The sequence below is a fragment of the Marinobacter sp. L-46 genome, assembly GCF_056859535.1.
The window spans coordinates 1-54,594 of sequence record NZ_JBSXOP010000049.1 but is presented as its reverse complement, the minus strand read 5'-3'; the positions used below and the strand labels follow the sequence as shown (position 1 = coordinate 54,594).

Annotated in this window: 58 protein-coding genes (1 of these 58 only partly in view); 18 read left to right on the top strand and 40 right to left on the bottom strand. The window is 59.3% G+C overall.

Annotation, left to right across the window (positions count from 1 at the left end):
- Window positions 1–511, bottom strand: the 5' portion of a protein-coding gene (gene mutY / locus AC13DJ_RS06640; RefSeq protein ID WP_474540059.1) for an A/G-specific adenine glycosylase. Its footprint begins 554 nt before the window's first position; 511 of the gene's 1,065 nt are visible here — the first part of the coding sequence; it begins with the start codon at window positions 509–511; its stop codon lies off the left edge, out of view.
- Window positions 508–2,775: an AsmA family protein gene (locus AC13DJ_RS06635; RefSeq protein WP_474540060.1), complete on the bottom strand. Its 2,268-nt coding sequence runs from the start codon at window positions 2,773–2,775 to the stop codon at window positions 508–510. Before AC13DJ_RS06635 ends, mutY begins: the two co-directional genes overlap by 4 nt.
- 203 nt (window positions 2,776–2,978) lie before the next feature.
- On the opposite strand from AC13DJ_RS06635, the gene AC13DJ_RS06630 reads away from it, so the two are divergent.
- The 5 genes from AC13DJ_RS06630 to hisF all read left to right on the top strand — a co-directional run bounded on the left by AC13DJ_RS06630 (window position 2,979) and on the right by hisF (window position 6,503).
- The gene (locus AC13DJ_RS06630; RefSeq protein ID WP_482934173.1) at window positions 2,979–3,440 is read left to right on the top strand and encodes an SRPBCC family protein; all 462 of its coding nucleotides are present in this window, start codon (window positions 2,979–2,981) and stop codon (window positions 3,438–3,440) included.
- Between the two features lie 106 nt (window positions 3,441–3,546).
- A complete protein-coding gene (hisB, locus tag AC13DJ_RS06625; RefSeq protein ID WP_058341748.1) occupies window positions 3,547–4,140 on the top strand; it encodes an imidazoleglycerol-phosphate dehydratase HisB in 594 nt (197 codons plus the stop codon).
- Window positions 4,141–4,167: 27 nt separating this feature from the next.
- Window positions 4,168–4,806 (top strand): imidazole glycerol phosphate synthase subunit HisH, encoded by a 639-nt coding sequence (gene hisH / locus AC13DJ_RS06620; protein WP_474540061.1) that lies wholly within the window; start codon window positions 4,168–4,170, stop codon window positions 4,804–4,806.
- Between the two features lie 176 nt (window positions 4,807–4,982).
- On the top strand, window positions 4,983–5,720 hold the full coding sequence (gene hisA / locus AC13DJ_RS06615) for a 1-(5-phosphoribosyl)-5-[(5-phosphoribosylamino)methylideneamino]imidazole-4-carboxamide isomerase (protein WP_232901280.1): 738 nt from the start codon (window positions 4,983–4,985) through the stop codon (window positions 5,718–5,720).
- Window positions 5,721–5,729: 9 nt separating this feature from the next.
- Complete coding sequence (gene hisF / locus AC13DJ_RS06610; protein WP_288370704.1) at window positions 5,730–6,503, top strand: imidazole glycerol phosphate synthase subunit HisF; 774 nt, start codon at window positions 5,730–5,732, stop codon at window positions 6,501–6,503.
- Between the two features lie 279 nt (window positions 6,504–6,782).
- Here hisF and AC13DJ_RS06605 read toward each other — a convergent pair whose 3' ends face one another.
- The 4 genes from AC13DJ_RS06605 to gpmM all read right to left on the bottom strand — a co-directional run bounded on the left by AC13DJ_RS06605 (window position 6,783) and on the right by gpmM (window position 11,806).
- Window positions 6,783–7,601, bottom strand: a complete 819-nt coding sequence (locus tag AC13DJ_RS06605; RefSeq protein WP_476130856.1) for a divergent polysaccharide deacetylase family protein — start codon at window positions 7,599–7,601, stop codon at window positions 6,783–6,785.
- Window positions 7,598–8,998, bottom strand: coding sequence for a S41 family peptidase (locus AC13DJ_RS06600; protein ID WP_289102139.1), 1,401 nt, complete (start codon window positions 8,996–8,998; stop codon window positions 7,598–7,600). Before AC13DJ_RS06600 ends, AC13DJ_RS06605 begins: the two co-directional genes overlap by 4 nt.
- A 103-nt stretch (window positions 8,999–9,101) precedes the next feature.
- On the bottom strand, window positions 9,102–10,202 hold the full coding sequence (locus AC13DJ_RS06595; protein ID WP_476130866.1) for a peptidoglycan DD-metalloendopeptidase family protein: 1,101 nt from the start codon (window positions 10,200–10,202) through the stop codon (window positions 9,102–9,104).
- Window positions 10,203–10,258: 56 nt separating this feature from the next.
- The gene (gene gpmM / locus AC13DJ_RS06590) at window positions 10,259–11,806 is read right to left on the bottom strand and encodes a 2,3-bisphosphoglycerate-independent phosphoglycerate mutase (RefSeq protein ID WP_476130854.1); all 1,548 of its coding nucleotides are present in this window, start codon (window positions 11,804–11,806) and stop codon (window positions 10,259–10,261) included.
- Between the two features lie 226 nt (window positions 11,807–12,032).
- Here gpmM and AC13DJ_RS06585 point away from each other — a divergent pair, with 226 nt between their 5' ends.
- Window positions 12,033–12,449, top strand: coding sequence for a rhodanese-like domain-containing protein (locus AC13DJ_RS06585; RefSeq protein WP_022989281.1), 417 nt, complete (start codon window positions 12,033–12,035; stop codon window positions 12,447–12,449).
- 131 nt (window positions 12,450–12,580) lie between these two features.
- A complete protein-coding gene (gene secB / locus AC13DJ_RS06580; RefSeq protein WP_022989282.1) occupies window positions 12,581–13,078 on the top strand; it encodes a protein-export chaperone SecB in 498 nt (165 codons plus the stop codon).
- Window positions 13,079–13,154: 76 nt separating this feature from the next.
- On the opposite strand, the gene trmL is transcribed toward secB, so the two are convergent.
- The 11 genes from trmL to sufB all read right to left on the bottom strand — a co-directional run bounded on the left by trmL (window position 13,155) and on the right by sufB (window position 22,916).
- Entirely contained in the window at window positions 13,155–13,619 is a 465-nt protein-coding gene (gene trmL / locus AC13DJ_RS06575) for a tRNA (uridine(34)/cytosine(34)/5-carboxymethylaminomethyluridine(34)-2'-O)-methyltransferase TrmL (protein ID WP_476130851.1), read from the bottom strand.
- Window positions 13,620–13,624: 5 nt separating this feature from the next.
- On the bottom strand, window positions 13,625–14,803 hold the full coding sequence (locus AC13DJ_RS06570; protein ID WP_476130849.1) for an acetyl-CoA C-acetyltransferase: 1,179 nt from the start codon (window positions 14,801–14,803) through the stop codon (window positions 13,625–13,627).
- Window positions 14,796–15,287, bottom strand: a complete 492-nt coding sequence (locus AC13DJ_RS06565; protein ID WP_474544305.1) for an SDR family NAD(P)-dependent oxidoreductase — start codon at window positions 15,285–15,287, stop codon at window positions 14,796–14,798. Before AC13DJ_RS06565 ends, AC13DJ_RS06570 begins: the two co-directional genes overlap by 8 nt.
- 10 nt (window positions 15,288–15,297) lie before the next feature.
- Window positions 15,298–16,416, bottom strand: a complete 1,119-nt coding sequence (locus AC13DJ_RS06560; protein WP_482934172.1) for a tRNA nucleotidyltransferase/poly(A) polymerase-related protein — start codon at window positions 16,414–16,416, stop codon at window positions 15,298–15,300.
- A gap of 24 nt (window positions 16,417–16,440) precedes the next feature.
- The gene (locus AC13DJ_RS06555) at window positions 16,441–16,899 is read right to left on the bottom strand and encodes a SufE family protein (protein ID WP_474540067.1); all 459 of its coding nucleotides are present in this window, start codon (window positions 16,897–16,899) and stop codon (window positions 16,441–16,443) included.
- On the bottom strand, window positions 16,896–17,438 hold the full coding sequence (gene sufT / locus AC13DJ_RS06550; RefSeq protein ID WP_022989288.1) for a putative Fe-S cluster assembly protein SufT: 543 nt from the start codon (window positions 17,436–17,438) through the stop codon (window positions 16,896–16,898). Before sufT ends, AC13DJ_RS06555 begins: the two co-directional genes overlap by 4 nt.
- A gap of 232 nt (window positions 17,439–17,670) precedes the next feature.
- The gene (locus AC13DJ_RS06545; protein WP_474540068.1) at window positions 17,671–18,027 is read right to left on the bottom strand and encodes a HesB/IscA family protein; all 357 of its coding nucleotides are present in this window, start codon (window positions 18,025–18,027) and stop codon (window positions 17,671–17,673) included.
- A 12-nt stretch (window positions 18,028–18,039) separates the two neighbouring features.
- Window positions 18,040–19,293, bottom strand: coding sequence for a SufS family cysteine desulfurase (locus tag AC13DJ_RS06540; RefSeq protein WP_476130843.1), 1,254 nt, complete (start codon window positions 19,291–19,293; stop codon window positions 18,040–18,042).
- 5 nt (window positions 19,294–19,298) lie between these two features.
- Entirely contained in the window at window positions 19,299–20,582 is a 1,284-nt protein-coding gene (gene sufD, locus AC13DJ_RS06535; protein ID WP_476130841.1) for a Fe-S cluster assembly protein SufD, read from the bottom strand.
- 15 nt (window positions 20,583–20,597) lie between these two features.
- Window positions 20,598–21,359 carry a Fe-S cluster assembly ATPase SufC gene (sufC, locus tag AC13DJ_RS06530; protein WP_022989292.1) on the bottom strand — a complete coding sequence of 254 codons (762 nt, stop codon included), beginning with the start codon at window positions 21,357–21,359 and terminating at the stop codon, window positions 20,598–20,600.
- Between the two features lie 108 nt (window positions 21,360–21,467).
- Window positions 21,468–22,916, bottom strand: a complete 1,449-nt coding sequence (sufB, locus tag AC13DJ_RS06525) for a Fe-S cluster assembly protein SufB (protein ID WP_058341736.1) — start codon at window positions 22,914–22,916, stop codon at window positions 21,468–21,470.
- A gap of 284 nt (window positions 22,917–23,200) precedes the next feature.
- Here sufB and AC13DJ_RS06520 point away from each other — a divergent pair, with 284 nt between their 5' ends.
- Complete coding sequence (locus AC13DJ_RS06520) at window positions 23,201–24,520, top strand: ferredoxin reductase family protein (RefSeq protein ID WP_482934171.1); 1,320 nt, start codon at window positions 23,201–23,203, stop codon at window positions 24,518–24,520.
- Here the strand turns inward: AC13DJ_RS06520 and trhP are convergent.
- Complete coding sequence (trhP, locus tag AC13DJ_RS06515) at window positions 24,517–25,830, bottom strand: prephenate-dependent tRNA uridine(34) hydroxylase TrhP (protein ID WP_474540072.1); 1,314 nt, start codon at window positions 25,828–25,830, stop codon at window positions 24,517–24,519. The two genes, AC13DJ_RS06520 and trhP, sit on opposite strands and share 4 nt — an antisense overlap.
- Window positions 25,831–26,018: 188 nt before the next feature.
- Between trhP and AC13DJ_RS06510 the strand changes: the two genes are divergently transcribed.
- Window positions 26,019–26,375 (top strand): helix-turn-helix transcriptional regulator, encoded by a 357-nt coding sequence (locus AC13DJ_RS06510; protein ID WP_022989295.1) that lies wholly within the window; start codon window positions 26,019–26,021, stop codon window positions 26,373–26,375.
- On the opposite strand, the gene fabB is transcribed toward AC13DJ_RS06510, so the two are convergent.
- Together fabB and fabA are read right to left on the bottom strand one after the other, a co-directional pair.
- Window positions 26,376–27,587, bottom strand: coding sequence for a beta-ketoacyl-ACP synthase I (gene fabB, locus AC13DJ_RS06505; protein ID WP_482934170.1), 1,212 nt, complete (start codon window positions 27,585–27,587; stop codon window positions 26,376–26,378).
- A gap of 11 nt (window positions 27,588–27,598) precedes the next feature.
- Window positions 27,599–28,108, bottom strand: a complete 510-nt coding sequence (gene fabA / locus AC13DJ_RS06500) for a bifunctional 3-hydroxydecanoyl-ACP dehydratase/trans-2-decenoyl-ACP isomerase (protein ID WP_022989297.1) — start codon at window positions 28,106–28,108, stop codon at window positions 27,599–27,601.
- 217 nt (window positions 28,109–28,325) lie between these two features.
- Here fabA and AC13DJ_RS06495 point away from each other — a divergent pair, with 217 nt between their 5' ends.
- Window positions 28,326–28,841, top strand: coding sequence for an SRPBCC family protein (locus AC13DJ_RS06495; RefSeq protein ID WP_482934169.1), 516 nt, complete (start codon window positions 28,326–28,328; stop codon window positions 28,839–28,841).
- Window positions 28,842–28,846: 5 nt separating this feature from the next.
- Here AC13DJ_RS06495 and AC13DJ_RS06490 read toward each other — a convergent pair whose 3' ends face one another.
- Window positions 28,847–30,031: an NnrS family protein gene (locus tag AC13DJ_RS06490; protein WP_473801578.1), complete on the bottom strand. Its 1,185-nt coding sequence runs from the start codon at window positions 30,029–30,031 to the stop codon at window positions 28,847–28,849.
- Between the two features lie 123 nt (window positions 30,032–30,154).
- Here AC13DJ_RS06490 and AC13DJ_RS06485 point away from each other — a divergent pair, with 123 nt between their 5' ends.
- A complete protein-coding gene (locus AC13DJ_RS06485; RefSeq protein WP_094623685.1) occupies window positions 30,155–30,523 on the top strand; it encodes a SirB2 family protein in 369 nt (122 codons plus the stop codon).
- 1 nt (window position 30,524) lies between these two features.
- Here AC13DJ_RS06485 and AC13DJ_RS06480 read toward each other — a convergent pair whose 3' ends face one another.
- From AC13DJ_RS06480 to trhA, 3 genes are all read right to left on the bottom strand, one after another.
- On the bottom strand, window positions 30,525–31,346 hold the full coding sequence (locus AC13DJ_RS06480) for an ion transporter (RefSeq protein WP_473801579.1): 822 nt from the start codon (window positions 31,344–31,346) through the stop codon (window positions 30,525–30,527).
- A gap of 137 nt (window positions 31,347–31,483) precedes the next feature.
- Complete coding sequence (locus AC13DJ_RS06475; RefSeq protein WP_473801580.1) at window positions 31,484–32,617, bottom strand: NnrS family protein; 1,134 nt, start codon at window positions 32,615–32,617, stop codon at window positions 31,484–31,486.
- 67 nt (window positions 32,618–32,684) lie between these two features.
- The gene (gene trhA, locus AC13DJ_RS06470; RefSeq protein ID WP_473801581.1) at window positions 32,685–33,350 is read right to left on the bottom strand and encodes a PAQR family membrane homeostasis protein TrhA; all 666 of its coding nucleotides are present in this window, start codon (window positions 33,348–33,350) and stop codon (window positions 32,685–32,687) included.
- Window positions 33,351–33,551: 201 nt separating this feature from the next.
- Between trhA and wrbA the strand changes: the two genes are divergently transcribed.
- A complete protein-coding gene (gene wrbA, locus AC13DJ_RS06465) occupies window positions 33,552–34,151 on the top strand; it encodes an NAD(P)H:quinone oxidoreductase (protein WP_473801582.1) in 600 nt (199 codons plus the stop codon).
- A gap of 62 nt (window positions 34,152–34,213) precedes the next feature.
- Here the strand turns inward: wrbA and AC13DJ_RS06460 are convergent, their stop codons facing one another.
- The 9 genes from AC13DJ_RS06460 to AC13DJ_RS06420 form a co-directional block, all read right to left on the bottom strand.
- Window positions 34,214–34,927, bottom strand: coding sequence for a Crp/Fnr family transcriptional regulator (locus AC13DJ_RS06460; protein WP_473801583.1), 714 nt, complete (start codon window positions 34,925–34,927; stop codon window positions 34,214–34,216).
- Window positions 34,928–35,266: 339 nt separating this feature from the next.
- Window positions 35,267–36,721: a cytochrome D1 domain-containing protein gene (locus AC13DJ_RS06455; RefSeq protein WP_473801629.1), complete on the bottom strand. Its 1,455-nt coding sequence runs from the start codon at window positions 36,719–36,721 to the stop codon at window positions 35,267–35,269.
- Window positions 36,722–36,817: 96 nt separating this feature from the next.
- On the bottom strand, window positions 36,818–37,681 hold the full coding sequence (gene cobA, locus AC13DJ_RS06450) for a uroporphyrinogen-III C-methyltransferase (protein ID WP_058341724.1): 864 nt from the start codon (window positions 37,679–37,681) through the stop codon (window positions 36,818–36,820).
- Window positions 37,682–37,692: 11 nt separating this feature from the next.
- Window positions 37,693–38,892 carry a heme d1 biosynthesis radical SAM protein NirJ gene (gene nirJ, locus AC13DJ_RS06445; protein WP_482934168.1) on the bottom strand — a complete coding sequence of 400 codons (1,200 nt, stop codon included), beginning with the start codon at window positions 38,890–38,892 and terminating at the stop codon, window positions 37,693–37,695.
- A gap of 133 nt (window positions 38,893–39,025) precedes the next feature.
- Window positions 39,026–39,550: a siroheme decarboxylase subunit beta gene (ahbB, locus tag AC13DJ_RS06440; protein WP_473801585.1), complete on the bottom strand. Its 525-nt coding sequence runs from the start codon at window positions 39,548–39,550 to the stop codon at window positions 39,026–39,028.
- Entirely contained in the window at window positions 39,525–40,025 is a 501-nt protein-coding gene (locus AC13DJ_RS06435) for an Lrp/AsnC family transcriptional regulator (protein WP_289102106.1), read from the bottom strand. Before AC13DJ_RS06435 ends, ahbB (AC13DJ_RS06440) begins: the two co-directional genes overlap by 26 nt.
- A complete protein-coding gene (ahbB, locus tag AC13DJ_RS06430; protein WP_082641071.1) occupies window positions 40,009–40,554 on the bottom strand; it encodes a siroheme decarboxylase subunit beta in 546 nt (181 codons plus the stop codon). Before ahbB (AC13DJ_RS06430) ends, AC13DJ_RS06435 begins: the two co-directional genes overlap by 17 nt.
- Window positions 40,551–41,015, bottom strand: coding sequence for an Lrp/AsnC family transcriptional regulator (locus tag AC13DJ_RS06425; RefSeq protein WP_289102105.1), 465 nt, complete (start codon window positions 41,013–41,015; stop codon window positions 40,551–40,553). The genes ahbB (AC13DJ_RS06430) and AC13DJ_RS06425 overlap by 4 nt, the downstream gene beginning before the upstream one ends.
- Before the next feature lie 30 nt (window positions 41,016–41,045).
- A complete protein-coding gene (locus AC13DJ_RS06420; RefSeq protein ID WP_416225924.1) occupies window positions 41,046–42,713 on the bottom strand; it encodes a cytochrome D1 domain-containing protein in 1,668 nt (555 codons plus the stop codon).
- Window positions 42,714–42,994: 281 nt separating this feature from the next.
- On the opposite strand from AC13DJ_RS06420, the gene AC13DJ_RS06415 reads away from it, so the two are divergent.
- The 5 genes from AC13DJ_RS06415 to AC13DJ_RS06395 are packed head-to-tail and all read left to right on the top strand — an operon-like array spanning window position 42,995 to window position 46,455.
- The gene (locus AC13DJ_RS06415) at window positions 42,995–43,363 is read left to right on the top strand and encodes a c-type cytochrome (protein WP_273133811.1); all 369 of its coding nucleotides are present in this window, start codon (window positions 42,995–42,997) and stop codon (window positions 43,361–43,363) included.
- A 14-nt stretch (window positions 43,364–43,377) separates the two neighbouring features.
- Window positions 43,378–44,580, top strand: coding sequence for a cytochrome D1 domain-containing protein (locus AC13DJ_RS06410; protein WP_482934167.1), 1,203 nt, complete (start codon window positions 43,378–43,380; stop codon window positions 44,578–44,580).
- 1 nt (window position 44,581) lies between these two features.
- A complete protein-coding gene (locus AC13DJ_RS06405; protein ID WP_474540080.1) occupies window positions 44,582–45,313 on the top strand; it encodes a PhnD/SsuA/transferrin family substrate-binding protein in 732 nt (243 codons plus the stop codon).
- 13 nt (window positions 45,314–45,326) lie between these two features.
- Entirely contained in the window at window positions 45,327–46,109 is a 783-nt protein-coding gene (locus AC13DJ_RS06400) for a CbbQ/NirQ/NorQ/GpvN family protein (protein ID WP_199456574.1), read from the top strand.
- A complete protein-coding gene (locus AC13DJ_RS06395) occupies window positions 46,081–46,455 on the top strand; it encodes a hypothetical protein (RefSeq protein WP_482934166.1) in 375 nt (124 codons plus the stop codon). Before AC13DJ_RS06400 ends, AC13DJ_RS06395 begins: the two co-directional genes overlap by 29 nt.
- Window positions 46,456–46,484: 29 nt before the next feature.
- On the opposite strand, the gene AC13DJ_RS06390 is transcribed toward AC13DJ_RS06395, so the two are convergent.
- The 6 genes from AC13DJ_RS06390 to AC13DJ_RS06365 form a co-directional block, all read right to left on the bottom strand.
- Window positions 46,485–46,724, bottom strand: coding sequence for a cytochrome C oxidase subunit IV family protein (locus AC13DJ_RS06390; RefSeq protein ID WP_482934165.1), 240 nt, complete (start codon window positions 46,722–46,724; stop codon window positions 46,485–46,487).
- Between the two features lie 10 nt (window positions 46,725–46,734).
- Window positions 46,735–47,310 carry a cytochrome c oxidase subunit 3 gene (locus tag AC13DJ_RS06385; RefSeq protein WP_482934164.1) on the bottom strand — a complete coding sequence of 192 codons (576 nt, stop codon included), beginning with the start codon at window positions 47,308–47,310 and terminating at the stop codon, window positions 46,735–46,737.
- 11 nt (window positions 47,311–47,321) lie between these two features.
- Entirely contained in the window at window positions 47,322–49,145 is a 1,824-nt protein-coding gene (locus AC13DJ_RS06380) for a nitric oxide reductase activation protein NorD (RefSeq protein ID WP_482934163.1), read from the bottom strand.
- A 16-nt stretch (window positions 49,146–49,161) separates the two neighbouring features.
- Window positions 49,162–50,112 carry a 4Fe-4S binding protein gene (locus AC13DJ_RS06375; protein WP_482934162.1) on the bottom strand — a complete coding sequence of 317 codons (951 nt, stop codon included), beginning with the start codon at window positions 50,110–50,112 and terminating at the stop codon, window positions 49,162–49,164.
- Between the two features lie 61 nt (window positions 50,113–50,173).
- Complete coding sequence (locus tag AC13DJ_RS06370) at window positions 50,174–51,589, bottom strand: cbb3-type cytochrome c oxidase subunit I (protein ID WP_011786557.1); 1,416 nt, start codon at window positions 51,587–51,589, stop codon at window positions 50,174–50,176.
- A 10-nt stretch (window positions 51,590–51,599) separates the two neighbouring features.
- Entirely contained in the window at window positions 51,600–52,049 is a 450-nt protein-coding gene (locus tag AC13DJ_RS06365) for a c-type cytochrome (protein WP_094623702.1), read from the bottom strand.
- A gap of 190 nt (window positions 52,050–52,239) precedes the next feature.
- On the opposite strand from AC13DJ_RS06365, the gene AC13DJ_RS06360 reads away from it, so the two are divergent.
- Window positions 52,240–53,157, top strand: a complete 918-nt coding sequence (locus AC13DJ_RS06360; protein WP_482934161.1) for an AEC family transporter — start codon at window positions 52,240–52,242, stop codon at window positions 53,155–53,157.
- A 9-nt stretch (window positions 53,158–53,166) separates the two neighbouring features.
- Here the strand turns inward: AC13DJ_RS06360 and AC13DJ_RS06355 are convergent, their stop codons facing one another.
- Window positions 53,167–54,078 carry a cation diffusion facilitator family transporter gene (locus tag AC13DJ_RS06355; protein ID WP_474541128.1) on the bottom strand — a complete coding sequence of 304 codons (912 nt, stop codon included), beginning with the start codon at window positions 54,076–54,078 and terminating at the stop codon, window positions 53,167–53,169.
- Window positions 54,079–54,594 lie beyond the last annotated feature (516 nt).

Genomic DNA, 54,594 nt, shown 5'->3' with positions numbered 1-54,594 from the left:
TGTGTTGCTCGGCATGCTGCCAGAGCTGTTTCAGTACCGGGGTTTGCCCCGGCCAGCCGGGTACTGCGTGGTAACGGGCCAGAACGCGCTTTACGTTGCCGTCCAGGATAGCGGCCCGCTTGCCGAAAGCCTGGGCAATAATGGCCGCAGCGGTGGAGCGGCCGATGCCGGTCAGGGTTTCCAGTGTTTCCTGGTCTTGCGGGAACTCGCCGCCATGCTCGTCCACCACCTGTTTGGCTGCCTTGTGCAGGTTACGGGCGCGGGCGTAGTAACCCAGGCCAGACCAGTGGCTGAGCACGTCGTCTACCGGTGCCGCAGCCAGTGCCTGCACATCCGGAAAACTGGCCATGAAGGCCTCGAAGTAGGGGATAACAGTAGCTACCTGGGTCTGCTGGAGCATGATCTCCGACACCCAGACCCGGTAAGCATTGCGGTTATGGTGCCACGGCAGGTTGTGCCTGCCGTGGTTGTCGTACCAGTTCAGTAGCCGGTCGGCGAAGCTGTCGGTCATTGGCCAAACAGGCCTTTGAGGGCATCTTTCACTTTGCCGCCTTCTTCACCGAGTTTCTCCTGAAGCTTTTCGTTTACCTTGTCTTCGGCTTTCTGTTTGGCTTCGTCTACTTTTTCGGTCGCCTTGGCCTTGGCCCGGTCGATTTCTTCCTGGGCCTTGGCGCGGGCTGCGTTGGCTGCGATGTCTTTGATGGTGTCGCGGAAGCGGGAACCGTCGAACGAACACAGGCCGGCCGGGTCTTCGCTGAAGTTGCCGCGGCACTCCACGGGGATAACCACGTTCTCAACGTACTCGGTCACCCGGCAGGCTTCGTCGCGGTGGATTTCACCAACAATGCGCAGGCCCAGTTCGTAGTCCAGGTTGGTCTGCTCAAGGTCAACCGTGCCGTTGCCTTCAAGGCGCATGCCGGCCAGGGCCGCAACCAGGTCGGTGTTGTTCAGGGTGTTGCCGTCAATCTTCAGGGTGCCACGCATGTCGTTGAACGGAGTGGTGGTGCCCCAGTCTGTGGTGGTCAGGGAGTCCTGGTTCACCAGGGCAATGCCCTGACAGGCCATGCGGGTTAGGTTCATTTTGCGGAACTGCCCTTCGGCCAGGTTGAAGCTGATGTCGCCCTTGGCATTGTTGCGCAGGGCAGAGATGCGGTTGCCGTTGGTGTTTACTGCCAGTTTCAGGTTGGCGCCGCCAGAGAGCATGTCGACCTCGGCCAACTGGGTCAGTAGTGGTAGCGTCTGCACGTTGCTGACGTCGGAGCGAATGTTCCACTTGGGATTGTCGCTGCGGGCGTCGATGGTCACGTTGGCGCCGAAGCTGCCCTCGTAAAGCTTGCCGCTGAACTCATCCACTTTCAGCAGGCCGCCTTTGGCGGTGGTGCTGGCTTTGATTTCGTTGATGGTCAGGTTGCTGACAATCAGTTCGCCCAGGCCGAAGTCGATGTCCAGCAGCAGGGTGCGCAGGGTTTCCAGTGGCAGCAGGTCATTTTCCGGTTGGCTGGCTGCGGCGGTTTGCTGTGCAGGGCTATCAGATTCAGCGGCTGTCTCACTGGCAGCGGCTTCACCCTCTTCCGGCGTGGGTGGCAGGTAGCGGTCGGCATTGAGTTTGTCGCCGTTCAGGTCAAACACCAGCCCACCGGTGCCGAGGTTGTAGCTGCCGCCACCGTTGAAGGTGGTGTCGTCCAGGGTGATTTTCAGGTTGCTCAGGGCAACGGTGCCCGGCTCGCCGCCCAGATTGGTGGACAGCGCGATGGCTTTCAATACGTCCGGATCTTCCGTCTCAATTGCGGGCTGGCCGAGGTTGCTCAGTAGCTGTTTCAGCGAAAACTCGGAAATGGCCAGCTTGCCATCAAGGGCAGGCTTATCGCCGAAGCCTTTCACATTCAGGTCCGTGCTCAGGCTCAGGTTAGCCAGGCTGGCGGTGAAGCCGCTCAGGGTGGCGGTTTCGTTCTCCAGGTTGGCAGCCAGTGAGCCACCAAGCTCGGCAGTGACCGATTTGCCCCCGAACGGCTCGCCGTTCATGTCAAAAACGGCTTTCAGGCCGGACATGGCAAATTCGTTGAGGGCCTGGTTGGCTTTCAGCTGTGCGCTGATGCTGCCGTCTACCGCAAACTGCGGCTGGCTGGTTTCAACCTTGAAACTGATGTCCAGGGGGAACTCGGAACCCAGGGTGATGTTGCTGGCGGTCACCGTGAAGTCTTCCAGGGTTACGGCCTGGCCGGTGCTCTTGTCGTTGTAGTGAACACTGGCATTGCTGATTTCCACGTTCTCTACGTTGAAGTTCAGGGCTTCGCCGCCGGTTTCTTCTGCGGTGTCAGCGGTTTCTGTCGGCGCCGGTTCGGTGCCGGCAGCGTCCGTTGCAGGCGCTTCCGAGCCATCTGCGCTCTTCTCCGGCATAATCCGCGCCCAGTTGCCTTCGCCTTGCTCGTTCACTTCCAGCCGCGCGTCCAGGCCGTTCAGCAGGAAGGTGTTCACCTGCGGCGACATGGCAATCAGTGACCAGAAATCGATCCTGGCAATCATCTGTTCCAGTGCTACGAAGCGTTCGCCTTCCAGTGTTGCCTCAACCTGGTTCAGCTCCAGCCCCAGCGGAATGAAAGACCAGCCGATGTCACCTTCAAGCTGTAACTGAAGGTTGGTGTTCTTCTCGACTGCGGCTTCAATCTGGGGCTTGTAATCGTTCGGGTTGATCACGGCGACGGCAATGGCGACCGCTGCAACCGCCAGTACAATAAGGGCGATAACAGCATAGAGCACATAGCGAACAGCTTTCATGGCGAGTTCCTTTTCTTTCCGGCAGGGTGGATTGCTGCCGTATTACGAATGAATTACCCAAAGGATAACGCAGGGTTAGCAAATTAACAGTGCAGGAATATGACAATGCGTTAGTCTTGGGTCAAAATACACCCCGTTAAAACCGGGGTTGTCCCGGTGTGCGCAAACAAGCATACGCAAATAAGCATAAAAAGGAGTCGGCTGTGGCCATTACTGTATCGATTGAGCTGAACCGGGAACTCGAGATTCCGGCAGGCTATGATGACGTCTTCGATCTTCTGGCAGACGTTCCCCGTTCTGTCAGCCACTTCCCGAAAGTTGACAAGCTGGTTGATCTTGGTGGCAATGCCTACCGCTGGGAAATGGAAAAGGTGGGTGTTGATAAGCACGCCATCCAGACCGTATACGCCTGCACCTACCACCCGGATAAAGAGGCCGGAAAAATCACCTGGGATCCGGTAAAAGGCGAGGGCAATGCCGAAGTCAGCGGCGCCTGGACCATCACCGCCAACGGTGACAACGCCACCAATGTGCGCTTCCAGACCAGTGCCCAGCTGACCGTCCCCCTACCCAGCCTTCTCAAGCTGGCTATCAGCCCGGTGATCAAGCACGAGTTCAATAGCCTGGTAGACACCTACATGGCTAACCTGAAGAAAGCGTTCTGAGCTATCAGGGCGATTGATCCGGTTGCGGGACTCCGGCTGTGTTAACGGGTATAATCTGCGAATCTGATTTTTACAGTAGCAAGCCTGTTTTCTAGACGGAGTCTCCATGGCTGAACGCAAGGCTCGGGTAGAGCGAAATACCCTTGAAACCCAGATTACCGTCGAGATCAATCTCGATGGCACCGGCAAAGCCTGCTTTGACACCGGTGTGCCCTTCCTTGACCACATGATGGACCAGATTGCCCGCCACGGCCTGGTAGACCTGGACATCACCTGTAAGGGCGACCTCCACATCGACGACCACCACACCGTCGAAGACATCGGCATCACCCTCGGTCAGGCCTTCAAGCAAGCCGTGGGCGACAAAAAAGGCATCCGCCGTTACGGTCACGCCTACGTGCCCCTGGACGAAGCCCTGTCCCGCGTGGTGATCGACCTCTCCGGCCGCCCAGGTTTGCTCATGGACGTACCCTACACCCGCGCCAGCGTCGGCGGGTTTGATGTGGACCTGTTCGCAGAGTTTTTCCAGGGCTTCGTGAACCACTCCATGGTGACCCTGCACATCGACAACCTGAAGGGCAAGAACACCCACCACCAGATCGAAACCGTGTTCAAAGCCTTCGGCCGCGCACTGCGTATGGCGATTGAAATGGACGAGCGCATGGCGGGCATCACCCCGTCCACGAAAGGCGCTCTGTAACCGGTCACAGATAGGAACAGAACCACCATGAAGACCGTCGCCATCATCGACTACGGCATGGGTAACCTGCACTCCGCCCGCAAAGCCGTAGAGCACGTGGCCCCGGACTGCACCGTACTGGTCACAGACGACGCCGCCAAAATCCGCGAAGCCGACCGGGTAATCCTGCCCGGCGTCGGCGCCATCCGCGATTGCATGGCCGAAATGCACCGCCTGGGTGTGGTTGAACTTGTTAAAGAAGTCTCCCAGGACCGCCCGTTTCTCGGCATCTGCGTCGGCATGCAGGCCCTGATGGCCCGCAGCGAAGAAAACGGCGGCGTGGAAGGCATCGGCCTGTTCCCGTCCAAAGTCCGCTACTTCGGCGACAACCTCACCGAAAACGGCGAACGCCTGAAAGTGCCCCACATGGGCTGGAACCAGGTCTACCAAACCGCAGACCACCCGCTCTGGCACAACATCCCGGACGGCGACCGTTTCTACTTCGTGCACAGCTACTACGCCGAAGCCGACGGCAACGCCGACATGGCCGGCCGCACCCGTTACGGTGTCGACCTGGCGGCAGCGGTGGCAAGAGACAACATCTTTGCAGTGCAGTTCCACCCGGAAAAAAGCGCCCGGGCGGGCCTGCAGTTGCTGGAAAACTTTACGAACTGGACTGGAAAGTAAGCGGGCAAGCACTTAATAGCGCTCTGGAGCAGGGAGGCCTATCAGGGACTGTCTGCAGCAGGGATGCTGCAGTCAAGCGTACAGGGATGTATTCACAGCGTGTCCCTGATAGGCCTCCCTGCTCCAGAGTGCGAGCGCCAAACTCCTTGCCCGACTTTCTGAATAGGAAGAACAAAATGCTGATTATCCCCGCTATCGACCTGAAAGACGGCAAATGCGTAAGACTGCGCCAGGGCCGCATGGAAGACTCCACCGTATTCGGTGACGACCCCGTCGACATGGCCACCAAATGGGTCGATGCCGGCGCCCGCCGCCTGCATCTGGTCGACCTTAACGGCGCCTTCGCCGGCGAACCGGTAAATGGTGAAATCGTAAAGGCGATTGCAGTCAAATACCCGAATCTGCCCATCCAGATCGGCGGCGGCATCCGCTCCGCGGAAACCATCGAAGCCTACCTCAAGGCCGGCGTGCAGTGGGTCATCATCGGCACCAAGGCCGTCAAAGAGCCTGAATTCGTCACGCAAATGTGCAAAGAATTCCCCGGCCACATCATCGTCGGCCTGGACGCCAAAGACGGCCGCGTAGCCACCGACGGCTGGGCTGAAGTCTCTGAAGTCATGGCCGTAGACCTGGCCAAGCGCTTCGCCAACGACGGCGTATCCTCCATTGTGTACACCGACATCGCCCGCGATGGCATGATGCAGGGCGTTAACGTGGAAGCCACCGCCAAGCTGGCAGAAGAGGGCGGTATCCCCGTAATTGCCTCCGGCGGCGTCACCAACATGGACGACCTCAAGCGCCTGGCCACCGTCGCCGACAAAGGCGTCATCGGTGCCATCACCGGCCGTGCCATCTACGAAGGCACCCTGGATGTAGCCGAAGCGCAAGCCTACTGCGACAGCCTGCAAAACTGAGGACAGATCATGGCACTGGCAAAACGCATCATCCCCTGCCTGGACGTCGACAAAGGCCGTGTGGTCAAAGGAGTCAACTTCGTGGACATCCGCGATGCCGGCGATCCTGTTGAAGTGGCCCGCCGCTACAACGAGCAGGGCGCAGACGAAATCACCTTTCTGGATATCACTGCAAGCAGCGAAAGCCGCGACACTACATACGAAACCGTAGAACGCATGGCGGCGGAAGTGTTTATCCCGCTGACCGTGGGCGGTGGCGTGCGCACCGTAGAGGATATTCGCAAGCTGCTGAATGCCGGCGCCGATAAGGTGTCCATCAACACCGCGGCGGTCTTCAACCCGGAATTCGTGAAAGAAGCAGCGGAACGATTCGGTCGCCAGTGCATTGTGGTAGCCATCGATGCCAAGCAGGTAAGCGCAGAAGGCGAAGAGCCCCGCTGGGAAATCTTCACCCACGGTGGCCGTAAGCCTACCGGTCTGGATGCCGTGGAATGGGCGAAGAAGATGGTGGACATGGGCGCCGGCGAACTGCTGCTGACCAGCATGGACCGCGACGGCACCAAGATAGGCTTCGACCTGGGCCTGACCCGCGCCATCAGCGATGCCGTGGCTGTACCGGTAATTGCCTCAGGTGGGGTGGGCGAGCTGCAGCACCTGGCGGATGGCGTCACCAAGGGTGGTGCCGATGCGGTACTGGCGGCCTCCATCTTCCACTTCGGCCAGCATACCATTCCCGAAGCCAAGGCCTTTATGAAGGCTCAGGGTATAGAAGTTCGGGACTGAAAAGGCTGTTCCGCCACGGAATCCACGGAAGGACACGGAAAAAAGAAAAGATTTAACGATTTTTTGCCACGAAATCCACGAAAAAACACGAAATAAAGATTAGTGATTTTTGCCACGGACACTCACGGAATCACACGGACAACAAAAAGGCGGTCTTGATCTTTTGTCCGTGAGCGTCAGTGAGTGTCCGTGGCCCAAAAGCATTTAATTCTTTCGTGTTCTTTAGTGGATTTCGTGGCAAATCATCTTTTCTTTTTCCGTGTCCTTCCGTGGCAAAAACTAGTCCTTATCACTCCGCGCCACAGACAACACCACCGGCTGTTTCTCCCCCTCCGCAAACATCTCCCGGTTGCCATTACGCATGGCCCACACGCCCCGCACGGTGGCAATGGCAATGCCCTGCTCATCCAGCGTGGGTAAGTGCTTTTCCAGGTAGTCCACCGTCACTTTGTGAGGATGGCCTATGCCAATGGCCGTGCCCTTTTCCTTTGCGGTCTTGATCAACTCCTGGAACTGCCGGTCCACAAACTCCTCGGTCTGTTCGTGGTCCAGGAACACATCGCGGGTCAGGCTGGGGATTTTGTGGGCGTCGGCTACGGCGCCGGCGATGGAGTTGGCGATGGTGCGGCTGTCTACGAAGTACAGCGGGTATTTGTTGAGCTCTTTCATCACCCAGTCCATGGGTTGGAGCTGCTGGGTCAGCAGGCTGCCCATGTGGTTGTTCACGCCCACTACGTGGGGGATGGACTGCAGGGAGCGCCGCAGGGTGGTGGCCATGGTGCCTTCGTCCATGTCCGGGGTCAGGCCACCGGGGCCAAGCCCGAAGTTGCGGGTGTTGGCCATGGGCGCGTGCAGCATGATTTCTTTCTGTTTCTTGTGGGCCAGCTTGGCCAGCGGCACGGTGTGGCGCCGGAAAGGCAGGAACGCCAGCGTCAGCGGTTGTTCCATCCGGGCCAGGCGTTCACCTTCGTGAAGGTTGTGGCCCATGTCATCAATGATGATGGCGATGGTGGGCGGCTGGTGCTCTGCCGGCTGGGCGGCCACAAAAGGGCTCAGCGCCAGTAGCATTACCCGGAGCAGGGTCGTTCTGAGTTTCACTGATCTTTGCCCTGCTGGCCGCTGTCGTCCTTGCGGTTAAGAATGCGCATGCCTTTGAGCAGGTTCAGTGCTGAACGCAGCTGGTAGTCCCGGTTGGCGGCAGACTGTTCGGTTTCTGCCTGCTGTTCACGCTGTTCCTTGGCTTTTTCTTCGTTCTCGCCGGTCAGGTGGCCGGTCAGGTCTGCCTCTGTGAAGAACGGGCGGCTGTCCAGCTCGGTCAGCTCGGCCGGGCGCACCTCGATATCGGGCTTGATTCCGGTAGCCTGAATGGAGCGGCCGTCCGGGGTGAAGTAGCGGGCCGTGGTCATCTTGATGGCATGGGTTTCATCCAGCGGGATGACTGTTTGCACGCTGCCTTTGCCGAAGGACTGGGTGCCCATGATCACTGCACGTTCGTGATCCTGCAGGGCGCCGGCCAGGATTTCGGAAGCCGAGGCGGAGCCGCCGTTGATCAGCACCACAATCGGTGTGTCGGCCATCACATCGCCCGGCTTGGCGCTGAAGCGCAGTCTTGAACTCTGGATACGCCCCTCGGTGTAGACAATCAGGCCTTCATCAATCAGCGCATCGGCGGTTTCTACGGCAGCCTGAAGCACGCCGCCCGGGTTGTTGCGAAGGTCGATCACCAGGCCGTCCAGGTCGCTGCCATGCTCATCTTTCAGATCGTTCAGGGCTTTGAGGAACTGTTTACCGGTTTCCGCCTGGAACTGGGTAATGCGCACATAGCCGTAACCGTTTTCAATCATCCGGGATTTGATGCTGGTTACCTTGATGATATCGCGGGTTACATCAATCTCGATCGGCGCGGTTTCGCCTTCGCGCATGATGGTCAGCGTGAGTACCGAGCCGGGCTTGCCGCGCATCAGGTTGACGGCTTCTTCCAGCGACATGCCCTTCACCGGTTTTTCATCCAGCTTGATAATCAGGTCGCCGGCCTGCACGCCCGCCTTCTGGGCCGGGGTGTCGTCGATGGGGGAAATGACTTTCACAAAGCCGTTTTCCATGCCCACTTCAATGCCCAGGCCACCAAACTCGCCGGAGGTGCTTTCTTCCAGCTCTTCGTAGTCTTTCGGGGCCAGGTAGGTGGAGTGCGGGTCCAGGTCTGAGAGCATGCCCTTGATGGCGCTTTCCAGCAGCTCGCTGTCGGAAACTTCTTCTACGTAGGCGTCTTTGATGCGGGCGAACACTTCAGTGAACTTGCGCAGGTCTTCCAGCGGCAGTTGTTCTTCCGGGTCCGGCAGTTTCAGTTCTACCCGCTCGCCGTCCTGGATACCTTCGATGATGTCCCGGCTTTGGGCATCCTGGGCCAGGGCGAGTCCGGGCAGGGTAAACAAACAGGTCGCAAGGGTAAGGCTGCGAAGTTGTGAGATCTGGAGTTTGCCGGTGACTCGTTTCATCCACATATCCTGTTTTGTTTCCAATAGTTGGACTAATTTCTTGATTTCGACAGTATGGCGTTCGCGGCGCCGTTTGTCAGCCCTTTGCGTCGGGGGACAAAACTCAGGGCTTGCCCAGCCAGCGGCGGGGGTTGACCGGCTTTCCGTTCTGGCGAACTTCGAAGTAGACCGCCGGGTCTTCGGTGCCTCCGGTGCGGCCGGAAAGGGCAATGGTTTCACCGGCCTGAACCCAGTCGCCGGGTGCGGTGAACAGGCTGCTGCTATGGCCGTACAGGGTCATGTAGCCATCGCCGTGATCGATAATGGTCATCAGCCCGAAACCCCGCAACCAGTTGGCGAAGACCACGCGGCCATAGTGTACGGCGGTGACTTCCGCGTTTTCTGCCGTGTTCATGATCAGGCCGCTGCGGCGCAATTTGCCGTCAGCATAGGCGGCGCCGTAGTTGGTGACCACGCGGCCCTTGGCGGGCCAGGGCAGTTTGTCCCGCAGTGACTTGAACGGGCGGGATTCGTTGGGAGAGGGGATGTTGGCGATGGCCTGCTGCACTTCTTCCAGCAGCTGCTCAAGGCGTTTGCGGTCAGTTTCCAGGTCGTCCCGCTCACTGCGACGGCTGCGGATGTCCTGTTTCAGGGCGGCCAGGGTTTGTTCCCGCTCGGCTTTGCTTTGCGTCAGTTGCTGCTGGCGTTGTTCCAGGTCTGCTTCGGTCTTTGCCAGTTCCACCCGCGATGCCTGCACCGCGGCCCGGGCCTGTTTCAACTCCTGAAGGCTCTTTTGGAAGGCTTGAAGACGCTCGACGGTGTCGTTGCTGAGGTATTCGTAGTAGGTGAGGGTTCGGGCAATCTGGCCCGGTTCTATTTCGTTCAGCAGGATTTTCAGGGCCGGGGCGTCGCCTTCCATCCAGGCGGCGCGAATCTGCGTTTTCAGGCCTTCCCGTTGTGATTCAAGGGTGTCGGCCAACTGGCGTTCCTGCGTTCGCAGTTCATCCAGGCGCTGTTGTTGCTGATCGGCTTTCTCGCGCAGTTCCCGGCGCTCACGGGTCAGCTGGCTGATTCTTTGCTCGGTACGGGCCAGTTGCTGCTCCAGGCTGGAGCGGTCTTTCTCGGCATCTTTCAGCCATTCGTCAATGCTGGCAATGCGCTTTTTCAGCGCCTCCACCTGTTCGGGGGTTACGTCATCCCGGGCATGCAGTGGCGTGGCTCCCAGAACGAGAGCCAGCGCCAGTGCGAGGACATACTTCAAGGTATCTGCCTTAAGCCGGATCAGTTGATCTCGGCCAGGCTGTGCCCGGACATTTCCTGAGGTTGCTGCAGCCCCATCAGTGTCAGCAGGGTGGGTGCGATATCGCACAGGCTGCCGTCGTCTTTAAGGTTGACGTTGCGATGGCCGGTATAAACCAGCGGCACCGGTCCAATGGTGTGGGAGGTGTGAACCTGGCCGGATTTCGGGTCCGTCATCTGCTCGCAGTTGCCGTGGTCGGCGGTGATCAGGGCTTCGCCGCCTACTTCGTCCAGCGCTTCCACAACTCGCTGTACGCACTGGTCCAGACACTCGGCGGCCTTGACGGCAGCGTCCATCTTACCGGTATGGCCAACCATGTCGCCGTTGGCGTAGTTGCACACGATCAGGTCGTATTTGCCGCTCTTGATGGCTTCTACCAGCTTGTCGGTTACTTCCGGCGCGCTCATTTCCGGCTGCAGGTCGTAGGTGGCTACTTTGGGGGAGGGCACCAGAATACGGTCTTCGCCTTCAAACGGGGTTTCCAGGCCGCCATTGAAGAAGAAGGTCACGTGGGCGTACTTCTCGGTTTCGGCAATGCGCAGCTGGGTCTTGCCTTGGCTGGCCATGTATTCGCCAAGGCCGTTGGCCAGTTGCTCGGGCGGATAGGCGCAGGAGGTTTTGATGTCTGCGGCGTATTCGGTGAGCATCACGAAATCGGCCAGTTCCGGGTGCTTGCGGCGATCGAAGCCGTCGAACTCCGGCTCCACGAAGGTGCGGGTCATTTCCCGGGCGCGGTCGGCACGGAAGTTCATGAACAGCACGGAATCGCCATCGTTGATGGTGCCTTCTGGCTGGCCTTCGGCGCGGATGTGGGTAGCTTTTACAAACTCGTCGTTCTCGCCACGCTCGTAGGCCTGGTCCAGTGCGGTTACCGGGTCGTCACAGGTGAACTCGGCTTCGCCCAGGGTCATGGCGTTATAGGCGGCTTCTACGCGGTCCCAGCGGTTGTCCCGGTCCATGGCGAAGTAGCGGCCAACAATGGTGGCTACCCGGCCTACGCCCAGGCTCTTCATCCTGGCGGCGGCTTTTTCCAGGGACGGGCGGGCGCTGCGCGGGGGCATGTCGCGGCCGTCCAGGAAGGCGTGGATATAGACTTCCTTGGCGCCACGGGCTGCGGCCAGTTCCGCTGCTGCCAGCATATGGTCTTCGTGGCTGTGAACGCCGCCCGGAGACAGCAGGCCCATGATGTGCACGGCCTTGTTATTCGCCACGGCTTTGTCGATGGCGTTGCACAGGGCTTCGTTCTTCTGGAACAGGCCGTCTTCCAGGTCTTTGTCGATACGGGTCAGGCTCTGGTACACCACCCGGCCGGCGCCGAGGTTCATGTGGCCTACTTCCGAGTTACCCATCTGGCCCTGCGGCAGGCCTACAAACATGCCTGAAGTGTTGATGAGGGTCTTCGGCTGATTCTGCCAGAGCTTGTCCCAGAATGGAGTGCGGGCGTTGGAGATGGCGTTGTCTGCAGCCGGGTCACGGTGGCCCCAGCCGTCGAGAATAATCAGTGCAGTGGGCTTGCGCGTGTCGGTCATCATGTCGTCCGGTTGGTTGCGAAAACAGATTGCAAGGGAATCGTGGTAAAAGTGGGGCAGATTGTAACCGTTTTTATTTGTGCAGGCCACGCGCGCAGCGCCAAGGCTTTGCATGGCCCTGATGCACTGTTGCTATATAAGGAGGCCCCTGGCGCGTGCCACTTGCCTTCTTTGAGCCGTCAGGGGTGTGTATAATCCCGCCAAATCAAATTTTCAGGGTAGTTTCATGGATCGCTTGTTCGAATTCGTTGTTAACCACTACATTCTGGTTTCTGTTTTTGTGGCGCTGCTGCTGGCGCTTCTGGTGCTGGAGTCGCGCCGTGGTGGTGCCAAGATTTCCGCCCAGGGTGCGGTGTCTCTGATCAACAAAGACGAAGCCGTAGTGGTGGATATCCGTGACCGCAAAGACTTCGGCGAAGGTCGTATTACCGGTTCCCTGAACATTCCCCTCAGTGGCATCAAGGGCCGTGCCAACGAGCTGAGCAAGCACAAAGACAAGCAGATTATCGTGGTCGACAAGATGGGCCAGCACTCTGCAATGGCGGTCAAGTACCTGAAGGAAGAAGGCTTTACCAACGTGGTGCGCCTGAACGGTGGTATCGCCGACTGGAAAGCCAGCAACCTTCCGCTGGTGAAAAAGTAACAGGGCTTGATCTGATTGCCGATCTGAAGCACTGTTTCACATTACCTGCCGGGGCCTGTGTTTAGACTGTTCCGGCACACGTGACTATAACAACGGGCTGCGCCCGACCTACGAAAACGAAAGGACTGATCATGGCTGAGAACCAGCAAGCCGCAGGCAACGAAAACCAGAACCAACCCCAGTTCGCCCTTCAGCGCATCTATGTGAAGGACCTGTCTTTTGAATCACCCAACTCGCCGCTGGTATTCCAGGAGCAGTGGAAGCCGCAGGTGAACCTGGACCTGAACACCGCCCACAACAAGCTCAGCGACAACCAGTACGAAGTGGTTCTGTCCCTGACGGTTACCGCCAAGGTAGGTGAGAAGGTCGCCTATATTGTTGAAATCCAGCAGGCGGGCGTGTTCCTGGTAGCCGGTATTGAAGGTGCCCAGCTGGGCCAGATGCTCGGCGCCTACTGCCCGAACATCCTGTTCCCGTACGCCCGCGAGGCCATCGACGCCACCGTTAACCGTGGCAGCTTCCCGGCACTGATGCTGGCGCCGGTGAACTTCGATGCGATCTACGCCCAGGCGCTCAAGCGCAAGCAGGAAGAAGCCGCAGGCGAAGCGAAGGAAGAGCAGACGCACTGATTGCTGCAGTCGTTCTTCGAAGCATAAAAAAACCGGCCAACGCCGGTTTTTTTATGCCTGTAAACTTTTGACTGCACTACACCGCCCCGGGAAAACCCAGCTGGCGCCAGGCTTCATAAACCACCAGTGCGGTGGTGTTGGAGAGGTTCAGGCTGCGGCTTTGTGGTTGCATGGGCACCCGCAGCCGGTGCTCCGGTGGCAGGGCTTCCCGCACATCAACAGGCAGGCCCCGGGTTTCCGGGCCGAACATCAGGTAGTCACCATCCTCGAAGGCCACTTCGTGGTACTGCCTTGAACCCTTGGTGGTGAGACCGAACAACCGGGCTGGCTGTTCGGTTTCCAGGAAGCTGGCGTAATCCGGGTGGATCTTTACCGTGGCGTACTCGCTGTAATCCAGCCCGGCCCGGCGCATCTGCTTGTCCTCCAGGGAGAAGCCCAAAGGTTCAATCAGGTGCAGCTGGCAGCCGGTGTTGGCGCAGAGCCGGATGATGTTGCCAGTATTTGGCGGTATCTGCGGCTCATAGAGTACAACGTGCAGCACGTGGCTTAGCGTTCCACGGCCAGGGCTACACCCATGCCACCACCAATGCACAGGGTGGCCAGGCCTTTCTTGGCGTCGCGGCGTGCCATTTCGTGCAGCAGGCTGACCAGGATACGACAGCCGGAAGCGCCAATCGGGTGGCCGATGGCAATGGCGCCGCCATTCACGTTCACCTTGTCGGTATCCCAGCCCATATCCCGGTTTACAGAGATCGCCTGGGCTGCGAAGGCTTCGTTGGCTTCAACCAGGTCGAGGTCTGCGGCGCTCCAGCCGGCCCGCTCCAGGCAACGCTGGCTGGCGGGAATGGGGCCGGTGCCCATGATGGTGGGGTCTACACCTGCATTGGCGTGGGCCTTGATGGTGGCGAGCGGAGTCAGGCCCAGCTCCCGGGCTTTATCGGCACTGCACACCAGAACAGCAGCAGCGCCATCGTTCAGGGATGACGCGTTGCCCGCGGTTACCGAGCCGTCTTTCTTGAAGGCCGGGCGCAGTTTGGCCAGGCTGTCACTGGTAACGCCATCGCGGGGGCATTCGTCTTTGGCGACCACAATCGGGTCGCCCTTACGCTGGGGAATGCTGACTGGAACGATCTGGCCGTCAAAGTAGCCGGCGTTCTGGGCCGCGACCGCCTTTTGCTGGGAGGCGGCGGCAAAGGCGTCCTGCTCTTCACGGCTGATGCCGTACTTCTCAACAATGTTCTCGGCGGTGATACCCATGTGGTAATCGTTGAAGGCATCCCACAGGCCGTCGTTCACCATGGTGTCGATCATGCTCCAGTTACCCATGCGCTGGCCGTTACGGCTGTTGGGGAGCACGTGCGGGGCCTGGCTCATGCTTTCCTGGCCGCCGGCAATCACCACTTCAGCGTCGCCACACTGGATGCTCTGCACGGCCATATGAACGGCCTTCAGGCCGGAGCCACACACCTTGTTGATGGTGATGGCCGGTACCGAACTGGGCAGGCCAGCGTTGATGGCCGCCTGGCGGGCCGGGTTCTGTCCGCAACCGGCGGTGAGCACCTGGCCGAGAATGACCTCACCCACCTGCTCGCCGGCGATGCCGGTTTCTTCCATCAGGGCCTTGATTACGGCAGTACCGAGCTGGTCGGCACGCAGGCTGGACAAGCCACCACCAAAACTGCCGACAGCGGTACGTTTTGCGGCAACGATCACGACATCACGCATGGGAAATCTCCGTTGTAGTGGGCAGGCTCGGAACAGGCCCGCCTCGTTTGAAATAGATGGCGGGCATTGTAGCGGTAAAGCGTCGGGGCGCCAAAGCCACCATGGTCGGGTGGCAGTGCTGGAGCAGGAAGAAGGGGGCTTTCAGGTTGGCGCCCATAATCCCCTGCCAGTCGTCCTCGGTGGCGTTTTCCGTGGGGTTGGGGTAGAACACCGACGCGTTGTTCACCAGTCCGTCCAGCCGCTGCCAGTGGTTGCAGGCGGTTTTTGCCAGACGGGCGAGGTCTTCCGGGTTGGTCAGGTCGGCCTGCACCGAAGTGGCGGAGTCTGCCCGTTCCCGGTTCAGTTTGTCGATCAGTTGCCGGGCCTGTTCCTGCCGGCTGCGGTAATGGATGACCACATTCCAGCCCCGGCCATGGAGGGTTTCGGCAGTGTGGGCGCCCAGGCGGTGGGCAGCACCGGTGATCAGAACAACGGGAGCAGCCATAACGACGTCCTCAGGATGATGGATTCAATACCCGGGCGATACGCGCCAGCCGCTCGTTCCGGATTGCTTCGCCCAGCTCTTTGCCCTTGAAGCCCTGTTTCAGCAGGTTCTGCGGATTTACACCGGTAGCTTCTCCTGCAGCGGTGCGCAGGTGTTCCAGAATGCTTTGTTGTGCCTGCGGCAGCGTGCAGGCCAATGTGTCGAGCAGGGCATCGAAGCGTTCGCTGCGGCGCCACAGATCTGCGGTATCCAGCAGTTCCAGGATCTCTTCTGCAGAAAGGCTGTCTGCAGGGTGTCGGGACAGTTCGGCCATAAACCGACACGTCAGCCGGCTCATATCCCGGCAATCATTGGGGCTTTTCATGGCCTTCGCCCGGGTAATGATCTGTTCTTCAGGTACGGCACCCAGAAGGGCGGCAAAGCGCTGGGCGGTGTTGCCCTGCTGGTGGTGAATGCACGACAGTGCCTTAACGCCGGCCCGGAACACGGTTGCATCCTCCAGCTCCGGAATCAGTACCGCCAGGGCTCCGAGTTCCCGAAGAACCTCGAAAAATACGGTGGGCGCATTTTCATGCAGGGCCCGCTGGATTTCCTGCCACACCCGTTCCGGTACCAGGTGTTCCAGTTCGCCATCGGCAATCATCTGGCGCATCAGGGTCATGGTTTCAGGACAGATGCTGAAGCCCAGCGGATGCAGGCGGGCGGCAAAACGGGCGGTGCGGAGAATGCGAAGGGGGTCTTCGGCAAAGGCTTCGGACACATGGCGCAGGGTTTTGTGTTCAAGATCGGCATGGCCGTCGAACGGGTCCACCAGCTGGCCGTCTTCGGTTTGCGCCATGGCGTTGATGGTCAGGTCCCGGCGCTTGAGGTCTTCTTCCAGGGTAACGTCCGGCGCGCTGTACACGGAAAAGCCGTGGTAGCCGCGGCCCTGTTTGCGCTCGGTGCGGGCCAGGGCATATTCCTCGCCGGTTTTCGGGTGCAGGAACACCGGGAAGTCGGCACCTACCTGCTTGAAGCCCCGCGCCTTCATCTGCTCCGGTGTGGCGCCAACCACCACCCAGTCCCGGTCTTTGACCTTCAGGCCCAAAAGTTGGTCACGAACGGCGCCGCCTACCAGATAGGTTTGCATGGGAAACCCTGTGTTTAAGCCGGCTCAGACTGCTTCTGTGGCTGCAATATCACGGATCTTGCCAACCATGGCACGCAGGCCGTTGCCGCGTGTGGGAGAGATGTGGCGGAACAGGTCGAGTTGCTCGAACAGTTCGTCGATATCGGTGGCGAGCAGGTCGCGGGGTGTCTTGCCGTTCAGGGCCACCAGGATGATGGCGGCCAGGCCGCGCACGATGATGGCGTCGGAGTCGATCAGCAGGAACAGTTTGCCACTGTCTTCATCATAATGATGGATTAGCCAGACCTGACTTTGGCAGCCGTGAACGTAGTTCTCTTCGATGCGGGCCTCACCCGGAAACGCCGGCAGCTGTTTGCCCAGGTCCACGATGTAGGCGTAGCGTTCTTCCCAGTCATCCAGGAATTCGAAGGCGTCCAGAACGTCTTCCAGGGTGGTCTTGGTGCCGATAGGGTTCTCGAGAAACTGTTCCTTGCAGGCGGTCATAGCATTCCCAGTTCAAGCTTGGCTTCGTCGGTGAGCATATCGTTGTTCCAGGGCGGATCAAATGTGAGGTCTACGGTCACTTTGTCCACGTTGGGCACATGCTCCACCTTGGTTTGTACATCGTTGGTGATGACCGGCCCCATGCCGCAGCCAGCCGCGGTGAGGGTCATCTTGATGTACACGTGGTTGCCGTCTTCGGTGCCGTTCTGGATCTGGCAGTCGTAGATCAGGCCCAGATCCACCACGTTCACCGGAATTTCCGGGTCGTAGCAGTTACGCAGGGCTTCCCACACCTGGTTTTCGTTAACCGTGCCGTCTTCCGGGGTCTCGAAGCTGCTTTCCAGGGGCTGTTTGCCCAGCGCATCGGCGTCGTGGCCTTCAATCCGGGCCAGGTTGCCGTTCACCGCCACGGTAAACGTACCACCGAGGGACTGGGTGATGGTCACGAAGGTGTCCGACGGAATCATGATCTCCGTACCGGAAGGCACCAGCCGGGCTTCCACTTCGCGCTTTGTCAGTACGACTTCCCGTTCTTGCATGCTCAATCAGCCTTTTTAAAGCTATTTCTTGCCACGAAATCCACGAAAGAACACGAAAAAATTAAATGCTTTTGGGCCACGGACACTCGCTGACGCTCACGGACAAAAGATAAGAACTGCTTTGTTGTTGTCCGTGTGATTCCGTGAGTGTCCGTGGCAAAAATCCCTAATCTTTTTTCTTTAATCTTTATTTCGTGTTCTTTCGTGGATTTCGTGGCAAAAGTATTGGTCTTTAAGCCACCGTAAAACTCTCGCCGCACCCGCATTCCGCCGTGGCGTTGGGGTTGCGGAAGCGGAACAGGGAGTTCACGCCTTCGGTGACAAAGTCGATTTCAATGCCATTCACCAGGGGCAGGTGTTCCTGCTTTACGTACACATCCACGCCGTCGATGGTAAAAATGCGGTCGTCGGGCTCGGGGGTTTCTACCCACTGGGTTTCGTATTTGAAGCCGGAGCAGCCACTCTTTTTGATGGCCAGGCGAATGCCCCTGGCTTCCGGTTTCTTGTCCAGTTGTTTGCGAATGTGTTTGACCGCTGTCGGGGTCATGGTCACGTTCACGGTGTTCGGGGTGAAGACTTCGGCTGTCATGTTTCCACCTCCTCAGGCAAACAGGCGCTGGATCTTCTGCAGGCCGGTGAATAATTTCTCGACCTCTTCCAGCGTATTGTAGAACGCAAATGAAGCCCGGGCTGTACCGGGTACTCCGTAGAAATCCATCAGAGGCATGGCGCAATGATGGCCGGTGCGGATGGCAATGCCTTGCTGGTCCAGCAGGGTGCCGATGTCGCTGGGGTGCAGGCCGGCGATCTTGAACGACATCACCGGTACTTTCTGTTTCGCGGTACCGATGATTTCCATGCCGGGCACGGTTTCCACCAGCTCGTTGGCACGGGCCAGCAGGGCGTTTTCGGCTGCTTCCATGGCCTTGCGGTCCAGGCTGTCCAGGTAATTGATGGCTGCCGCCAGGCCAACCGCTTCGGCGATGGCCGGGGTGCCGGCTTCAAATTTGTAGGGCAGCACGTTCCAGGTGGTACGCTCGAACGATACCCGCTCGATCATTTCGCCGCCGCCCTGGTACGGGGGCATCTCTTCGAGCAGTTCTGCGCGGCCATACAGCACACCAATACCGGTGGGGCCGAACAGTTTGTGGGAAGAGAACACGTAGAAGTCGCAGTCCAGTGCCTGCACATCCGGCTTGAAGTGGGGCACGGCCTGGGCCCCGTCAATCAGGGTGATCACACCCTGTTTCTTCGCCTGCTCGATCAGCGGCGCAATCGGGTTTACCGTTCCCAGCACGTTGGAGACGTGGGTAAGGGCCAGTACCCGGGTGCGCTCGTTCAGCAGGCTGTTGAAAGAGTCCAGGTCCAGCTCGCCTTCAGGGGTCACCTGTACAGGAACCACCCGGGCGCCGGTACGCTCGGCCACCATCTGCCAGGGCACGATGTTGGCGTGGTGCTCCATATGGCTGACCAGGATTTCGTCGCCGGCTTTCAGGCGCGGGGCCAGGCCGTTGGCCACCAGGTTGATGGCCTCGGTGGTGCCGCGGGTCCAGATGATTTCGTTGGTGCCGGGTGCGTTCAGGAAGTGGCGAACCACTTCCCGGGCACCCTCAAAGGCGGTCGTGGCCCGGTCGCCCAGGGTGTGGGCGCCTCGGTGCACGTTGGAGTGCATTTCCCGATAGTAGCGGTCCATGGCATCCAGCACGGCGACGGGCTTCTGGGCCGAGGCGCCGTTGTCCAGATACACCAGGGGCTTCCCGTTGATTTCCTGTGCCAGGATCGGGAAGTCGCGGCGGATGCTTTCCACATCAAATGCCGGCGAGGTGGTGTTGGTTGCCACAGACAGATCGGTCATGCCGCTCAGGCCTCCTGAAAGGTTTGATCGAAGAAATCATTCAACCGCGCCTGGGCGGTGTCTCGCACGGCTTCTACCGGAATCTGCTCGACCAGCTCGTTGATGAACGCCATGGTCAGCAATACGTTGGCCTGCCGGCGACCGATGCCTCGGGAAACCAGGTAGAACACGGAAGTTTCATCCAGCTGGCCAATGGTAGCTCCGTGGGCGCACTTGACGTCATCCGCGTAGATTTCCAGCTCCGGCTTGGTGTCGATCTCGGCACCGTTGGAGAGCAGCAGGTTCTTGTTGTTCATATCCGCGTTGGACTTCTGAGCGTCCTGGTGGATATGAATCCGGCCATTAAACACCGCGTGGGACTGGTCCGCAGCAATGTTGCGGTAGGTCTCTTCGCTGTTGCAGTGGGCGGCTACGTGGTCAATGGAGGTGTGGTTGTCGTAGTGCTGTTTACCCTGGGTAACCACCACGCCATTGAGCTTGGTTTCCGCACCTTCGCCTTCCAGGCGAACTTGCAGGTCGTGCCGGCGCAGCGGGCCGCCGAAGCCTACGCAGTGGCTCTCGAAGCGGGAGTTGCGCTGTTGCAGTACGCCGGTAGCGCCAATGTGCTGCACGGTTTCGCCTTCCATGGTCAGGCGAATGCTGGTGATGTTGGCGCCATCAGCCAGCTGGAATTCGGTAACGGTATCAACCAGGGCCGCAGAATCCCCTTCGGAAACATAGGCTTCCACCAGCGTCATCTGGCTGTTGGTGCCGGCCTCGACAAAAATGCGCGGGAAGGCAGATCCATTCTGGGAGGCAGCGGTTTCATGGATGATGAACAGGGGCTTGTCCAGCACCGCGTTGGCGCCAAGGCGAATCAGCAGGCCGTCTTCAAAGCGGGCGCTGTTGATCTGGGCAAACTGGGTTTGCTCTGCATCGAGGGTGCTGCCCAGTTTCTGCGCCAGGGCGCTGGCGTCGTCCGCATCCAGGTCGCTGAAGTGCTGAACGGTGATGCCGCCCTGGTCCGGGTACTGGCTGTCGGCGCGGTTGATTGCACCGTTGTTGAGCACAATCCGGTAACCGGGTACGTCCAGGCTGCTGGCCTTTCCGGTAGCCGGCAGGGTGGCGGCCATGTCTTCGGTCAGCTTCAGGTACTTGCTGGAGTATTTCCAGTTTTCGGTTTTCCGGGTCGGCATGTGCATGTCGGCCAGTGCTGCAGCCCGCTCGTTACGCAGTGCCAGCAAAGGTTCCGGCAGGGATTGCCCGGCCGGCTGCAGGAAAGCGCCGGAAAGCATAGGTACAGATTTCATTCCGCGGCCTCCTGATCAGTTGCTGGTGTCTTCGTCTTTGATGCCCAACCAGCCGTAACCTTTTTCTTCCAGTTCCAGGGCCAGTTCGCGGCCGCCGGATTTGACGATTCTGCCGCCGGCCAGTACGTGCACGTAATCCGGCACGATGTGGTTCAGCAGGCGCTGGTAGTGGGTCACCATCAGGATAGCGCGGTCTTCGGCACGCAGGGCGTTGACGCCGTTGGATACGACTTGCAGGGCGTCGATGTCGAGGCCGGAGTCGGTTTCATCCAGAATGGCCAGTTTCGGCTGCAGCAGCAGGGCCTGCATGATTTCGTTACGCTTTTTCTCGCCACCGGAGAAACCTTCGTTCACGCCGCGCTTGAGGAAAGCCGGGTCCAGGTCTACCTGCTTGGAGACTTCCTTCGCCAGCTTCATGAATTCGGCGGCGTTCATTTCTTCTTCGCCCCGGTGCTTGCGCATGGCGTTTACGGCGGTGCGCAGGAACTGCAGGTTGCTTACGCCGGGGATTTCCACCGGGTACTGGAATGCCAGGAAGATGCCTTCGCGGGCGCGCTCTTCGGTTTCCAGGTCCAGCAGGTTGTCGCCGTTGAGGGTGACTTCGCCGCTGGTGACTTCAAATGCGTCGTTGCCTGCCAGAACCTGTGACAGGGTACTCTTACCGGAACCGTTCGGGCCCATGATGGCGTGAACTTCCCCGGCTTTGATCTCCAGGTTGATACCCTTGAGGATTTCTTTGCCCTCAACGGAGGCGTGCAGGTTTTTGATGCTCAGCATTTGTACGCTTCTCTCTTTTTAACCGTCTGAATTCTTTTCCTGCCCCAAGTATGGGGGAGTCAGCCATCAGGGTGTCCCTTCCGGGATACTTGTGTGTATGCCGTCTCGTTAACCAACGGAGCCTTCAAGGCTGACTTCCAGAAGCTTGCCGGCTTCCACGGCGAACTCCATCGGCAACTCCTTGAACACTTCCTTACAGAAACCGTTCACGATCATGGACACTGCCTGCTCCGGGTCGATACCGCGCTGACGGCACAGGAACATCTGCTCGTCGCTGACCTTGGAGGTGGTGGCTTCGTGTTCCACGATGGCCGATTTGTTCTTGCTTTCAATGTACGGGAAGGTGTGGGCGCCGCAGCGGTCGCCGATCAGCAGCGAGTCGCACTGGGTAAAGTTACGCGCACCTTCTGCACCCGGGCCGAATTTCACCAGGCCGCGGTAGGCGTTTGAGCTGCGGCCGGCGGAGATGCCCTTGGATATGATGGTGCTCCGGGTGTTTTTGCCCAGATGGATCATCTTGGTGCCGGTGTCGGCCTGCTGGTAGTTGTGGGTTAGGGCGACGGAGTAGAACTCGCCTACGCTGTTCTCACCACGCAGTACGCAGCTCGGGTATTTCCAGGTGATGGCGGAGCCGGTTTCTACCTGGGTCCAGGAGATCTTGGAGTTTTTGCCGATGCAGGCGCCGCGCTTGGTGACGAAGTTGTAGATGCCGCCTTTGCCGTTTTCGTCGCCCGGGTACCAGTTCTGTACGGTAGAGTATTTGATCTGGGCGTCGTCCAGGGCGACCAGTTCTACCACCGCTGCGTGCAGCTGGTTTTCGTCCCGCATGGGGGCGGTGCAGCCTTCGAGGTAGCTTACGTAGCTGCCTTCTTCGGCGATGATCAGGGTACGTTCGAATTGGCCGGTGTTGGCGGCGTTAATCCGGAAGTAGGTGGACAGTTCCATGGGGCAGCGAACGCCCTTCGGGATGTAAACGAAGGAGCCGTCGGAGAATACGGCGGAGTTCAGGGCGGCGAAGTAGTTGTCGCCGGCCGGGACTACGCTGCCCAGGTATTTCTTCACCAGTTCCGGATACTTCTGTACTGCCTCGGAAATGGGGCAGAAGATCACGCCGGCTTTTTCCAGCGGTTCCTTGAAGGTGGTGGCTACCGAAACGGAATCGAAGACCGCATCAACCGCTACACCGGCCAGCTTGGCCCGTTCGTGCAGGGGGATTCCCAGTTTTTCATAGGTGCGCAGCAGCTCCGGATCAACGTCGTCCAGGCTCTGGGGCATGTCTTCTTTTTTCTTGGGCGCGGAGTAGTAGGAGATGGCATCGTAGTCCACCTTCGGGAAGTCCACGTGGGCCCATTCCGGCTCGTCCATTTCCAGCCAGCGACGGTAGGCCTTCAGGCGCCATTCCAGCATGAACTCCGGCTCCTGCTTGATCTCGGACAGGCGGCGGATTACGTCTTCGTTGAGGCCGGGTTCGAAGGTGTCGGATTCAATTTCGGTCACGAATCCGTGTTCGTATTCCCGTTTGATCAGCTCTTTCACCTCTTTATCGGTGGTCGCCATGATCGTCGCTCCGTAATTCTCTCATCTGGGGCTTGGTGCCTGAGTGGCGGGAGGACTGGGCGCTTTGCCCGGTTTCCCGTTGTTTCTGGCGAGTGATTATACAATACCAGAGTAATTTAGTCAGGTATTAAATCGGTCGTGTAAGGATTATACCTTAGTCAGCCTTTCAGCCCCAGATGAATGGAACATTAACGCCTTGCTCAGCGAAGGTTCAGGCGGCCTGTTGCAGGCTGTGGTTGCGGAAGGCAATCCGCCTTCTGTGAGGGATCTGGGGAAGCTGAATCATGTTGCTTGTTCTTGTTGGTGTAATCGCTTTGGTAACCGTTGGTTGGGCGTATCAGCTAATGGCTCCGGGCTATCCGGATGCCGGTTCCACTGTCTGGGCTGTGTATCTGGAAAGCCTGTTTCTAAGTGGCCTGCTTTCGGTGGCGTTGATGTCGATGGTCATGGTGCTGGCGACGCGTCCGGCCTGGCTCGAAAAGCCGCTCGGGGGCATGGATAAGATCTATCGTCTGCACAAGTGGGGCGGGATTATGGCGGTTTTGTTTGCCGCAGCGCACTGGTTGCTGGAAATGTCGGAGGACCTTTTCGAGAATCTAGCGGGCCGTGGCGCCCGGCTGGATGCCGATGAGTTCTCGGCGTTTCCGGGCGGGCTCCGGGATCTTGGCGAAGACCTGGGTGAGTTTGTTATTTATCTGATGTTCGCCATGTTGTTGCTGAGCCTGTGGCGTCAGTTTTCCTACCGTTTGTGGCGGCCGTTGCATCGCGCAATGCCTGCGCTGTATCTGTTGGTAGTGTTCCATGCGGTGGTGCTTGCTCCTGCCGGGTATTGGCAAGGGCCACTGGGGTGGTTGATGGCGGTCTTGTTTGTAGCGGGCAGCGTTGCCAGCGTTTGGTCGCTGACGGGGCGTATCGGGGCCGGGCGCTCAAGCGAAGGAACGGTGATTTCGGTAGAGCGGGTGTCCCGCGATATTCTCGAGGTGACTTGCAAGCTGGCTGATACCTGGCGCGGGCATCGTGCCGGCCAGTTTGCTTTTGTGATCTTTGACCGGTTTGAGGGGCATCACCCGTTTACGATCGCCAGTGCAGACCGTGGCGACAAGACTGTGACCTTTGCCATCAAGGCTCTGGGAGATTACACGCAAAAGCTGTCAGGTCGTTTGGTTGCAGGAGATCCGGTGAAAGTGGAAGGCCCCTATGGCCGGTTCCAGCTTGATCGGGCCAGGGCCGGTGTTCGGCAGATCTGGGTAGCAGGCGGAATTGGTATTACACCGTTTCTGGCCTGGCTGGAGTCATTGGATTCGCGAGGCGAGGATGAGGTTCGGGCTGATATTCACTACTGCGTGACAGATCCCGGACATGATCCGTTCGTGGCTCGGATGGAATCCCTGTGCGCGGCCCGTCCGGGGGTTGATCTGCACCTGCATGGTGGGGCCAGTGGCAGGCTGACGGCTGAGGCTCTGGCTGCGGATGCCGCCCGCGGTGAGCGAGCAGAAGTATGGTTTTGCGGGCCACAAGGGATGGCGGACAGCCTCCGCAAAGGGCTGCGGAGGCTTTGGCCGGGACGGGTGCGCTTCCACCAGGAAGCCTTCCGGATGCGTTAACCGGCCGGCAGGATGCGGGTCAGGTAGCTGAATTGCAGGGATTCAGGCAGGCCTTCCGGCTTGGGAATGCGCACAAAGTGGCCGCTGCCCGGTGCGTATTCCATGGCTTCACCATTGCGGTTTTCCATGGCGTTGGCACGGAAGTGAAGGTTGCCGGCCGGGGTTATCAGTTCCAGTTGGTCGCCCGGCGCGAATTTGTTCTTCACGTCGATGGTGAGCCATTGCTCGTCCGCGTCGCTGATGGTGCCCACCACCTGCTGGGTGCCCAGATAGGACGAACCCTGTTCGTAGGTCTGGTATTCCTGGGGCACGTGGCGGCGCAGGAAGCCTTCGGTGTAGCCGCGGTTAGACAGCGCTTCCAGTTCGTCCATCATGTGCATGTCGAAGGGCTTGCCGGCCAGGGCATCGTCTATGGCCTTGCGGTACACCTGGGTGGTGCGGGCCACGTAGTAGGTACTCTTGGTGCGGCCTTCGATTTTCAGGGAGTGCACGCCCATGTTCACCAGTTCGGCTACATGCTGGATGGCACGCAGGTCCTTGGAGTTCATGATGTAGGTGCCGTGCTCGTCTTCGTAGGCGGGAATGAATCCGCCCGGGCGGTTGGGTTCTTCCAGCAGGATTTCTTTGGGTTCGAAGGTTTCTACGCTGTCGGCAGAGGTGGCGATCAGGTCGCCGGTCTGGTCGTGACTGTGCTGAACCGGCTTGTAGTTCCAGCGACAGGCGTTGGTGCAGGCGCCCTGGTTGGCGTCCCGGTGGTTCATGTAGCCAGACAACAGGCAGCGGCCGGAGTAGGCCATGCACAGGGCGCCGTGTACGAACACTTCCAGTTCCATTTCCGGCACTTTCTCACGGATCTCGCGGATTTCGTTCAGGGCCAGCTCCCGGGACAGGATCACCCGGTTGATGCCCTGGCGGCGCCAGAATTCCACGGTGGCCCAGTTTACGGCGTTGGCCTGCACCGACAGGTGGATGGCCTGGTCCGGCCAGTTTTCCCGTACCAGCATGATCAACCCGGGGTCCGACATGATCAGGGCATCCGGCTTTTGCTCCAGCACTGGGGCAAGGTCTCTCAGGTAACTGCGCACCTTGTCGTTGTGGGGTGCGATGTTGGAAACCAGGTAGAACTGTTTACCCAGTTCGTGGGCCCGTGCAATCCCTGCCCCCAGGGCTGCAACGTCTTTGAAACTGTTGTTTCTTACTCTCAGGGAGTACCTTGGCTGGCCGGCGTACACGGCATCGGCACCGTAGGCAAAGGCGGTTTCCAAGTGTTCGGGGGTGCCGGCGGGCGCAAGCAGTTCCGGGAAGGTCATGGTATCTCCGGGTTGTTCAGAAATTGATCGGGTGCAGTGAGGGCATTATGAAAAAACGGAAGTTTGCCGCAAATAGGTGGTTGTGCCATTGATCTCGCTCAAAGGTCTTATTGATCAGTTTCGGCTAACATGTGTACGCTGATGGAGTTTGCAGATTGGGCCAGCATGAAATAGCAGGAGGAACCAGCATGGCGTCAGAGCCAGTAAGGCCTGAAAATTCAAAGCGTTCCCTGAGTATTCGGGTAAGTAAGCTGATCCGGGTTCAGTTGGAGCGGGGAAAGGTAGGTGTGGAAACGGTGGCCGGGCAGTTGAATATGAGCCGCTACACCCTGCACAAAAAGTTGCGCGAAGAGGGACTGACGTTTGCAGCCTTGTTGGAGCAAGTGCGCCGAGAGCAGGCACTGACTTACATGAAGGATAAAACCAAGCCGCTGGTAGAAATCGCCGAACAGCTTGGTTTCTCGGAGCTGAGTGCATTCAGCCGGGCGTTCAAGCGCTGGATGGGCACTCCGCCGGCTGAATACCGCTCACTCAGGCTGTCCTGATCACACCTTCTTGAAGATCAGGGTGGCGTTGGTGCCGCCGAAGCCGAAGCTGTTGCTCATCACCAGGTCCATGTTCTGGTTGTCCATGCGTTCACGAACGATGGGGTAGCCTTCGGCACCTTCATCCAGGTTCTGGATGTTGGCAGACGGGGCAATAAAGCCTTCCCGTTGCATGATCAGGCTGTAGATTGCCTCATGCACGCCGGCGGCACCCAGGGCGTGGCCGCACAGGGGCTTGGTGGAACTCAGCGGTGGAATCTTGTCCCCGAAGGTTTCCTTCAGGGCTTTCAGCTCGGTTACGTCGCCAGCCGGGGTGCTGGTGCCGTGGGTGTTGATGTAGCTGATTTCGCCGTCGATGTTGGCCATGGCCTGTTTCATGCAGCGAATGGCGCCTTCACCGCTCGGGGCAACCATGTCGGCGCCGTCAGAGGTGGCACCGAAGCCGACCAGTTCGCCCAGGATGGTGGCACCGCGGGCTTCTGCGTGTTCCAGGGATTCCAGTACCAGCGTGCCGCCACCACCGGAGATCACGAAACCGTCACGGTCTGCATCGTAGGTGCGCGAGGCCTGTTCCGGCGTGTCGTTGTACTTGGTGGACAGTGCGCCCATGGCATCGAACATCAGGCTCAGGGTCCAGTGGATGTCTTCGCCACCGCCGGCCAGCATCACATCCTGGCGGCCCAGGGCGATCTGGTCAGCCGCGTGGCCGATACAGTGGGCACTGGTCGCGCAGGCAGAGGTAATGCCGTAGTTGATGCCGGTAATACCGAACGCCGTGGTGATGGACGCGTTGATGGCGCTGCCCATGGTGCGGGGAACCCGGTAAGGGCCTACCCGGCGAATGCCTTTGTCGCGATGGGTGTCGATCGCATCCAGCAGTTCCACGGTGGACGCGCCACCGGTGCCGAATACGGCGCCCGTGGTGTTGGCACGCAGCTGCTCGTCGGTCAGGCCTGCCTGCTCGATGGCTTCTTTGGCTGCCAGGTAGCAGTAGCCTGCCGCCGGGCTCATAAAGCGCCAGATCTTGCGGTCGATCAGCTCGGACAGGTTCAGGTCGATCTTGCCTGCAACGTGGCTGCGCAGGCCGTTGTCCCGGGCTTCCTCGCTGAAGGCAATACCTGAGCGGGATTCACGAAGGGACTGGGCGACTTCTTTCTGGTTGTTGCCAAGGCTGGAGACAATCCCCATGCCGGTAATAACTACGCGACGCATCGTTCTAACTCCTAAAAGTCATCTGTAGAGGTGAACAGGCCAACCCGAAGGTCCTTGGCGGTATAGATTTCCCGCCCGTCCACTTCCATGCGGGCATCCGCAATGGCCATGGTCAGCTTGCGGCGGATGAGCCGCTTGATATCCAGGTAATAGGTTACCTTTTTGTTGTCAGGCAGGACCTGACCAAAGAATTTCACTTCGCCGGCACCCAGTGCCCGGCCCTTGCCTTCGCCACCGCTCCAGGCCAGGAAGAAACCGACCAGCTGCCACATGGCGTCGAGGCCCAGACAGCCCGGCATTACCGGGTCGCCTTCGAAGTGAACCTTGAAGAACCAGAGGTCCGGGTTGATGTCCAGTTCTGCCACCAGACTGCCCTTACCGTAAAGGCCGTCATCGGCGCCCACGTGGGTAATGCGGTCGACCATCAGCATTTCGTCGATGGGCAGGCGCATGGCGCCAGGGAATAATTCGCCATGGCCACAGCGGATCAGGTCTTCTTTGTCAAAGTGATCAGGGTACATGTTGCCAGTATCTCTATTGCAAAATGATGTACTGATACTTTAGCGCCTGATTCAGAAACGGCTATTGACCTTTAGTGGATGATTGCCGCAAACACCCCGTTTTTGTGCCTGAAACCCTGCTCCTGGCGTTGATGCTCATCAAGGTACCCGGGCGCGGCCCTTGCTACCGTGTCGGACTATTCAAATCTGTGCGGTTGGCGGTTCGGAAGGAGGTGTTATGTCCGCAGAACACGAGGTGATCACAGGCTCCCTGGCACTGCAGGACGGGCGCGTAACGGCCCGGCTGGAGCGGGTGACGGATCATTCGCCGGAGCTGGTCTGGAAGATGCTGACGGATTCTGTACACCTGGCCAGCTGGCTGGCGCCGGGCACGCTGGACGCCCGCACCGGTGGCCGGGTTCAGCTGGATTTCGGTAACAGTGGCACGCCCATTGATTGTCGGATATCGGCCTGTGAGCCGCACCGCTTGCTGGTGTATTCCTGGAGTGCCGGCGATGATCCGGAGCGGCCGTTGCGGTGGGAACTGGTGCCGGAAGGCGATGGCACCCGGTTGTCGCTGACCCTGTTGCTGCCAGATGATCACCTGGTGCCGATTGCCTGTGCCGGCTGGGATGCACACCTGGAAATGCTGATGGCAGCGCTGGAGGGAATCAGTATTCACTTTCCTGCAGGCCGCTTCCGAGCCGCCCGCAGTTACTTTGAACAGTGCCTCAAGGAGAAGCTGGCGGCCTGAGCCGCTCAGCCTTCCCGACCGTCTGCCCTGGGCCGTGCCAGTACCCCGGCATAGCGCACCAGGAACAGTCCGTAGGCAATCATCCATAACAGGGTGCTGGTGCCAATGCCCGGGTGCCACGGGATGATGCTCAATGCGGTGAGCACCCGGATAACCGCCGCCAGCTGAATGGCGACGAACGCCAGCACCATTCCCTTCGGAAGTTTCAACGGCCGGCCGGTATGGCCAAGGGAGACCCGGGCAATCACGCCCAGGATCAGGCAACCGACAGCACCTGCGCCTGCTGCGTGGCTCCAGGCGTTGGAGGGCCAGTCTGCAACCAGCGAGCCTGCCAGCAGCAACAGCGCGACCGGTACCCAGAGAATAGACAGGTGCAGGATCCACAGCAGTGGCTCGGAGCGCGCCAGCCAGCCTTTCCAGTTATACAGGCGAACCAGCATCAGCGCGGCGGCAACCACGGCGATTACGGCCGCCAGGGTTTTCCAGCCGGTTACCAGGGATGCCATCAGCAGGATCATCGAAAACAGGGCGGCCATGTCCAGCCCCGGAATCATTTTCACCGCCTCGGCGTTGCCACCGCGCTGGCGCAGCCAGCCGGCAGTGAAGGCCGGCGTGATGCGGCCGCCGATGATGCTGATCAGCGCCAGGGCCATAATCAGCGCGCCGTAGCTAAAGGACATATCCAGCCGGGTAACGAAACCGATCTGCATCAGCCACAGCAGGCCCAGAACGACCATAATCATGGCCTGGCGTTTCTGGCGCGCATGCCATACTCGCCATCCGGCATCGATCATCACCAGTGGCAGAAAAGCCAGGTTAACGCCCTGAACCATCCAGTCCGGCAGGTTTCCACCCAGGGCCAGCAGCAGGCGACCGGCCAGCCAAACGCCCCAAAGCAGCGCCAGGGGAAGGCCGTGGGTGCGTTCTGTTTGCGTCCATACACAGACGGCGGTCAGCAGAAAGCCGGCAATGGCCGCCGACAAAAACCCGAACAGCATTTCATGCTGGTGCCAGAACAGGGCAGGCATGGCCAGTGGTAACTGCAGAACGCCGGTTACTTCCAGAACCCAGACCGGTATGGCCACAAGGGTCAGTACCGTCATGGACAGGAAGAAAATCCGGAACGGATAGGAAAATAACTGGCTGACGCTGGCGGGTGCCTGGTCAGCGGAGTTGGGTATGGCCTGCATGGAGATCTCCCAAATACATATATTACAGGTATATGTTAAATCTGCGTGCCTGTATTAACCATACCTGCTTGGGGGTAGTTTGCGTACAATGGCCGCAAATCTCTTGTAACCGAAGGAACTTCCATGTCGTACACGATCCTGAAGCACCTGCACATGACCACAGCCTACCTTACTATCACACTCTTTGCGCTGCGGTTGCTGCTGGATGCGGTAGGCCGGCCGGGCTGGCGCCAGACACCGCTGCGGTTCATTCCCCACATCAATGACACCATTTTGCTGGTGGCGGCGATTTCCCTGCTGTTTGTGGCGGGTTATGCCTCGGCCATGCCGGGCTGGCTGATTGCCAAGATCGTACTGCTGTTTGGCTACATTATTGCTGGTGTGTTTGCCCTGAAAGCCACGCTGGGCAAGCCGGCCCGCATCACCGGTGCCGTACTTGCCCTGGTCCAGGTCAGCGCCATCTTCCACCTGGCCATGGCCAAGCCGTTCTGAATCAGCGTTTCTCGCTGACCTGCTTCGTCAGTTCCTTCAGCTGTTCCTGGACAGCCTGGAGCTGACGGGCAATTTCATCCCGTTCGTCGTGGGCTTGCTGGGCCTGCTTGGCATTTTGTTCCTCGCTCATCACCTCCAGAATCGCCCCAATCATCATGTTCAGGAATACAAAGGCCGTCAGGAAGATAAACGTCAGGTAGTAGATCCAGCTCATGGGATAGGCCTCCATGGTGGCGTACATCACGTCGGTCCAGTCCTCGAAGGTGGCGACCCGGAACAGGGTGAGCATCGAGATGGCCACATCGCCCCAGAGTTCTTCGTCCACACTGGCAAAGAACATTGAGCCCATGGCGGCATAGATGTAAAAGATGATGAACATCAGCAGGGCGATGTAGCCCATGCGCGGAATGGCTTTGAGCAGGGAATTGATCAGAAAGCGCAGTTCCGGCACTACGGACACCAGTCGCAGCACCCGGAAGACCCGCAGCAAACGGCCCAGAAGCACCGCCTCGGAGTTGTCCAGCGGGATCAGGCTGCCGATCACTACCAGGGTGTCGAACAGGTTCCAGCCGTCCATCAGGAACCGGCGCTTGACCGGGCAGGCGGCGAAGCGAAACAGGATTTCCACCAGGAAGAACAGCGTGATGGCGTTATCCAGAACGGTCAGGGTCTGTTCAACCAGCGGCGGGAGTTCGTAGGTTTTTGCGCCGATGGTCAGGGCCGAGAGAATGATGATGGCAATCACAACGCCCTGAAACACCTTGCTCGATTCAATGCGTTTCAGTTGATCAAAACTACTTGTGGGAGTTATGTCCACAGACATCGTTCAGGCTCCGGATTAGGTTGGCGCGGCAATTCTAATCATCCGGAGCAGCGGGTGGTAGCTCTGTGACGGCGGTTTAATCCACCAGCTGAACAATCAGCTGCCATTCTTCGGAGGGTTCGGTCTTTACCAGCCATTTAGCCATTGTTGGCCTTTCCTTTCTTGGTGAACGCGGAGTACAGGTGCAGTAGTTGAGCGAACAGGCCTAGATAGGCCAGGCTCCAGGCGCCGGCCGCCAGCCAGAGCAAGGCAGGCTCGCTGAAAGGCACAGGGCCTGCCAGGTACCGGCAGATACTGGCGAGTGCAGTAAGTACCGCAATAGCCAGAACCTGCCACGCTGGCGGGAAGCGCCGGCAGGCCCGTTGCCAGGCCAGGCGTAACATCACACTGCAAGACAGGGTGCCCAGGGCGCCAACGGCAATCACGTGCAACGCGGGCAACAGGGCGTGGCCAGCAACCAGGTGCACGCCGGTAACCGCCGCCCCGGCGGCCAGCCAGAGATAACCGATGGCCAGCACCAGCAGGTCCGGGCGGTCGGTACAGTGCCAGAGTTTCCAGCGGGCCACCCGAATGGCAATCAGCAGGCTTGAGGCCAGCAACAGCAGGCCAGCCAGTTTTTCCGTAGCGGTAAACAGAATGCACACCATGGCGAGGGGCAGAATCGCCAGTAACCAGCCTTCTATTAATGGCTGAACCCGGGCTTCCAGCGGTATGCCTTTCTTCTCCAGGGTGCCGGCCACCGCCGGCGCGATGATGCGCCCGCCCATAAACGTCATCAGCAACAGTAAACCGATGATGGCGGTGTGCAGAAGAAAACGGGTATCGGGGAAGGGAAGGCCGACGCGCACCAGGAAGTAGACCAGGGCCATCAGGCAGAGCACTAGGATTAGCGGGCCGGCAACCTTGTTGCGCCACTTTTTGGCGGCCTGGAAACGGGGCACCACGTAGCGTGCCAGTAACAGGGCAAAGGCCGGGCTGAGCAGTTGGCTGACCAGCCAGTCCGGTGCCAGCAGCCAGCTCACACGGGCCGCAAGCCAGAGCCCGAACAGGGGGCCGAGTATTCGCCAGGGTTGGGGGCCAAGGGTGTAGCCGGCAATCAATGCCAGGGCAAAGCCGAAAACCAGTTCGTGGCCATGGCCCGCGCCAATCAGCCCCGGCGGCCAGCCGGTGCCAGACAATACGGCGAACAGGGACAGGGGAACAACCAGGGCAGCCCAAAAGGCAGCAGCGGGAAAGAACAGCCAGAATGCGTGCAGGGGCTTGCCAGCCACGTTTAACAGACCTCGGTATGGGTTCCGGTTGGAAGGCCCCGCAGGTTACCGGGGCCAGAACCGGAGTTTATACCGTGTAGGGCAGCACACCAAAATAGATGGCACTGAAATGGCAGGCGCTGCCGCCGATCACGAACAGATGCCAGACCGCATGCATGTAGGGAATGCGATCCGCCAGGTAGAACGCCACGCCGGCGGTATACACAATGCCGCCGGCAATGGTCAGGTGCAGCGCGGTTTCGCTGAGGTTGGCGACCAGGTCAGACGAGGCAAAGGTAATCAGCCAGCCCATGGCGACGTATATGCCCACCCGCGCCAGCTTGAAGCGGTTCTTGAAGATGACTTTCAGTACCACACCGGTCAGGGCCAGCGACCAGATCACCGCAAACAGCGTCCATCCGGTGGTGCCGCGCATATTCACCAGCAGGAACGGTGTGTAGGTGCCGGCGATGAGCAGGAAAATGGCGCAGTGGTCCAGTGTCTTGAAAAGGGATTTCAGCTCCGGGCGGCGAGCACCGTGGTACAGCGCAGAGGCCATGTACAGCAGGATCAGTGACGCACCGAATACGCTGAAGCTGACAATCTTCCAGGTGTCTCCCATCTGGCTTGCACCGGCAATCAGGGCAATGGTTCCGATAACACTCAGAATGGCGCCAAGGCCGTGGGTTGCGCTGTTGATCCACTCTTCTACCCGCAGGTGAATAGATGGCAACGAATCGTCTGGGTGGTTCATGCTTGCTGTCATCCGCGCTGGCCTGTGTTCGCTAAAAGTATAATGCAGTTCAGCGTACATGTGTACGCAAGTGTTTGCCATGACCATCCTGTGACCATGTTCAGAAAAACTGAACGATCTGCCGGAAATCTTCCGTTTTCGTCTTTTGCGTCGGGCAGTTACGCTGGCACCAAGTTTGAAACAACCAAGGGGATTGTTCCGATGGCAAAAGTTCTTGTTCTTTACTATTCCATGTACGGCCATATCGAAACCATGGCAAACACCATTGCCGAAGGCGCCAAGGGCGTTGAGGGTGCCGATGTAGTGGTCAAGCGAGTGCCGGAAACCATGGCCGACCAGGCGTTTCTGAGCGCTGGTGGCAAGGCCGAGCAAGATGCTCCGGTAGCCAGCCCGGCTGAGCTGGCAGACTACGATGCCATCATCTTCGGCACGCCGACCCGCTTCGGCAACATGGCGGGCCAGATGCGCACCTTCCTCGACCAGACCGGTGGCCTGTGGGCTGAGGGCAAGCTGCACGGGAAAGTGGGTAGCGTGTTCACTTCAACCGGAACAGGCGGCGGTCAGGAGCACACCATTACCTCATTCTGGACCACCCTGGCCCATCACGGCATGGTGCTGGTACCTCTGGGCTATGGAATTCCGGAGTTCTTTGATATCTCTGAAGTGAATGGCGGCACGCCTTACGGCGCCTCGACCATCGCCGGCGGTGACGGTTCCCGCCAGCCCAGTGAGAAAGAATTGGCCATTGCCCGCTTCCAGGGCAAGCATGTTGCAGAACTGGCAGTGAAGCTGCACGGCTGATTTCGAAGTAGCAAGCGTTGACTCAGGTTTGGGCGGCGGGCTGAAAAGTCCGCCGTCTTTTTTTATGTCCGCCTGCCGGCTTTCGTACTGGCAGCCTTTAGCCGGGAATAAGTGGCGGGCACCACACCCAGCCATGACGCCAGCTGATTGTCCGGCACCCGCTTGACCAGTTCCGGGTACTCATCGAGCAGCAGTTGGTAGCGCTCCTTGGCCGGCATGGTGTGTTTGCGGTATTCCCGCATGCTGGTCAGCTCCGCAATCTCCTCGGTCAGCACCAGTGCGAACTTATGCCAAAGCCCGTCGCCATGGTTCTGGATCGCCGAACGGAAAGCGCTGAAATCCGCCACCCAGACTGTGGCCGGCAGCACGCTGGTCAGGCACAGGGTATTACGCACCGTTCTGCTGCGCCCGAATACCGGCCAGATCAGATCGCCTTCGGTAAAGAAGTGATGAATCGCGACCTTGCCGGCAGATGATTCCCGGAACAGGCGCAAAACGCCGTACTGGATCAGATACACGTTAGCCCAGGGCCGGTCGTGTTTTTCCAGGGGTGTTTCTGCGTCTATCCTGCATTGATGGAACAGGCGGGCGATATCGCTCAGAAACCGTGCTTCCGGGCTGTTTTGCTTTTCGTTCAGGCAGATGCCAAAGGCGCGGCTCAGGCCGTTCAGCAGGGCAACTTCGGCGGGTGCCGCGTCGTGGTGAATAATGTCCGGGTGGTCTTCACCCAGCAGGCAGGGTGCGGATGCCATCGGTGGTCGGAAACTGCTGTTCATAACAAACCTTCGCTGCATTGGCGTAGGTCAATTATGCTACCAAAAAAACAAACATCTGAAATGACTTAAATGATTAAAGATATTTGACTTAGTCGATAACGATTACTCGGTGCCGGAGGGCGGCTTGTGGGGAAGGCCACTTGTGCGGGACCTCCTCCCAAAACACGCTCCTGCGGCACATCCATGTGGCGCTTGGGCTTCGCCATCCCTGGCTCCGCACAGTTTTGGGAGGAGGTCCCGCACAAGCGGCCCAGAGCAGCGCAGTGGCCTTCCAGGCTCGCCATCATCAGCTCATACGGCCGTTCTGGATATGTGAAGGGGCTATTTCTTCAGAACCTGTCAGTGGCTGGTGCCTTCCTCGTAGTTGATCTTGTTCCAGACGTTGTACTTGCCGGAAGGCTTGTTCATCGGAATGCGCTTTTCTTCTTCCAGCGTATCCGCGTCGTAAACAATGATGGCACCGTCGTCGTCCCAGATGCTCAGCAGCAGCTTCTCGCCGTGGCGATCAAACTCCACATGGGCCGCTACCTTGCCAGGCTCCGGTTGCAGGGTCTTGACGATTTCCAGGGTCTGCTTGTCGATGATGTGCACCTTGTCGGCGTTGGGGCCGAAGAACACATCTGCCCAGGCGTAGCGGGAATTCTCGTGGCTGCGCATGAAGAAACCCGGGCCCTCGGTTTTCAGGGTTTTGATCACTTCCCAGGTGTCCATGTCGATGATGGAAATGGCGCCGGCCCGGAAGTGCGGGGTAGCCATCACCCGGCGGCCTTCGTATTCCCAGGTAATGCCGGAGCCCAGGTGGGGCATGCCGGGCAGCGGCAGTTCGGCGGTGGTATTGCCGGTATCCAGGTCGATCACCACGCCATGCTTGCCGTCGCGGGCGGCGCCGATCAGGTGCTGATAGCCCGGGTCGAAGAAGAAGTCGTCCAGCAGGGTGTCGGTGGTCATCCGGCGCAGCTTCGCTTTTTGATTCTCGACAGTGATTTCCCAGGCTTCGGGGATGTCTTTCAATGCCGCGATGAAGCTGCTTCTGGGTGGTGCGGTATACACGGCGCTCACCCGGGAGCTTTCGCCGGCATCGTTCTCAACCGGGATGAAATCCAGCATTTCCAGGTTGGCAGCGTCGAACAGCACCATGGAATGGGGCAGGTAGTTGGCGGCCAGCACGTAGTTGCCATCAGCAGACACGGCAATGTTGCGCATGTTGATGCCGGCGCGAACCTCAGCCACGACTTTCAGGTTGTAGATGTCGTACTTGGTAATCCAGCCATCCCGGGAGCCGAAGTACACGTAGCGGCCGTCCGGGCTGTACTTGGGGCCGCCGTGCAGGGCAAAGCGGCTGGGGAACCGGTGGATGGGCTCCATCTTGTCGCCATCCAGCAGGGTGACGTGGTGGTCGCCGATTTCTACCACCAGGAACAGGTTCATCATGTCCGCTTCGAACGCCGGTTCATCCGGCAGGGAGCCTGCGGCATGGCTGACTTCCTGGCTGTTGCGGATTTCGGCTTCGCCCCACTTCAGCTCGTGATTCGGAGGCTGATAGATGAAGTTGGTCAGGGCGGCGATCTGCTGGTCGTTCAGGATGTCTTTGTAGCCCGCCATCTGGGTGGCTGGGCGGCCTTCGCGGATGACCTTTTCGGCCTCGGCCTTTTTCAGTCGCCCGAGGTTTTCCGGCAGCAGGGCGGGGCCCATGCCGCCAAGGCGGTCGGGGCCGTGGCAGGCGGCGCATTGCTGCAGGTACAGGGTGTCTGTTCCGGTTTCGCCGGATTCACTGGCCAGCAAAGGGGTGGCCATCACGCTGCCGGCCAGTAACAGGGTGGAGATAATCTTTGTTCGGGCTTGGGTCAGGTTCACCTGCAACAGCTCCCGGTTGGTCAGTCAGGTTTCGGTTCAGGCCGGCCGGCGGCCAGCGGTGGCAGCAGCCGGGCCGGACAAGGCACTGTTCCAGCCAGCTTGCGCCGGGCGGGCCAGGGTGTCGGCCAGTTGCACCACTTCACCCACAATGATCAGTGTGGGCGGCTGGAAATCTTCCCGTTCAATGGTGTCGACCAGGTCTTTCAGGGTGGTGACAGTCATGTGCTGCAGCGGTGTGGTACCGCGCTCTACCAGTGCCACCGGGCAATTCTCGGACAGGCCATGGGCGGTCAGCTGCTCGACGATGGTCGGGGCGTTGTGCAGGCCCATGTAGAATACCCGGGTTTGACCTGGCGCGGCCAGCACCTGCCAGTTCAGCTCCAGGGCCTGGTCGCCCTTGCGGTGGCCGGTTACGAAGGTCACGCTCTGTGCGTAGTCCCGGTGCGTCAGGGGGATGCCGCAGTAGGCAGAGCAACCGGCGGCGGAGGTAATCCCCGGCACCACCTGGAAGTCGATGTCGTTCTCTACCAGGAATTCGGCTTCTTCACCGCCACGGCCGAAGATGTACGGATCGCCGCCTTTCAGGCGCACAACCCGGCGCTGTTGTACGGCCAGTTTCACCAGCAGTTCGTTGGTCTCATCCTGGGGCACATAGTGGCAACCGCTGGCCTTGCCCACGTGAATGCGCTCGGCCCTGGGGTTTACCAGTTCCATAATCTGTGGCGATACCAGGCGGTCGTAGACAATGGCATCGGCCTGCTGGATCAGCATCAGGGCCCGCAGGGTCAGCAGGCCCGGGTCGCCGGGGCCGGCGCCCACGATGGCCACTTCGCCCGGCCGTAAGGGTTGCTCCGCCAGCTGGAACTCCACCAGGCACTTCTTGCTTTGGTTAGTTGTCATGGCGTGCGTCCTTACAGGTTGTTGACCGGGATTTCGATAGCGGCGGCGGCCACTCTGCGCGGTGTGCTTTCCACCACGCCGATTTCCTCGTTGGTGAGGTAGCAGCCGGGGTCTTCTTCCCAGAAGTCGCCAGACACGTTGTATGCCCGTACCCGGGTGTTGCCGTTACAGATGTTCAGGTATTTGCAGTCCGCGCAGCGGCCTTTCACCGGGCGCGGATGATGGCGGAAGCCCTGCATCAGCGGGTCGGTGGTTTCAGACCAGATCTTCGAGAACGGGGTCTGCCGCACGTTGCCCAGGTTGTGGTCCCACCAGAAGGTGTCCGGGTGCACCACGCCCAGGTTGTCGATGTTGGAAATGTTCACACCGGAGGAGTTGCCGCCCCAGTTGGTCAGCCGCTGGGTGAGGGCATCTACCTGGTCCGGGTAGTGTTCCTTGGCCCACTCGATCAGGAAGGGACCGTCGGCGTCGTTGTTACCGGTGACGTATTCCCGCTCGATGCCGCGCTTGAGTTCGTCGTGGCAGTGGTTGAACAGCAGGTTCATGGCGTCGCGGGTCATGTCGTACCAGGCGTCGCGCTTCTTGTTGCGGCCGCCGCGGCCGGAGTAGTTCAGGTGCGACAGGTAGAACTTGTCGATCTGGTGTTCGTCCAGCATCTCCAGCATGGCCGGCAGTTCCGGGTAGTTATCCTGGGTCAGGGTGAAGCGCAGGCCTACCTTGATGCCGGCCTGTTTGCACAGGGCCACGGCGTGCATGGATTCCCGGAAGGCGCCTTTTTTCTGGCGGAATTCGTCGTGGGTGGCCTCCAGGCCGTCAATGCTGATACCCACGTAGTCGTAGCCAACCGCGGCAATCTTGTCGATGTTTTCTTCGGTGATCAGGGTGCCGTTGGTAGACAGGCCAACGTAAAAGCCCATTTCCTTGGCCCGGTGGGAAATCTCGTAAATGTCCGGGCGCATCAGCGGCTCACCGCCAGACAGGATCAGTACCGGCACGCCGTAGGCTTTGAGGTCATCCATCACGGTGTAGACTTCCTGGGTGCTCAGCTCGCCCTTGAAGTCGATATCGGCAGAGATCGAGTAACAGTGTTTGCAGGTCAGGTTACAGCGGCGGATGAGGTTCCAGATCACCACCGGGCCACTGGGCTTGGGCACCGGGCGGACGGGTGTCGGGTTCATCAGGGTTTTGATGTAGCGGGTCATGCGAAACATAAAATTCTCTCTCTCATCGGGAGTGGCCTGGTTGCCTCTCCGGGCTGGCCTTTACCGGCTCTCTGCCCTTGTACTATCCCCCCGTGGGCGCTGGGTATCCATACCTTTGATGGAGTACTTCGAGGGGTAGTCCCTATGGCTTATCTGCCTGTTTTCTCAGCCGCAATCCGGTTTTTTTGAGGATGGCAGAGCTGTACAGGATGGTGTGGCCGGAGCAGGTGTCGCCCAGCAGTTCACGAATCTGTGCGGCCTTGTGCTCCACCTCTTCACGACTGGTGCCGTGCACCATGGCAAACAGGTTGAAGCTCCAATAGGGCAGGTGCCGGGGGCGACGGTAGCAGTGGCTGACGAACGGCAGGTCACCAACTTGCTGGCCCATGGTGCTGATGGCGTCGTCAGAGACATCCCACACAGTCATGCCGTTGTAGCGATAGCCCAGCTTGTAGTGGTCGGGTACGGCAGCCACGCGGCGGATAACGCCGGTCTCCTGCATGTGTTGAAAGCGGGACAGCACGTCTTCTGCCGGCATGCCGAGCTGACGGCCCAGTTCGCCCCAGGGATCGGATACCAGTGGCAGGCCTTCCTGGGTGGCGAGGATCAGTTCCCGGTCCTGGTCGGTGAGCCGGGCCTGCTCAGACTTCAAAGTGGAGGTTGACATGAAACTCCTGCTCCTTGGGCATGTTGTACACCGGGTAGCCGGTCAGCGCTTCAATGCGCCCGATGGTTTCGGCAATGCCTTCCGGGGTTTCTGTGGCCAGGACAAACCACATGTTCAGTTCGTGTTCCCGGCGGTAATTGTGGGCCACCTCTGCAAAGCTGTTTACCTGTTCGGTTACCCGGTCAAAGTCCTGCTCGGGAATGCGCATGGCGGCCAGGGTCAGGCCGCCTCCCATTTCACCGGCATGGAACATGGGGCCGAAACGGGTCAGGGTGCGATTGGCTAGCAGGGCTTTCAGGGTATCCAGCAAGGTCTGCTCACTGATGCCCAGTTCTTCGGCAACGTCCCGGTACGGGTTCGGGGTCAGCGGCAGGCCGTATTGCAGGCGGTTGATGATGGCTTTTTCAGTATCGGTAAAGGCAGGGGCTACGTCTGGTGACTCCCGGCGGGCAGCTGGCTCAGCTGTTACTGACATAGCGTCCTCCCCGTTGAAGATAGGCTTTGTTGCTGAACAGAACTGCGTGGGGAATCTGTTCAAGGTGGTGGCTGGCAATCATCTGGTCCAGCTGGCCCAGTACCCGCTCCCGGTTAACGCCGTGAATCATGCAGAACAGGTTGTAGGGCCAGTCGGGCAGTCTGCGGGGGCGCTGGTAGCACAGGGTTACAAAGGGCACGGCAGCCAGTGCGCGGCCAAGTTCGCTCACCTGCTCGTCGGGCACATCCCACACCACCATGGCGTTGGCCCTGTAACCCAGGGTGCGGTGCTTCACGATCAGGCCGGAACGCTTGATCAGGCCCTGATCCTGCCAGTGGCGGACGGCGTCCATAACCTGTTGCTCGGTCAGGCCGGTTTGTTCGGCCAGCGCCAGGTACGGGCGGGGTGTTAATGGCAGGCCTTCTTCCAGTTTCTGGCGGAGCCTCAGCAGGCCCCAGGCACTGAAGGCCTCGGTATCAAACAGATAGCTGCCGTTGTGGCGGTCCGGGTGTGGCGCTGGGTGGTTCATGGTAGTGCGTCCCAGTCGATGTCGAAGCCCAGGTCAATATGGTAACCCTCAACCATGGGCAGCCGGAGTATGGGCAACTTCAGTTGATGTTCCAGCTCGTCCAGCCGCTCATCCAGGGTGTCTTCATCCGGGGCGGTCATCACGAACCAGAGATTGTATAGGTGCTCCCGCGCGTAATTATGGTTTACGCCGGGAGCGCTGCTGATCCGTGCGGCCACCAGGTCGATCTGCTCGACCGGCGCCGCCACGGCAGCCAGCAGGCTTGCGCCTGCCTGGCTGTGTTCAAACACCGGGCCAACCCGGCTGAGTACCTGTTGTTGCTGGAGCACCGCCAGCCGGCTGATCACTTCGTCCTCGGAAATGCCCAGTGTGTCGGCCATCTCGCGGTAAGGGCGCTCACATACCGGCAGGTTGCGCTGGTAGTGGTTGATCAGTTGTTGGTCGACGGTGTCCAGTCTCATCAGGTTATCTCCTCCGGGCCAGGGGCCGGATCAGTACACGTCGTGCTGGGTGTTGTAAGTGTTGAACTTACCGGTCGGGGTAACCATGTAGTCGCCCTTGATGACCTTCTTCAGCTCACGTGTCTTGTCGTCAACCACAACAATGGCGGAATTCTTGTCTGAAGTGTTCCACACAGAGAACCAGACTTCGTCACCCGCTTTGTTGTATTCCGGCTGGACCACACGCTTGGGGCCTTCGCCCAGGTCAGCCCACTCGGCAATCGGCAGCACTTCGTAGCCGGCATCAAAGTTGTTGATGTCGAAGACGGCAATGCTCTGGCTCACAGCTTCAGCCGGGTTCAGGGCGGTGTCTACCCAAAGGTTGGTGGACTTCGGATGGGTCTTCACGAACAGTGAACCGCCACCCTGGCCATCAACCGTGCGAACCACTTTCCAGGCCTTGTCCGGATGACCTTCCGGGTCGGTACCGATCATCTGGATGGTTTGGTCACCCAGGTGAGAGGTTGCCCAGACCGGACCATGCTCGGGGTCAACAAAGTTGGCGCCACGACCTGGGTGCGGGATCTTGCCTACGTCGACCAGGGCTTCCAGATTACGGTCCTGGGCGTCAACAACGGCAATCTTGTTGGAGTTGTTGGCGGCGGTCAGGAAGTAACGCATGCTGGCATCCCAGCCACCATCGTGCAGGTACTCAGCCGCATCGATGGTGGTGATGTTCATGTTGTCCAGGTCTTCGTAGTTGGCCAGCAGGATCTTGCCGGTCTCTTTGACGTTGACGATGAACTCCGGATGCGCGTGGGACGCCACAATGGCGGCAACACGCGGCTCAGGATGGTATTCCTGGTTGCTCACGGTCATGCCACGGGTGCTCACGATTTTCTTCGGCTCCAGGGTGTCGCCGTCCATGATCACGAACTGGGGCGGCCAGTAGGTGCCGGCAATGGCGTACTTGTCTTCCCAGCCTTTGTACTTGGAGGTCTCGACAGAACGCGCTTCCATACCAACCTTGATCTTGGCTACGGTTTGCGGCTCTTCCATCCACAGGTCGATCATGTTGATCAGGGCGTCACGGCCGATAACCATCACGTAACGGCCAGAGGCAGACATCCGGGAGATGTGCACCGCGTAGCCGGTTTCGATGATCTTCACGACTTCCTTGGAATCGCCGTCAATCAGGGCAATCTTACCGGCGTCACGCAGGGTAACGCTGAAGATGTTTTCCAGGTCCAGGTCGTTCATCTGTTTCTTCGGACGATCTTCCGGAGCAACAAGCACTTCCCAGGTGTTCTTCATGTCAGCCAGGCTGAACTCGGGAGGCTGTGGCGGCTCGTGCATGATGTACTTGGCCATCAGTTCCACGGTTTCTTCGTCGAAGTCACCAGAGGTCAGCCAGTTCGGCATACCGGCCGGGGAGCCGTAGCTGATAAAGGCCTTCAGGTAGTCAATGCCGCGCTCCTGGGTAATATCCGGGGTCAGCGGCTTACCGGTGGCGCCTTTACGCAGTACACCGTGACAGCCGGCGCAGCGCTGGAAGTAGATTTCCTTGGCCTGTTCGAACTCGGCGTCGGTCAGGTCAGGGGCACCGGGGGTGCGGACGACTCGTGCGGAACCGGCATCAACGGCACTGGGGGTGCCTTCGTATGCCATGGTTGCGTCATCGCCATTCTTGGGGGCAGCCTGCGCAGTCATCACGCCCATGGACGTAATGGCCACCGCGAAGGCCAGTGGCTTGATCATCATATCGGTTACTCTCATCAGGTTCTCTCCTTGGGATTCAAGAGTACGTCCTAGGGTTCTCTTGTTGGGCTTCTCAGACATTGATTTATGTCACATAAATACAGGTAATCAAGAGAGTACCTCCCCATGGGTAGATGGCGTATAACCAAAGATCACTGGATACCGCAGGAGAATTTAATCAATATCAATGCCATGGAAATATTGGAATTGCAGCATGTGCTGAAGCTTCCCGGAGACCCGCAATGAAAACGACCGGTCAGGCCTGCTCCTGGCACTCATTGGTACTGGCGACGGCGCTGGCGATCACCTCCGTTCAGGCCCTGGCCGGCGCGCCCGAAAGCGAAGCCGAGCTGAAGAACTTCGTCATCCAGGATTGTGGCTCCTGCCACGGCCTGAAACTCAAAGGCGGGTTGGGACCACCCCTGCGGCCAGCAGACATTGAAGCCCTGCCGGAAGCTGCGATTTCCGCCATCATCCGGGAAGGCGTGCCGGGCACGGCCATGCCACCCTGGAAAGCCTTGCTGACCGACCAGCAAATTGCCTGGATCAGCGAGCAGCTCAAATCCGGTGCCTTGATTGCTCCCGAATCCGATTCCCCTCGAAGCCGATAACTGAAGGACCCACGATGAAACGTCTGTTTGCACCGATTGCACTGACCATCGCCGCTACCCTGACTGCCGGCTGCCAGAGCTTGTCTGCGCCGGAGCCGGTTGAACTGCGCGGCACGGGTGACCTGGGCCTGATCATCGAACGGGCCACCGGCTCGGTTTTGGTGGTTGACCACTCAGAACATGAAATCCTGGGCCGGGTAGAAGGCCTGGGCGATTTGTCCCACGCCTCCGTGGTGTACTCGCGGGATGCCCGCTACGGCTACGTGTTTGGCCGTGACGGTGGGCTCACCAAGGTCGACCTGCTCACTCGCACGGTGACTGATCGCGTTATCCAGTCCGGTAACAGCATTGGCGGAGCCATCTCCCAGGATGGCCGTTACGTGGCGGTGTCCAACTACGAGCCCGGCGGGGTAAATATTTTCGACAGTGAAACCCTGGATACCGTGGTGGAAATTCCCGCGTTCTACACCAATGCCGAGGGCGAGGAGGATCAGTCCAAGACCGTGGGCCTGGTAGACGCCCCGGGCAACCAGTTTGTCTTCAGCCTGTTCGAGGCCGGTGAAATCTGGACCGTGGATATGCACAGCAATCCGCCGGGTGTGACCCGCCATGAGGCCGGCAAAGAACCCTACGATGCCCTGATCACACCGGACGGCCGCTTCTATATAGCCGGCCTGTTCGGGGAAGACGGCTTGTCGATGATGGATCTGTGGGAGCCAGAGCAAGGCGCACAGACCATCCTGCCGGATTACGGCAAGGGCGAGCAGCGCTTGCCGGTGTACAAGATGCCGCACCTGGAAGGCTGGGCCATCGCCGATGGCTACGCGTTTGTGCCGGCGGTCGGTCGCCACGAGGTACTGGTCGCCGATATGGAAGACTGGGGCATGGTGCAGCGCATTCCGGTACAGGGCCAGCCGGTGTTTGTCATGGCCAGCCCGGACAACCGCCAGATCTGGGTCAGCTTTGCGCACCCGAAAAACGACGTGGTTCAGGTGATTGATTCCCGCACCCGGGAAATCATCCGTACCCTGGAGCCCGGCAAGTCTGTGTTGCACATGGAATTCACCCCTCGCGGTGAGGAAGTATGGGTATCTTCCCGGGACAGCGACCGGGTGACCATCTACAACACCCGCACCCTGGAAGAAGTCGCTACCCTGCCGGCGCAAAAGCCGTCTGGCATCTTCTTCACCAACCGGGCGCACCAGCTGGGCTTGTGAGGTGAGGGTTACCGCTGGCGGTTGGCTGTTCGTGCTTTGCACCAGTGCCGTCAGCGCCGGCCAGTTTTCCGGACCGGTGCGGCTTGAAGTACACACTGAAGCCAGGTCTGTCACCGTCGCCAGTTACCGGCTGCAGCGTTACCTCGACACACAGAACTGCAAGGCAGAACTGGTGTTCAATCAAGCCGGTGAGGGTGACGGTGACCTGGTGTACCGGCAGGATGGCCTGGCAGACAGACTCAAGCTCCGGGCCGTCAACGCCGATGGCCAGGATCCGGTTCCGGTCTGGGTAACCCGGAAAACCGCCGGTGTGAGAACACTGGGGGAGCTGGAAGGGCGGGACGTATCCCTGGTAGCAGGAACCGACCCGCTCTCCGGTCAGCTGGCACTGAAGGCCCTGGCTGCCGAGGGCGTAACGCCGAAACGGGGCCAGCGTTACGAGGCTGGTGATTTCAGCTCTGCCCTGGGATTGTTGCTGCACAACAACACCCATGCGGCGGTCTCGGAACTCGGGCTGGCCACGCCGTTCCTGGAATCCCAGGGCCTGGCCATTACCTGGCAGGGAGAACCCGTTTCGGGTGCTGGCTGGTATGCCGGCACCGACACCACGAACCCCGGACTGCAGCCGTGCCTGAAAGCACTGCTTGAACTGAAACGCAGCGACGATCGCCAGATATTCAATCTTTTCCCGGAATGGGTGCACGGCTTTGCCCCACCCGATTCCCTGCAATAAAAGGAACCTGTACATGACCTTCTACCAACCCGCCGGCAACGAAGTAGAGCTGTTCACCGCCGCTGCAGACAACGGCCTGCCGGTACTGATCAAAGGCCCCACCGGCTGTGGTAAAACCCGCTTTGTCCGCTACATGGCCGAAAAACTCGGTCGCCCGGTCTACACCGTGGCCTGCCACGATGACCTTACCGCCTCTGACCTGGTTGGCCGCCACCTGATCGGCCCCGACGGCACCTACTGGCAAGACGGCCCCCTGACCCGGGCGGTACGGGAAGGCGGAATCTGCTACCTTGATGAAGTAGTGGAAGCACGAAAAGACACCACCGTGGTACTGCACCCGCTGGCGGACGACCGCCGGGAACTGCCCATCGAACGCACCGGCGAACTGCTGAAAGCCGCTCCGGGCTTTATGCTGGTGGTGTCTTACAACCCGGGTTACCAGAGCTTGCTGAAAGGCATGAAGCCCAGTACCCGGCAGCGGTTTGTCTCCATGAGCTTCGATTACCCGACGCCGGATGTGGAGCAGACCATCGTCCAGGAAGAGTCCGGTTGCGATGCAGACCTTGCGAAGCAGCTGGTGGGGCTGGCAACCTCGTTGCGTAAGCTGAAAGACCACGACCTGGAAGAAGCAGCGTCTACCCGCCTGCTGATCCACACCGCATACCTGATTGCATCCGGTATGCCCCACATCGAAGCCTGCCGGGCCGGGATGATCGAACCGCTATCGGATGATGCGGTCACTGTTAACGCACTGATGGAGGTGGTGTATGCCGTATTCGGGCAGTCCGAAGAGTGAATCTCCCGGGGCGATTGCCCCGGTTATCTGGTACTTGCTGAACCTGCTGGCGTTGCCGGTTATCGGCTTCATCGTTTTGCTGACGATTGCCATGAAATCCGGTGAAGCCAGTGCGCTGAGGCGGGCTCACAGCAAAGCGGCAGTCTATATGTCCATACTGGGCGCGATGCTGATCAGCGGCGGCGTAGCCGTTTGCTGGCTCATCTACGGCAACACGGGACTATTCTGGACCTATGCTATTGTCTGGGCCGTCGTACTGCACACATCGTTTGTGCTTTGGGGCATGATTTCCCTGGCTCAGGCAATCGGCAACAAGCCGCCTACTTTTCCGCGGTGGCTGCTGTAGGTTCGGGTTCGGTGCTAGGCAGGGTAGACTTAGCCTGTCAGATGAATGCCAGCCAAAACTGAAACTACCACAATCGCCCAACCTTGAGCGGCCATTCTCCAGCCCCAGGGGGCATGCTTCATTTCCATGAAGTGATCTACCAGCAGTACTGCTTTCACAATCACCAGTCCGAACACCAGCCAAACCAGAACAGACATATCCGCGCCAGCCTGCATGGCCACAACCGGAGCCATGGTGCAGATCATCAGGGCGATATAAATCGCTAACATATCAGCCTCCTCAGGCCAGAACGTAGAGCATCGGGAACAGCACCAGCCACACCAGGTCGACCATGTGCCAGTAGGAGGCGCCGGATTCCATGCCGTTCATGTCGTCGCCGTTGTAGTCGCCTTTTTTCACCTTTACCGCGAGAACCACCAGGATGATCTGGCCCAGTACCACGTGCATGAAGTGGAAGAAGGTGAGGAAGAAATAGAACATGAAGAAGGTGTCGGTGCCCAGGTTGTAGCCGTTGGCGTAGAGGTCGGCGTATTCGTAGAGCTTGCCGAAGGTGTAGATGGACGACGCGGCGATGGCGGCCCAGAGCAGGGCAGCTGTGCCGGTTTTGCGGTCGCGCAGGCGATGGACGGAGAGTGCGACCAGGTAGCTGGCGGTGATCAGGCCAACGGTGTTGATCAGGCCGGTCCAGGGGTGCAGGGCGTCTTTGCCGGCTGAGAAGGTGGCCGGGTCCATGCTTCGGGCCACGCCATAGCCGATAAACAGAATGCCGAACACGGCCAGTTCCGCAAAGATGAAAAACCATACCGCGATGTCGCCGGGCAGGTGCCGCCTGTGGGCGGCTTGTACGTCAGCCATGACAGTCTCCGTTAACGGGTCAGGTTCATGTACAGCTTGGGTAGTTGGCCGGGCAGCTGGGTCGGGTCTTTGATGACCACGAAGTTGCTGCTGCCGAACACGTAGGGCAGGTATTCGTTGGCTTCTTCGTCGATGGTCACGCAAAACGGCGTCAGCCCGGCCTTGTGTGCTTCCTGCACGGCCATGCGGGTGTCTTCCACGCCGTAGCGACCTTCGTACAGATCCAGGTCGTTGGGTTTGCCGTCGGTGAGCAGCAGCAGGATTTTCTGGTGCTCTGGCCGGGTCTGTAGCAGTTTGATGGACTGACGGATGGCGGCGCCCATACGGGTGTAGTAGCCCGGTTCCAGGGCCTGGATACGGCCTCTTGTGGTGTCGTTGTAAGGCTCGTCGAAACTCTTGATGTGGTGGAAGCGAATGTGGTCCCGCCGCCTTGAGGAGAAGGCAAACAGGGCAAACGGGTCACGGCTGGCGGTGAGCGCCTCGCTCAGCAGTTGCAGGCCATCCCGGGCAATGTCGATCACCCGCTGGTGGTTATTGATGTAGGTATCGGTCGACAGCGAAATATCCGTAAGCACCAGGCAGGCGAGGTCCCGCTGGTTCTGCTTGCACTGGCGGAACAGCTTCTGATCCACTTCCCCAATGCCGCGTTTGTGCTGCACCATGCGTTCCAGGCATGCGTCCAGGTCCAGCTCTTCCCCTTCCAGCTGCCGGCGTTCCCACTGGCGCAGAGGTTTCAGCGCGCTGAACTGGCGGCGCAGGGTTCGGGCGGCGCGATTCAGGTGCTCTGGCAGCGGCGATGGCGTGGCGTCTTTGCTGAGCAGTGGCTGCAGGCAGCAGAATTTTTCCCGATAATCCTGGCGGCGCCAGTCCCATTCGGGCAGATGAATGCCCGGGCCCAGGTGCAGGTCATCGTTTTCTTCCGAGGGCAGATCCAGGTCGAACTTGATGGCGGAAGAGGCTTCGCGACGGTCCTGGGAGACCGAAATCATGTCCATGTCGTCGGCCACGGCGTCGGCGTCTTCTTCTTCGCTGTCATCGCCGGCGCGGTCGATGGGAATGAATTCAGACCAGGAAAACAGGCTTTCCAGTCGAAACAGCATCAGGCCCTGATCCTTGTCGAAGGCGTCCACGCGTTCGGCACGTCTGCGTTTCCGTTTTTTAGCCAGGCCACCGGATTTGGACATGGTGTTGTCGTCGCCAATGATCTGGCCTTTGAGTTTGCCCCGGCCCAGCACCGGGTAGAGCCAGAGTACTACCGGCCAGGGGTCGGTCAGGGCTTCTGGCAGGTCGTCTACGCTGCCCGGGTGAATCAGGGCCTGACGAATGGCCGCCTCGCGCTTGGCTTCGTTGCCACGCAGGCTGTCTGGTTCTGGGCGCCACTGCAGCGTGTGTTTTACCAACCGCTGGTACATGGGCTCCAGGCCCGGCCAGCGGCTCAGCAGTTCCTGCACCATGGCCTGATTGCCGTGCAGCCAGCTGTGATGGTGGATTTCGCCGAGTGAAGCCAGAGCCGCCAGCCACAGGTACAGCTCCCGGTTCACTTTGCGGGACGGGAACAGGGCCAGTCTGTCTGGCAGGCGCAGGCTTTCTTCATCGCGCCAGGCCAGTTCAAATTTGCGGTGGGTGCCGGCCAGCTTTTGCAGGAATCGCCGGCGAATCTGGAAATGCCGCGGCTCAGCAGTCACCAGACTCAGCGCAGGGTCTCCGCCCATGGCCCGGAACATGACACCGAGTGTGCGGGCTTCGTCTTTCAGATGCACGGCATACTCGGGGAATTCGCCCATGGCCTGGCGGGTTACGTAGTCGTGCCATTTCAGTCCGACCCACTCTTCCATCTCGTGTCCTCGTCGTTCAGGCCCGTGATTGTCGCGGGGTGGATTCCACCTGGCGCACAGGAATCAGTACGGTCTGTTTGCCAGGTTCGCCGGGCTCCCAGGTCAGCAGGGAGCCTTCGGGGTTGTCTTTCTGTACTTCCCGGCAGGCGCTCACGCACTGCAGGCACTGGGTACAGCTGAATTTCGCCCGCTTATGGCTGCGAGTGGGCAGTCGCATGGGGCAGGCCTCGTCGCAGGCCTTGGTGCAATCGCGGCAGGCGGCAGCGCGCTTGGTGTCGAAAGTCACTACCCGGCCCTTGCCGTTGGTCATCCAGGCAATGCTTTGTACCAGTCCCACTGCGCAGCCGTATTTGCAGAAGAGGTGCCGGGCAAACAGGAAATCAAAGGTGAACACCGCGGTGGCTACCGCCAGGAAAATGCCCGGGTACAGGCCAATCTGGCCGGTCACCAGGTCGGTATACAGGGGCATGGGTGGCAGCAGGTATGAAAGTAGTGCCAGGGCCCAGGAAAAACCAATGAGCGCGCATGCCAGGGTCAGGCCGGCCCAGTGAATGGCTTTGCCCGTGCTGCCTTTTTTCAGGGCTTCCCAGAGGGTTGGGCGGCCGGTTATGCGGGTCATCACGTCGTTGATGGCTTCCACCACGGAGAAATGCGGGCACAGCCAGCCGCAATACAGGCGGCCCCACTTGAAGGCAATCCAGAGCACCAGTGGCACCAGCACGAGGATGGGCAATACAAACCAGAACAGAATCTGGCCAGCCACCTCGGCCGGGGTGCTCTGGGCGACCCAGTCCAGATTAAGGTTAAACGACAGGGGAAAACCCAACAGAATGAATCGGGTTTCGGTCAGGTCATAACGAAAAATATTGAGTACGGGCGCAAACAAAAACAGCAGGAAGAAAGCGCTGCGGGTAATCAGGCGCTTCTGCTGAAGGGTGTCTTTCGGGTTGACGGTTTGCGCATGCACAGAGGTTGTCCAGGATTTCGGGAATGTGCCGGGGCCCGAAGGCCCCGGCGATCAGGCTTTATCAGGCGTCTGCCGTGGCAGGCCCCCGGACTTCCTCAGCCGGGCTGGCTTCGCCCTTGATGAAGAAGCTACCGAAGTACACCACCAGACCGGCCATAAAGAAGGCACCGGCGACAAATCGCATCCAGTAGAACAGGGCGATCTGATCCTGGCCTGCCATGAAGGACAGCGCTTCACCGCTTTCCGGAATACGCTGCAGCCAAACCTGCAGGACGCCGGCAGCGGTCAGGAACAGGGTGATGAACACCATGGAGATGGTCATCAGCCAGAAGCCCCACATTTCCACAATCTGGGCGGTATTGCTGTTGCCGTAGGGGCGACCGCGCATGATTGGCATGGCGTAGGAAATGATGGTCAGTACAATCATTACGTAGGCGCCATAGAAGGCCATGTGGCCGTGGGCTGCGGTAATCTGGCTACCATGGGTGTACCAGTTCACCGGAGCCAGGGTGTGCAGGAAGCCCCACACGCCAGCGCCCAGGAATGCCATGACGGTTGTGCCCATGGCCCACAGCATCGCGGCCTTGTTCGGGTGGTTGCGGCGGCGACGGTTGATCATGTTGAAGGCGAAGACCACCATCATGAAAAACGGAAGCGGTTCCAGTGCAGAGAACACAGAACCCAGCCAGAGCCAGTACTCGGGCGGCCCGATCCAGAAGAAGTGGTGCCCGGTACCGATGATGCCGGTAATCAGCGCCATGGCGATGATCACGTACAGCCACTTCTCGATAACTTCGCGGTCTACACCGGTGAGCTTGATCAACACATAGGCCAGGATGGCACCCATGATCAGTTCCCACACGCCTTCTACCCACAGGTGGACCACAAACCACCAGAAGTACTTGTCGGTGGCCAGGTTGCCGGGGTTGTAGAAGGAGAACAGCCACAATACGGCCAGGCCTACCAGGCCGGTGATCAGTACGATGTTGACCACGGTCTTGCGGCCTTTCAGTGCGGTCATGGCGATGTTATAGAGGAACGCCACCACGACCACGGCGATACCGATCTTGGTTATCGTGGGTTGCTCCAGGAACTCCCGGCCCATGGTGGGTAGCAACTTGTTCATGGTGACTTCTGCCAAGGTGGCGTAGTCCACAAACAGGTAGCCCAGGATGGTCAGCGTGCCAGCTGCCGCGAACACCCAGAACAGAATCCATGCCAGCAGGGGGCTGTGCAGTTCGGTCTGGGCTTCTTCCGGAACCATGTAGTAGGTGGCGCCCATGAAGCCGAAGAGCAGCCAGACAATCAGCAGGTTGGTATGCACCATCCGCGCAACGTTGAAAGGAATTTCCGGAAACAGGAAATCACCGACAACGTACTGGAGACCCAGAATCAGGCCGAACACAATCTGGCCGGCAAACAGAATCAGGGCAAAGATGAAGTAGGGCATGGCGACCCTTTGAGATTCGTATTTCATGTCTGCTCCCTTACCCTTCGATGTTGGGTGGCCAACCGTTGTCGTCGATCTTGGATGTCCACTCCAGGAAGGCGGCCAGGTCTTCGATCTCGGAATCGCTCAGATTGAAGTTAGGCATCTGGCGCCGGCCCGGGATATTGGTGGGCATGGCGTTCATCCAGGCTTTCATGTAGGACTTGAAGACCTCGGTATCACCACCGCCACGGCGGTCGAATACGTTAGCCAGTTCCGGAGCGAAGTAAGCACCTTCGCCCATGAGGGAGTGACAGCCAACACAGTTGTTGTTCTCCCACAGGTGTTTGCCCCTGACTACCTGCTCGGTCAGTTGGTCGCGGTTATCCCGCTCGGGCATAGCTCGCAGCTGAGTGTCAAAAGTCAGGGCCAGGAACAACAGGACGAAGAATGCACTCCCCCCCAGATATATGTTCCTGGCCATGCTTTTGGTAAAGCGCTCGGCCATTGGTCTCTCTCCTTGGTTGTTTCAAATACCTGACTGCCCCACTAGGATATAAAGATGCATTCCTAATGCTGTTGATGATTATCAAAGAATGCCCGGTGTTTCTCTATTGCGCCGGGGAGTTACCTCTTGATGGGTAGGTGGTAGACTGCCCCGCTGGTTGTATTTTCAAGGTTTTACGCCCGGAGAGATCATGTCTGCCGCCCTGGCCCTACTGCTCAAACTCCTTCCGCTTTACGTTACGGTGGCACTGGGCTGGATTGCCGGTCGTTTTCTGGAGGCCAGCGGCCGGCATATTGCCGGCATCATGCTGTATATCGTGACGCCGTCTGTGGTGTTTTCGGGGGTGATGGCCGCACCGCTCAGTCCTGAGGTGATTTTGCTCCCATTCCTTGTTTTCGGGACCTCGTCGGTATTGGGGCTGGTTCAGTTAAAGCTCGCCAAAAAGGTTCTTTCCGATGGCAGTGCCAACATCATTCCCCTGTGCGTAGGCTCCGGAAACACCGGTTACTTTGGTGTGCCTGTGGCGTTGTTGCTGTTCGGGGAGGAGGGGCTGGGGCTCTATATTGTGTGTATGCTGGGCACCACCCTGTTCGAGAATTCGGTAGGCTTTTATCTGGCGGCCAGAGGCCGCTATAGCATTCAGGATGCTCTCTGGCGAGTGCTCAAGTTGCCTTCGGTGTATGCCTTTCTGGCGGCGGTGGTCCTGAATCTGGCGGGGGTGGGAATTCCCGATATCTTCGTTCCGCTGTTTGACAACCTGCGAGGGGCCTACAGCATTCTGGGCATGATGATTATTGGCATGAGCATTACCAGCTTCCGGGGGCTGGCGGGTAACGTCCGGTTCACGGCGCTGGCGTTTTTCGGCAAGTTTGTGGTCTGGCCGCTGGTGGCGATCCTGTTCTGGTGGGTCGATTCCACGATTCTGGGCGTCTACGAGCCGGCTGTGCACCAGGCCATGTTCCTGATTTCCATCACGCCGATCGCGGCCAATACGGTGGTAATTGCAACCTTACTGGATACTTCGCCCAAGCAGGCCGCGGGCACGGTTCTGCTGACGACGCTGTTCGGCCTGGCGTTTATCCCGGTGATGATCTCTCTGGCGTTCTAGGGCATCCGTTCAGTGGGACGCCCCGTTCGGACAGGGCGCGCCGCCCCGCTCCCATTGAATGGTGGTGTGATGGATGTTGAACTCGGCCGCCAGCATGGCCGAGGCCTGGTGGATGGCCTCGTCATCGCCTTCCGGGTCCGGCTTGACCAGGTGCACCGTCAGGGCATTCTCGGTGGTGCTCAGGGCCCAGATATGCAGGTGATGGGCAGACTGCACGCCGGGCAGGTGCTCCAGGTGCTCGCGCACGGTAGCCGGGTCGATTCCCCTGGGAACGGCATCCAGCGCCAGGTTGATAGATTCTTTCAGCAACTGCCAGGTACCCAGGAAGATCACAACGGCAATAACCAGGCTGATCACCGGGTCGATCCAGGCCAGGTCGGTGAACATCAGTATCATGCCTGAAATCACCACCCCGACCGATACCGCAGTATCTGCGGCCATATGCAGGAAGGCCCCGCGAATGTTCAGGTCACCCTTCTGACCTTTCATGAACAGCATCATGGTGATGCCGTTGATCACCACGCCGATGCCGGCCACCACAACCACCACAAGGCCCGCGATTTCTCCTGGATTGCCGAGCCGCTGGAGGGCTTCCCAGGTGATACCGCCCACCGCCGCAATCAGAATCAGGGCATTGAACAAGACTGCCAGGATGGTGGTTTTCTTCAGGCCATAGGTTTTGCTGGTGGTGGCCGCTTTGCTGGCAAGCCAGCTTGCGGCCCAGGCCAGGAGCAGGCCCATCACATCACTCAGGTTGTGCCCGGCATCGGCAATCAGCGCCAGGGAGCCGGACAGCACGCCGTACACCGCTTCAATCACTACAAACAGGGTGTTCAGGATCACCGCAATGGCAAAGGCCCGGTTGTGGGTGTCGAACTGGTGGCTGTGATCGTGGCCGTGGCTATGGTCGTGGCTGTGCATGGTTTCCTCGTTTGGGGAATGTTCTGGCGGCGGCTTAGCCCTTCAGGGCCAGGATGCGCCGGGCTCCTGTTGCTGGCTTGCCCCGGAATAGACAGCTGCCTGAATGGCTTCCGTGCTGGCCTTGCGGGTATCCCAGAGCTCCGCTCTTCGGAGGGGCAATCCATCCTGGGAATCCGGTAGGTGCTCAGCCAATCGCCGGAGGCTTCATTGATATCGCTCCGGGCCGTTTCGCCTGCTGCAGGTTTACTGTTGCTGCAGCAGTTGTTGCAGGAAGTGCTCATTCATAGCTCCGGCTCATGAATCGGGTCAGGCTATTAGAAAACCTGTTAGTTACTGCGGGGTCAAGACAGTTTACGCCAAGGGAGAATGTTCTAACCCGGATTTCTCATAGGTCCCCAGCAAGTCTCGCAGACTGTGCGGGTTACCGCCATTACCGCTCATTGGCGGCCGTGACTGATCAATAATCGATCAATTCCTGTTGTCCGGACACACGGCCCCCTTTCCCCCATTGAGTCG

Coding starts and splice junctions, on each gene's coding strand:
- AC13DJ_RS06545 (WP_474540068.1), bottom strand. CDS start 18,027: ATGACAGCCGAAGTCTTCACCCCGAACACCGTGAACGTGACCATGACC.
- AC13DJ_RS06480 (WP_473801579.1), bottom strand. CDS start 31,346: ATGTCTGTGGACATAACTCCCACAAGTAGTTTTGATCAACTGAAACGC.
- hisA (WP_232901280.1), top strand. CDS start 4,983: ATGCTGATTATCCCCGCTATCGACCTGAAAGACGGCAAATGCGTAAGA.
- AC13DJ_RS06565 (WP_474544305.1), bottom strand. CDS start 15,287: ATGGCTGCTCCCGTTGTTCTGATCACCGGTGCTGCCCACCGCCTGGGC.
- AC13DJ_RS06420 (WP_416225924.1), bottom strand. CDS start 42,713: ATGGGCGTGATGACTGCGCAGGCTGCCCCCAAGAATGGCGATGACGCA.
- AC13DJ_RS06415 (WP_273133811.1), top strand. CDS start 42,995: ATGAAAACGACCGGTCAGGCCTGCTCCTGGCACTCATTGGTACTGGCG.
- AC13DJ_RS06360 (WP_482934161.1), top strand. CDS start 52,240: ATGTCTGCCGCCCTGGCCCTACTGCTCAAACTCCTTCCGCTTTACGTT.
- hisB (WP_058341748.1), top strand. CDS start 3,547: ATGGCTGAACGCAAGGCTCGGGTAGAGCGAAATACCCTTGAAACCCAG.
- sufC (WP_022989292.1), bottom strand. CDS start 21,359: ATGCTGAGCATCAAAAACCTGCACGCCTCCGTTGAGGGCAAAGAAATC.
- wrbA (WP_473801582.1), top strand. CDS start 33,552: ATGGCAAAAGTTCTTGTTCTTTACTATTCCATGTACGGCCATATCGAA.
- AC13DJ_RS06585 (WP_022989281.1), top strand. CDS start 12,033: ATGGATCGCTTGTTCGAATTCGTTGTTAACCACTACATTCTGGTTTCT.
- AC13DJ_RS06385 (WP_482934164.1), bottom strand. CDS start 47,310: ATGGCTGACGTACAAGCCGCCCACAGGCGGCACCTGCCCGGCGACATC.
- cobA (WP_058341724.1), bottom strand. CDS start 37,681: ATGACAACTAACCAAAGCAAGAAGTGCCTGGTGGAGTTCCAGCTGGCG.
- hisH (WP_474540061.1), top strand. CDS start 4,168: ATGAAGACCGTCGCCATCATCGACTACGGCATGGGTAACCTGCACTCC.
- AC13DJ_RS06600 (WP_289102139.1), bottom strand. CDS start 8,998: ATGAAACGAGTCACCGGCAAACTCCAGATCTCACAACTTCGCAGCCTT.
- trhA (WP_473801581.1), bottom strand. CDS start 33,350: ATGAACCACCCAGACGATTCGTTGCCATCTATTCACCTGCGGGTAGAA.
- AC13DJ_RS06455 (WP_473801629.1), bottom strand. CDS start 36,721: ATGGCCACCCCTTTGCTGGCCAGTGAATCCGGCGAAACCGGAACAGAC.
- trhP (WP_474540072.1), bottom strand. CDS start 25,830: ATGACCTTCCCGGAACTGCTTGCGCCCGCCGGCACCCCCGAACACTTG.
- gpmM (WP_476130854.1), bottom strand. CDS start 11,806: ATGACCGACACGCGCAAGCCCACTGCACTGATTATTCTCGACGGCTGG.
- AC13DJ_RS06560 (WP_482934172.1), bottom strand. CDS start 16,416: ATGCAAACCTATCTGGTAGGCGGCGCCGTTCGTGACCAACTTTTGGGC.
- AC13DJ_RS06355 (WP_474541128.1), bottom strand. CDS start 54,078: ATGCACAGCCACGACCATAGCCACGGCCACGATCACAGCCACCAGTTC.
- nirJ (WP_482934168.1), bottom strand. CDS start 38,892: ATGTTTCGCATGACCCGCTACATCAAAACCCTGATGAACCCGACACCC.
- AC13DJ_RS06495 (WP_482934169.1), top strand. CDS start 28,326: ATGTCCGCAGAACACGAGGTGATCACAGGCTCCCTGGCACTGCAGGAC.
- AC13DJ_RS06570 (WP_476130849.1), bottom strand. CDS start 14,803: ATGCGTGATGTCGTGATCGTTGCCGCAAAACGTACCGCTGTCGGCAGT.
- AC13DJ_RS06395 (WP_482934166.1), top strand. CDS start 46,081: ATGCCGTATTCGGGCAGTCCGAAGAGTGAATCTCCCGGGGCGATTGCC.
- AC13DJ_RS06370 (WP_011786557.1), bottom strand. CDS start 51,589: ATGAAATACGAATCTCAAAGGGTCGCCATGCCCTACTTCATCTTTGCC.
- fabA (WP_022989297.1), bottom strand. CDS start 28,108: ATGTACCCTGATCACTTTGACAAAGAAGACCTGATCCGCTGTGGCCAT.
- sufD (WP_476130841.1), bottom strand. CDS start 20,582: ATGAAATCTGTACCTATGCTTTCCGGCGCTTTCCTGCAGCCGGCCGGG.
- AC13DJ_RS06555 (WP_474540067.1), bottom strand. CDS start 16,899: ATGACCGCCTGCAAGGAACAGTTTCTCGAGAACCCTATCGGCACCAAG.
- ahbB (WP_473801585.1), bottom strand. CDS start 39,550: ATGTCAACCTCCACTTTGAAGTCTGAGCAGGCCCGGCTCACCGACCAG.
- AC13DJ_RS06460 (WP_473801583.1), bottom strand. CDS start 34,927: ATGAACAGCAGTTTCCGACCACCGATGGCATCCGCACCCTGCCTGCTG.
- hisF (WP_288370704.1), top strand. CDS start 5,730: ATGGCACTGGCAAAACGCATCATCCCCTGCCTGGACGTCGACAAAGGC.
- AC13DJ_RS06400 (WP_199456574.1), top strand. CDS start 45,327: ATGACCTTCTACCAACCCGCCGGCAACGAAGTAGAGCTGTTCACCGCC.
- AC13DJ_RS06485 (WP_094623685.1), top strand. CDS start 30,155: ATGTCGTACACGATCCTGAAGCACCTGCACATGACCACAGCCTACCTT.
- AC13DJ_RS06380 (WP_482934163.1), bottom strand. CDS start 49,145: ATGGAAGAGTGGGTCGGACTGAAATGGCACGACTACGTAACCCGCCAG.
- AC13DJ_RS06435 (WP_289102106.1), bottom strand. CDS start 40,025: ATGTCAGTAACAGCTGAGCCAGCTGCCCGCCGGGAGTCACCAGACGTA.
- AC13DJ_RS06540 (WP_476130843.1), bottom strand. CDS start 19,293: ATGACCGATCTGTCTGTGGCAACCAACACCACCTCGCCGGCATTTGAT.
- AC13DJ_RS06365 (WP_094623702.1), bottom strand. CDS start 52,049: ATGGCCGAGCGCTTTACCAAAAGCATGGCCAGGAACATATATCTGGGG.
- AC13DJ_RS06490 (WP_473801578.1), bottom strand. CDS start 30,031: ATGCAGGCCATACCCAACTCCGCTGACCAGGCACCCGCCAGCGTCAGC.
- sufT (WP_022989288.1), bottom strand. CDS start 17,438: ATGCAAGAACGGGAAGTCGTACTGACAAAGCGCGAAGTGGAAGCCCGG.
- AC13DJ_RS06425 (WP_289102105.1), bottom strand. CDS start 41,015: ATGAGACTGGACACCGTCGACCAACAACTGATCAACCACTACCAGCGC.
- AC13DJ_RS06390 (WP_482934165.1), bottom strand. CDS start 46,724: ATGTTAGCGATTTATATCGCCCTGATGATCTGCACCATGGCTCCGGTT.
- AC13DJ_RS06510 (WP_022989295.1), top strand. CDS start 26,019: ATGGCGTCAGAGCCAGTAAGGCCTGAAAATTCAAAGCGTTCCCTGAGT.
- fabB (WP_482934170.1), bottom strand. CDS start 27,587: ATGCGTCGCGTAGTTATTACCGGCATGGGGATTGTCTCCAGCCTTGGC.
- sufB (WP_058341736.1), bottom strand. CDS start 22,916: ATGGCGACCACCGATAAAGAGGTGAAAGAGCTGATCAAACGGGAATAC.
- AC13DJ_RS06635 (WP_474540060.1), bottom strand. CDS start 2,775: ATGAAAGCTGTTCGCTATGTGCTCTATGCTGTTATCGCCCTTATTGTA.
- AC13DJ_RS06410 (WP_482934167.1), top strand. CDS start 43,378: ATGAAACGTCTGTTTGCACCGATTGCACTGACCATCGCCGCTACCCTG.
- ahbB (WP_082641071.1), bottom strand. CDS start 40,554: ATGAACCACCCAGCGCCACACCCGGACCGCCACAACGGCAGCTATCTG.
- secB (WP_022989282.1), top strand. CDS start 12,581: ATGGCTGAGAACCAGCAAGCCGCAGGCAACGAAAACCAGAACCAACCC.
- AC13DJ_RS06520 (WP_482934171.1), top strand. CDS start 23,201: ATGTTGCTTGTTCTTGTTGGTGTAATCGCTTTGGTAACCGTTGGTTGG.